At 72.2% G+C, this 54,227-nt stretch carries 55 protein-coding genes, 2 tRNA genes and 1 riboswitch (2 of these 58 cut by a window edge); of the genes, 37 read left to right on the forward strand and 20 right to left on the reverse strand.

The features are described 5' to 3' along the window. From AQJ30_RS20355 to AQJ30_RS20370, 5 genes are all read left to right on the forward strand, one after another. On the forward strand, position 1 holds a 1-nt sliver of the coding sequence (locus AQJ30_RS20355; RefSeq protein WP_067236031.1) for an amino acid permease. The gene continues 1,418 nt to the left of window position 1, outside the view; just 1 of its 1,419 coding nucleotides falls inside the window; its start codon lies off the left edge, out of view; the stop codon is cut by the window's left edge — 1 of its three bases falls inside, at position 1. Between the two features lie 154 nt (positions 2–155). After that, the gene (locus tag AQJ30_RS20360; protein WP_067236032.1) at positions 156–578 is read left to right on the forward strand and encodes a M67 family metallopeptidase; all 423 of its coding nucleotides are present in this window, start codon (positions 156–158) and stop codon (positions 576–578) included. Positions 579–702: 124 nt separating this feature from the next. Further along, a complete protein-coding gene (locus AQJ30_RS39960) occupies positions 703–798 on the forward strand; it encodes a putative leader peptide (protein ID WP_313895875.1) in 96 nt (31 codons plus the stop codon). A gap of 97 nt (positions 799–895) precedes the next feature. Then, the gene (locus AQJ30_RS20365; protein WP_067236033.1) at positions 896–1,228 is read left to right on the forward strand and encodes a MoaD/ThiS family protein; all 333 of its coding nucleotides are present in this window, start codon (positions 896–898) and stop codon (positions 1,226–1,228) included. A 6-nt stretch (positions 1,229–1,234) separates the two neighbouring features. Continuing rightward, positions 1,235–2,185 carry a PLP-dependent cysteine synthase family protein gene (locus AQJ30_RS20370; RefSeq protein ID WP_067236035.1) on the forward strand — a complete coding sequence of 317 codons (951 nt, stop codon included), beginning with the start codon at positions 1,235–1,237 and terminating at the stop codon, positions 2,183–2,185. 10 nt (positions 2,186–2,195) lie between these two features. Here the strand turns inward: AQJ30_RS20370 and AQJ30_RS20375 are convergent, their stop codons facing one another. Next, complete coding sequence (locus AQJ30_RS20375) at positions 2,196–2,663, reverse strand: type II toxin-antitoxin system PemK/MazF family toxin (RefSeq protein WP_067236040.1); 468 nt, start codon at positions 2,661–2,663, stop codon at positions 2,196–2,198. A gap of 217 nt (positions 2,664–2,880) precedes the next feature. Between AQJ30_RS20375 and AQJ30_RS20380 the strand changes: the two genes are divergently transcribed. Then, positions 2,881–3,633, forward strand: coding sequence for an MBL fold metallo-hydrolase (locus tag AQJ30_RS20380; protein ID WP_067236043.1), 753 nt, complete (start codon positions 2,881–2,883; stop codon positions 3,631–3,633). A gap of 83 nt (positions 3,634–3,716) precedes the next feature. Here AQJ30_RS20380 and AQJ30_RS20385 read toward each other — a convergent pair whose 3' ends face one another. Together AQJ30_RS20385 and AQJ30_RS20390 are read right to left on the reverse strand one after the other, a co-directional pair. After that, a complete protein-coding gene (locus AQJ30_RS20385; protein ID WP_067236046.1) occupies positions 3,717–4,964 on the reverse strand; it encodes a PTS transporter subunit EIIC in 1,248 nt (415 codons plus the stop codon). Between the two features lie 200 nt (positions 4,965–5,164). After that, the gene (locus AQJ30_RS20390) at positions 5,165–6,466 is read right to left on the reverse strand and encodes a PTS transporter subunit EIIC (protein ID WP_067236049.1); all 1,302 of its coding nucleotides are present in this window, start codon (positions 6,464–6,466) and stop codon (positions 5,165–5,167) included. Between the two features lie 186 nt (positions 6,467–6,652). Between AQJ30_RS20390 and AQJ30_RS20395 the strand changes: the two genes are divergently transcribed. From AQJ30_RS20395 to rdgB, 4 genes are all read left to right on the forward strand, one after another. Then, positions 6,653–6,886 carry a PTS sugar transporter subunit IIB gene (locus AQJ30_RS20395; RefSeq protein ID WP_067236054.1) on the forward strand — a complete coding sequence of 78 codons (234 nt, stop codon included), beginning with the start codon at positions 6,653–6,655 and terminating at the stop codon, positions 6,884–6,886. 85 nt (positions 6,887–6,971) lie between these two features. Further along, a complete protein-coding gene (gene rph, locus AQJ30_RS20400) occupies positions 6,972–7,703 on the forward strand; it encodes a ribonuclease PH (RefSeq protein WP_067236058.1) in 732 nt (243 codons plus the stop codon). A 133-nt stretch (positions 7,704–7,836) separates the two neighbouring features. Continuing rightward, positions 7,837–8,238, forward strand: a complete 402-nt coding sequence (locus AQJ30_RS20405; RefSeq protein WP_067236061.1) for a hypothetical protein — start codon at positions 7,837–7,839, stop codon at positions 8,236–8,238. A 35-nt stretch (positions 8,239–8,273) separates the two neighbouring features. Beyond that, positions 8,274–8,876: an RdgB/HAM1 family non-canonical purine NTP pyrophosphatase gene (rdgB, locus tag AQJ30_RS20410; RefSeq protein WP_067236064.1), complete on the forward strand. Its 603-nt coding sequence runs from the start codon at positions 8,274–8,276 to the stop codon at positions 8,874–8,876. A 71-nt stretch (positions 8,877–8,947) separates the two neighbouring features. Here rdgB and AQJ30_RS20415 read toward each other — a convergent pair. The 3 genes from AQJ30_RS20415 to bcp form a co-directional block, all read right to left on the reverse strand. Further along, a tRNA-Leu gene (locus AQJ30_RS20415) sits at positions 8,948–9,031 on the reverse strand. 667 nt (positions 9,032–9,698) lie between these two features. Next, on the reverse strand, positions 9,699–11,738 hold the full coding sequence (locus AQJ30_RS20420; RefSeq protein WP_067236067.1) for a cell wall-binding repeat-containing protein: 2,040 nt from the start codon (positions 11,736–11,738) through the stop codon (positions 9,699–9,701). Between the two features lie 269 nt (positions 11,739–12,007). Next, positions 12,008–12,475: a thioredoxin-dependent thiol peroxidase gene (gene bcp / locus AQJ30_RS20425; RefSeq protein WP_067236070.1), complete on the reverse strand. Its 468-nt coding sequence runs from the start codon at positions 12,473–12,475 to the stop codon at positions 12,008–12,010. A 93-nt stretch (positions 12,476–12,568) separates the two neighbouring features. Here bcp and AQJ30_RS20430 point away from each other — a divergent pair, with 93 nt between their 5' ends. The 3 genes from AQJ30_RS20430 to sugE all read left to right on the forward strand — a co-directional run bounded on the left by AQJ30_RS20430 (position 12,569) and on the right by sugE (position 13,819). Continuing rightward, positions 12,569–12,898 carry a DUF3618 domain-containing protein gene (locus tag AQJ30_RS20430; protein WP_067236072.1) on the forward strand — a complete coding sequence of 110 codons (330 nt, stop codon included), beginning with the start codon at positions 12,569–12,571 and terminating at the stop codon, positions 12,896–12,898. 43 nt (positions 12,899–12,941) lie between these two features. Beyond that, the gene (locus tag AQJ30_RS20435; protein WP_031478376.1) at positions 12,942–13,298 is read left to right on the forward strand and encodes a GroES family chaperonin; all 357 of its coding nucleotides are present in this window, start codon (positions 12,942–12,944) and stop codon (positions 13,296–13,298) included. Between the two features lie 74 nt (positions 13,299–13,372). Continuing rightward, positions 13,373–13,453: riboswitch (guanidine-III (ykkC-III) riboswitch) on the forward strand. 45 nt (positions 13,454–13,498) lie between these two features. After that, complete coding sequence (gene sugE, locus AQJ30_RS20440; protein WP_067236075.1) at positions 13,499–13,819, forward strand: quaternary ammonium compound efflux SMR transporter SugE; 321 nt, start codon at positions 13,499–13,501, stop codon at positions 13,817–13,819. A 39-nt stretch (positions 13,820–13,858) separates the two neighbouring features. On the opposite strand, the gene AQJ30_RS20445 is transcribed toward sugE, so the two are convergent. Next, entirely contained in the window at positions 13,859–16,273 is a 2,415-nt protein-coding gene (locus AQJ30_RS20445) for a transglycosylase domain-containing protein (protein WP_067236077.1), read from the reverse strand. Between the two features lie 233 nt (positions 16,274–16,506). Here AQJ30_RS20445 and AQJ30_RS20450 point away from each other — a divergent pair, with 233 nt between their 5' ends. The 4 genes from AQJ30_RS20450 to AQJ30_RS20465 are packed head-to-tail and all read left to right on the forward strand — an operon-like array spanning position 16,507 to position 20,119. Next, positions 16,507–17,292, forward strand: coding sequence for an ABC transporter permease (locus AQJ30_RS20450; RefSeq protein ID WP_079084162.1), 786 nt, complete (start codon positions 16,507–16,509; stop codon positions 17,290–17,292). After that, positions 17,285–18,151: an ABC transporter permease gene (locus tag AQJ30_RS20455; RefSeq protein WP_425424166.1), complete on the forward strand. Its 867-nt coding sequence runs from the start codon at positions 17,285–17,287 to the stop codon at positions 18,149–18,151. Before AQJ30_RS20450 ends, AQJ30_RS20455 begins: the two co-directional genes overlap by 8 nt. A gap of 50 nt (positions 18,152–18,201) precedes the next feature. Next, positions 18,202–19,221 (forward strand): ABC transporter ATP-binding protein, encoded by a 1,020-nt coding sequence (locus tag AQJ30_RS20460; RefSeq protein WP_402250041.1) that lies wholly within the window; start codon positions 18,202–18,204, stop codon positions 19,219–19,221. 52 nt (positions 19,222–19,273) lie between these two features. After that, entirely contained in the window at positions 19,274–20,119 is an 846-nt protein-coding gene (locus AQJ30_RS20465) for a DUF1707 SHOCT-like domain-containing protein (RefSeq protein ID WP_067236082.1), read from the forward strand. A gap of 84 nt (positions 20,120–20,203) precedes the next feature. Here the strand turns inward: AQJ30_RS20465 and AQJ30_RS20470 are convergent, their stop codons facing one another. Continuing rightward, complete coding sequence (locus tag AQJ30_RS20470; RefSeq protein ID WP_067236090.1) at positions 20,204–21,550, reverse strand: SGNH/GDSL hydrolase family protein; 1,347 nt, start codon at positions 21,548–21,550, stop codon at positions 20,204–20,206. Positions 21,551–21,745: 195 nt separating this feature from the next. On the opposite strand from AQJ30_RS20470, the gene AQJ30_RS20475 reads away from it, so the two are divergent. Together AQJ30_RS20475 and AQJ30_RS20480 are read left to right on the forward strand one after the other, a co-directional pair. Then, positions 21,746–23,296, forward strand: coding sequence for a DUF445 domain-containing protein (locus AQJ30_RS20475; protein ID WP_245726996.1), 1,551 nt, complete (start codon positions 21,746–21,748; stop codon positions 23,294–23,296). 53 nt (positions 23,297–23,349) lie between these two features. Beyond that, positions 23,350–24,873 (forward strand): MFS transporter, encoded by a 1,524-nt coding sequence (locus tag AQJ30_RS20480; protein WP_067236094.1) that lies wholly within the window; start codon positions 23,350–23,352, stop codon positions 24,871–24,873. 29 nt (positions 24,874–24,902) lie between these two features. Here the strand turns inward: AQJ30_RS20480 and AQJ30_RS20485 are convergent, their stop codons facing one another. Next, positions 24,903–25,352, reverse strand: coding sequence for a hypothetical protein (locus AQJ30_RS20485; protein WP_067236095.1), 450 nt, complete (start codon positions 25,350–25,352; stop codon positions 24,903–24,905). A gap of 194 nt (positions 25,353–25,546) precedes the next feature. Here AQJ30_RS20485 and AQJ30_RS20490 point away from each other — a divergent pair, with 194 nt between their 5' ends. Beyond that, positions 25,547–26,509: a GlxA family transcriptional regulator gene (locus AQJ30_RS20490; protein WP_067236097.1), complete on the forward strand. Its 963-nt coding sequence runs from the start codon at positions 25,547–25,549 to the stop codon at positions 26,507–26,509. A gap of 35 nt (positions 26,510–26,544) precedes the next feature. Here the strand turns inward: AQJ30_RS20490 and AQJ30_RS20495 are convergent, their stop codons facing one another. Then, the gene (locus AQJ30_RS20495; RefSeq protein ID WP_067236100.1) at positions 26,545–26,850 is read right to left on the reverse strand and encodes a hypothetical protein; all 306 of its coding nucleotides are present in this window, start codon (positions 26,848–26,850) and stop codon (positions 26,545–26,547) included. A gap of 192 nt (positions 26,851–27,042) precedes the next feature. On the opposite strand from AQJ30_RS20495, the gene AQJ30_RS20500 reads away from it, so the two are divergent. The 4 genes from AQJ30_RS20500 to AQJ30_RS20515 all read left to right on the forward strand — a co-directional run bounded on the left by AQJ30_RS20500 (position 27,043) and on the right by AQJ30_RS20515 (position 29,632). Next, positions 27,043–27,468 (forward strand): Hsp20/alpha crystallin family protein, encoded by a 426-nt coding sequence (locus tag AQJ30_RS20500; RefSeq protein ID WP_211279051.1) that lies wholly within the window; start codon positions 27,043–27,045, stop codon positions 27,466–27,468. Between the two features lie 98 nt (positions 27,469–27,566). Next, positions 27,567–28,055 carry a DUF2267 domain-containing protein gene (locus AQJ30_RS20505; RefSeq protein WP_067236104.1) on the forward strand — a complete coding sequence of 163 codons (489 nt, stop codon included), beginning with the start codon at positions 27,567–27,569 and terminating at the stop codon, positions 28,053–28,055. 213 nt (positions 28,056–28,268) lie between these two features. After that, positions 28,269–28,805 carry an alpha/beta fold hydrolase gene (locus tag AQJ30_RS20510; protein WP_159052346.1) on the forward strand — a complete coding sequence of 179 codons (537 nt, stop codon included), beginning with the start codon at positions 28,269–28,271 and terminating at the stop codon, positions 28,803–28,805. Next, on the forward strand, positions 28,802–29,632 hold the full coding sequence (locus tag AQJ30_RS20515) for an inositol monophosphatase family protein (protein ID WP_067236118.1): 831 nt from the start codon (positions 28,802–28,804) through the stop codon (positions 29,630–29,632). Before AQJ30_RS20510 ends, AQJ30_RS20515 begins: the two co-directional genes overlap by 4 nt. Positions 29,633–29,662: 30 nt before the next feature. On the opposite strand, the gene AQJ30_RS37040 is transcribed toward AQJ30_RS20515, so the two are convergent. Together AQJ30_RS37040 and AQJ30_RS20520 are read right to left on the reverse strand one after the other, a co-directional pair. After that, complete coding sequence (locus tag AQJ30_RS37040) at positions 29,663–29,857, reverse strand: DUF397 domain-containing protein (RefSeq protein ID WP_079084164.1); 195 nt, start codon at positions 29,855–29,857, stop codon at positions 29,663–29,665. A gap of 2 nt (positions 29,858–29,859) precedes the next feature. Continuing rightward, on the reverse strand, positions 29,860–30,702 hold the full coding sequence (locus AQJ30_RS20520) for a helix-turn-helix domain-containing protein (protein WP_067236574.1): 843 nt from the start codon (positions 30,700–30,702) through the stop codon (positions 29,860–29,862). A gap of 205 nt (positions 30,703–30,907) precedes the next feature. On the opposite strand from AQJ30_RS20520, the gene AQJ30_RS20525 reads away from it, so the two are divergent. Beyond that, positions 30,908–31,573 (forward strand): ATP-binding protein, encoded by a 666-nt coding sequence (locus AQJ30_RS20525; RefSeq protein ID WP_067236119.1) that lies wholly within the window; start codon positions 30,908–30,910, stop codon positions 31,571–31,573. 2 nt (positions 31,574–31,575) lie between these two features. Here AQJ30_RS20525 and AQJ30_RS20530 read toward each other — a convergent pair whose 3' ends face one another. Further along, on the reverse strand, positions 31,576–34,731 hold the full coding sequence (locus tag AQJ30_RS20530; RefSeq protein ID WP_281200949.1) for a DEAD/DEAH box helicase: 3,156 nt from the start codon (positions 34,729–34,731) through the stop codon (positions 31,576–31,578). 159 nt (positions 34,732–34,890) lie between these two features. On the opposite strand from AQJ30_RS20530, the gene AQJ30_RS20535 reads away from it, so the two are divergent. Continuing rightward, positions 34,891–35,913 carry a YDG/SRA domain-containing protein gene (locus tag AQJ30_RS20535; RefSeq protein WP_067236122.1) on the forward strand — a complete coding sequence of 341 codons (1,023 nt, stop codon included), beginning with the start codon at positions 34,891–34,893 and terminating at the stop codon, positions 35,911–35,913. 413 nt (positions 35,914–36,326) lie between these two features. Here AQJ30_RS20535 and AQJ30_RS20540 read toward each other — a convergent pair whose 3' ends face one another. The 3 genes from AQJ30_RS20540 to AQJ30_RS20550 all read right to left on the reverse strand — a co-directional run bounded on the left by AQJ30_RS20540 (position 36,327) and on the right by AQJ30_RS20550 (position 40,564). Further along, entirely contained in the window at positions 36,327–37,343 is a 1,017-nt protein-coding gene (locus tag AQJ30_RS20540; protein WP_067236123.1) for an SEC-C domain-containing protein, read from the reverse strand. 118 nt (positions 37,344–37,461) lie between these two features. Continuing rightward, positions 37,462–38,937, reverse strand: coding sequence for a glycoside hydrolase (locus AQJ30_RS20545; protein WP_067236124.1), 1,476 nt, complete (start codon positions 38,935–38,937; stop codon positions 37,462–37,464). Positions 38,938–39,142: 205 nt separating this feature from the next. Next, positions 39,143–40,564 carry an MFS transporter gene (locus AQJ30_RS20550; RefSeq protein ID WP_067236126.1) on the reverse strand — a complete coding sequence of 474 codons (1,422 nt, stop codon included), beginning with the start codon at positions 40,562–40,564 and terminating at the stop codon, positions 39,143–39,145. Positions 40,565–40,632: 68 nt separating this feature from the next. Between AQJ30_RS20550 and AQJ30_RS20555 the strand changes: the two genes are divergently transcribed. The 4 genes from AQJ30_RS20555 (at position 40,633) to AQJ30_RS20570 (ending at position 43,594) form a co-directional block, all read left to right on the forward strand. Next, complete coding sequence (locus AQJ30_RS20555; protein ID WP_067236128.1) at positions 40,633–41,160, forward strand: winged helix-turn-helix transcriptional regulator; 528 nt, start codon at positions 40,633–40,635, stop codon at positions 41,158–41,160. Between the two features lie 62 nt (positions 41,161–41,222). Beyond that, on the forward strand, positions 41,223–41,558 hold the full coding sequence (locus AQJ30_RS20560) for a DUF6412 domain-containing protein (RefSeq protein ID WP_067236129.1): 336 nt from the start codon (positions 41,223–41,225) through the stop codon (positions 41,556–41,558). Between the two features lie 126 nt (positions 41,559–41,684). Then, positions 41,685–42,449: a YidC/Oxa1 family membrane protein insertase gene (locus tag AQJ30_RS20565; protein WP_067236131.1), complete on the forward strand. Its 765-nt coding sequence runs from the start codon at positions 41,685–41,687 to the stop codon at positions 42,447–42,449. Positions 42,450–42,736: 287 nt separating this feature from the next. Continuing rightward, entirely contained in the window at positions 42,737–43,594 is an 858-nt protein-coding gene (locus tag AQJ30_RS20570) for a fumarylacetoacetate hydrolase family protein (protein ID WP_067236133.1), read from the forward strand. A 15-nt stretch (positions 43,595–43,609) separates the two neighbouring features. Here the strand turns inward: AQJ30_RS20570 and AQJ30_RS20575 are convergent, their stop codons facing one another. Together AQJ30_RS20575 and AQJ30_RS20580 are read right to left on the reverse strand one after the other, a co-directional pair. Beyond that, complete coding sequence (locus AQJ30_RS20575) at positions 43,610–44,125, reverse strand: heme-degrading domain-containing protein (RefSeq protein ID WP_067236135.1); 516 nt, start codon at positions 44,123–44,125, stop codon at positions 43,610–43,612. Between the two features lie 47 nt (positions 44,126–44,172). Beyond that, positions 44,173–45,246: a Gfo/Idh/MocA family protein gene (locus AQJ30_RS20580; RefSeq protein ID WP_067236136.1), complete on the reverse strand. Its 1,074-nt coding sequence runs from the start codon at positions 45,244–45,246 to the stop codon at positions 44,173–44,175. Positions 45,247–45,302: 56 nt separating this feature from the next. Here AQJ30_RS20580 and AQJ30_RS20585 point away from each other — a divergent pair, with 56 nt between their 5' ends. After that, the gene (locus AQJ30_RS20585; protein WP_067236138.1) at positions 45,303–46,550 is read left to right on the forward strand and encodes an ROK family transcriptional regulator; all 1,248 of its coding nucleotides are present in this window, start codon (positions 45,303–45,305) and stop codon (positions 46,548–46,550) included. Between the two features lie 295 nt (positions 46,551–46,845). Here AQJ30_RS20585 and AQJ30_RS20590 read toward each other — a convergent pair whose 3' ends face one another. Then, a complete protein-coding gene (locus tag AQJ30_RS20590; RefSeq protein WP_067236144.1) occupies positions 46,846–48,888 on the reverse strand; it encodes an NAD(+) synthase in 2,043 nt (680 codons plus the stop codon). Between the two features lie 278 nt (positions 48,889–49,166). On the opposite strand from AQJ30_RS20590, the gene AQJ30_RS20595 reads away from it, so the two are divergent. The 4 genes from AQJ30_RS20595 to AQJ30_RS20610 all read left to right on the forward strand — a co-directional run bounded on the left by AQJ30_RS20595 (position 49,167) and on the right by AQJ30_RS20610 (position 52,329). Next, positions 49,167–50,066 (forward strand): hypothetical protein, encoded by a 900-nt coding sequence (locus AQJ30_RS20595; protein WP_067236146.1) that lies wholly within the window; start codon positions 49,167–49,169, stop codon positions 50,064–50,066. An 86-nt stretch (positions 50,067–50,152) separates the two neighbouring features. Continuing rightward, complete coding sequence (locus AQJ30_RS20600) at positions 50,153–50,932, forward strand: HAD-IIA family hydrolase (protein WP_067236148.1); 780 nt, start codon at positions 50,153–50,155, stop codon at positions 50,930–50,932. A gap of 156 nt (positions 50,933–51,088) precedes the next feature. Further along, positions 51,089–51,646, forward strand: a complete 558-nt coding sequence (locus tag AQJ30_RS20605) for a hypothetical protein (RefSeq protein WP_067236151.1) — start codon at positions 51,089–51,091, stop codon at positions 51,644–51,646. Positions 51,647–51,660: 14 nt separating this feature from the next. Further along, the gene (locus AQJ30_RS20610; RefSeq protein ID WP_067236153.1) at positions 51,661–52,329 is read left to right on the forward strand and encodes a class F sortase; all 669 of its coding nucleotides are present in this window, start codon (positions 51,661–51,663) and stop codon (positions 52,327–52,329) included. Between the two features lie 60 nt (positions 52,330–52,389). Here AQJ30_RS20610 and AQJ30_RS20615 read toward each other — a convergent pair. After that, positions 52,390–52,463: transfer RNA gene (locus AQJ30_RS20615), tRNA-Lys, on the reverse strand. 207 nt (positions 52,464–52,670) lie between these two features. Between AQJ30_RS20615 and AQJ30_RS20620 the strand changes: the two genes are divergently transcribed. Together AQJ30_RS20620 and AQJ30_RS20625 are read left to right on the forward strand one after the other, a co-directional pair. Continuing rightward, positions 52,671–54,029: a peptidoglycan-binding protein gene (locus AQJ30_RS20620; RefSeq protein WP_067236156.1), complete on the forward strand. Its 1,359-nt coding sequence runs from the start codon at positions 52,671–52,673 to the stop codon at positions 54,027–54,029. A gap of 116 nt (positions 54,030–54,145) precedes the next feature. After that, positions 54,146–54,227, forward strand: the beginning of a protein-coding gene (locus AQJ30_RS20625; RefSeq protein ID WP_067236160.1) for an SPFH domain-containing protein. Its footprint extends 1,040 nt past the window's final position; the window shows 82 of its 1,122 coding nt (coding positions 1–82); it begins with the start codon at positions 54,146–54,148; its stop codon lies off the right edge, out of view.

A 54,227-nucleotide genomic window follows, 5' to 3' on the forward strand; every position in this document is an offset into this window, starting at 1 on the left:
ACCGGAGCTGTAAAGGGGCACTGACCCTCCCCGGACGTCCGGCGCACGGGACCGCTCGTGGCAGCCCCGGACCGCCGCCGCCCAGGGCGTCCGCGATACGGACCGCCCCGTACCAACCCTCGGTACGGGGCGGTCCGCCGCATATCCTGGGCCCCATGCTGACCATCACCCAAGCCCTCCACGACCAGATCGTCGCCCACGCGCGCAAGGACCACCCCGACGAGGCGTGCGGTGTGGTGGCGGGACCGGCGGGCTCGGACCGCCCCGAGCGCTTCATCCCGATGCTCAACGCGGCGATGTCGCCCACGTTCTACGAGTTCGACTCGGGTGACCTGCTCAGGCTCTACCGCGACATGGACGACCGCGACGAGGAGCCGGTGGTCGTCTACCACTCGCACACGGCCACCGAGGCCTACCCCTCGCGCACCGACATCTCCTACGCCAACGAGCCCGGCGCCCACTACGTCCTGGTCTCCACCGCGGACACCGACGGCCTCGGCGACTTCCAGTTCCGCTCCTTCCGCATCGTGGACGGCGAGGTCAGCGAGGAGGAGGTCCGCATCGTCGAGGCGTACTGACCTCCGCGAAAGGACTGCCGGGAAGGGCTCCCCCACCCGCCCACGTCTCACGCCTCGGCCGGATTCTGTCCAGCAGGTGGGATCACACTCCGGGAGTCCGGCCGGGAATCGTTACGATGAGCGCATGGTTCTTCTCGACGTGGGCGACAAGGCGCCGGGCACCCTGCTCGTGGCGCGGCTGCACGTCGACCTGTGCAGGCTGAACAGCGCCATCTGTTGAACAGCCGCCGCCGCCGTACGGCCCCGAGCCGCGGCGCGCCGTGGTGCGCCCTCCCGCCCGACGAACCGACGAACCCTTCCGACAGGAGCCCTGAGCCATGGCCATCGAGGTCCGCATCCCGACCATCCTCCGCCAGTACACCGACGGTCAGAAGGCGGTGGAGGGCAACGGTGAGACCCTCGCCGACCTGTTCGCCGACCTCGAGACCCGGCATGCGGGCATCCAGGCCCGCATCGTGGACGGGGGCCAGCTGCGCCGCTTCGTCAACGTCTACCTGAACGACGAGGACGTCCGCTTCGTCGACGGCATCGACACCAAGCTCACCGACGGCGACACCGTGACGATCCTGCCGGCCGTCGCGGGAGGTTCTGCCGCGGCGAAGCCGCGTCCGGCCGGGGTGGCGGCCGGGCGACGGGCGGGAATGGCCTGATCGGGCATGCGCTACGACTCCCCGCTGGCCGCGGTGGGCAACACCCCCCTGGTGCGCCTGCCGCGGCTGTCGCCGTCCGCCGACGTCCGCATCTGGGCGAAGCTGGAGGACCGCAACCCGACCGGCTCGGTCAAGGACCGTCCCGCGCTGCACATGATCGAGCAGGCGGAGAAGGACGGTCGGCTCACCCCCGGCTGCACGATTCTGGAGCCGACCAGCGGCAACACCGGCATCTCCCTGGCCATGGCCGCCAAGCTCAAGGGCTACCGCATGGTCTGCGTGATGCCCGAGAACACCTCGCAGGAGCGCCGGGACCTGCTCGGCATGTGGGGCGCCGAGATCATCTCCAGCCCGGCCGCTGGCGGCTCCAACACCGCCGTCCGCGTCGCCAAGGAGCTGTCCGCCGAGCACCCCGACTGGGTCATGCTCTACCAGTACGGCAACCCGGACAACGCCGGCGCGCACTACGCCACGACCGGCCCCGAGATCCTCGCCGACCTGCCCTCCGTCACCCACTTCGTCGCGGGCCTGGGCACCACCGGCACCCTCATGGGCGTCGGCCGCTACCTGCGCGAGCACAAGCCGGACGTGCGGATCGTCGCCGCCGAGCCGCGCTACGACGACCTGGTGTACGGCCTGCGCAACCTCGACGAGGGCTTCGTGCCGGAGCTGTACGACGCCTCCGTGCTCACCACCCGCTTCTCGGTCGGCTCGGCCGACGCGGTCACCCGCACCCGTGAACTCCTCCAGCAGGAGGGCATCTTCGCGGGCGTGTCCACCGGCGCGGCGCTGCACGCGGCGATCGGCGTCGGGCAGAAGGCGCTGAAGGCGGGGGAGTCCGCCGACATCGTGTTCGTGGTCGCCGACGGCGGCTGGAAGTACCTCTCCACCGGCGTCTACACGGCCGCCACCACCGAGGAGGCCATCGCCACGCTCCAGGGCCAGCTCTGGGCGTGAGCCACGCCGGCTAGGGAGCGAGGTGACGGACCTGGTCCCACAGGGCCGGGTCCACCACTCCCACCCGCCGCCGGAAGCCGTCCACCGGCACCTCGCGCAGCTCGTCGGTCTCCAGGAAGCTCGCCCGTCCCCGGGGGTCGCCCACGGAGCCGGGCGGCAGCGGGATCACTCCCGGCCGCTCGTCGTGGTGCTTGCTGGTGATCTTCACGACCGTGGCCCGGCTGCCGCGCACCACCAGCACCAGGCACGGCCGGTCCTTCTCACCGGGCCGGTCCTCGAAGGGCACGTTCGCCCACCAGATCTCCGCGGGCCGGGGCACCCCGGCCGCCGGCCCCTTCTGCCGCTGCCGCGCCGGCCGTGTCGGCCGCGTCGTGCGCAGGCGCCGCGTCCGGGACCCGCGTCCCCAGCCGTCCACGAGCGTGGCGACCAGGGCGAGCAGGACCACCGCAGCGAGTGCAAGCCACCAGGACGTGTCCATACGATGACGGTACCGGCGCGCGATCGGCAGTGCGCGCCCCCTGTCCTGCCTCGCGCGCCGCAGGTCCAGCCGAACCGGTGACAGCGCAGGTGAGTTCGCCCACAACGGCCCCTGGTGGAGGAGCGACCCGGCGTTTCGCGCCTTACGCTCGACGGACCGCACGACCCCCGTCGCCCCGTCCCCCGATCCCTTCCCGCCAGCGGAGGTTTCTGCTCCCATGAAGCTCACCGTCGTCGGCTGCTCGGGGTCGTTCCCGTCCGCGGAATCGGCCTGCTCGAGCTACCTCGTCGAGGCCGACGGCTTCCGGCTGCTCCTCGACATGGGCAACGGCGCCCTGGGCGAGCTGCAGCGCCACTGCGGTCTCTACGACCTCGACGCGATCTTCCTGAGCCACCTGCACGCCGACCACTGCATCGACATGTGCGCGTACTTCGTGGCGCGCTACTACCGCCATGACGGCGGCCGCTGCGACCCGCTCCCGGTCTACGGCCCGGAGGGCACCGAGCACCGGCTGACCACGGCCTACGCCGACACCCCCTCGGCCTCCTCGATGAGCGAGGTCTTCGACTTCCACACGGTCAAGCCGTCCACCTTCGAGATCGGCCCGTTCACGGTGCACACCGAACGCGTGGCCCACCCGGTGGAGGCGTACGGCATCCGCATCGAGCACGGCGGGAAGTCGCTGACGTACTCCGGCGACACCGGGCCGAGCCCCGCGCTGGAGCAACTCGCCCGGGACACCGACCTGTTCCTGTGCGAGGCGGCCTTCACGCACGGCAAGGAGTCCATCCCCGACCTGCACCTCAACGGCCGCGAGGCCGGCGAGACGGCGGCCCGCGCCGGCGCCCGCCGCCTGGTCCTCACCCACATCCCGCCGTGGACCGACCCCGAGGTCAATGCGACGGACGCCCGCGCGGCCTACGACGGCCCGGTCCACCTGGCGGCACCAAGGGCGACGTACGAGATCTGACCCCGTGCACGCGCGGTCCGTGCACGCGAAGGCCCCCGGAGCGGTTCAGGGCTCCGGGGGCCTTCGTCGGTGTCAGCCGGGGATCACGCCTTCGTGAGGTCCTCGACCTCCTCCTCGGGCTCGCGGCCCGGGGTGGGCAGGTCGAACTTGACGATGGCGAACCGGAAGACCACGTAGTAGATCGCGGCGAAGACCAGTCCGATGGGGATGATGAGCCACGGCTTGGTGGCGAGGTTCCAGTTCAGCGCGTAGTCGATGAAGCCCGCGGAGAACGTGAAGCCCGCGTGCACCCCGAGGGCCCAGGTGACCGCCATGGACAGGGCCGTGAGCACCGCGTGGATGCCGTAGAGGATCGGCGCGATGAACATGAACGAGAACTCGATGGGCTCGGTCACACCGGTCACGAACGAGGTCAGCGCGAGCGAGATCATCATGCCCAGCACGGCCTTGCGGCGCTCGGGGCGGGCGGAGTGCGCGATGGCGAGCGCGGCGGCCGGCAGACCGAACATCATGATCGGGAAGAAGCCGGACATGAACTGGCCGGCGGTCGGGTCACCCGCGAAGAAGCGGTTGAGGTCACCGTGGACGACCTCGCCGGCCGCGTCCTTGAAGTCGCCGAGCTGGAACCACGAGACGGTGTTCACGAACTGGTGCATGCCGACCGGGATCAGCGCGCGGTTGATGAGACCGAACAGGCCGGCACCGACGGCGCCCAGACCGGTCATCCACTCGCCGAAGTCGGAGATGACCTCACCGATCGGCTCCCAGACCAGACCGAAGAACACACCCATGACCGTGCCGACGAAGGCCATGATGATCGGCACCAGGCGACGGCCGTTGAAGAAGCCGAGCCAGTCCACCAGCTTGGTGCGGTGGAAGCGCTGCCACACCACGGCGCCCAGCAGACCCATGACGATGCCGCCGAGCACACCGGGGTTGTTGTAGGTCGCGGCTATGTCGGCGCCGGCCTGGACCTTGGCCTCGGTGACGGGGAACGCCTTGAGCACGTTGCTGTAGACCAGGAAGCCGACGAGGGCGGCCAGCGCGGTGGAGCCGTCGGACTTCTTGGCGAAGCCGATCGCGACACCGATGCAGAACAGCAGCGGCAGGTTGTCGAAGATCGCGCCACCGGCCGTGGCGAACACCGCTGTGACCTTGTCGGGCAGGTTCAGCTTGTCGTGGATGTCCTGCTGGCCGAAACGGAGCAGCAGACCCGCGGCCGGCAGCACGGCGATGGGCAGCTGTAGGCTGCGGCCGACCTTCTGCAGACCCTGGATCAGACCGGATCCCCACTTCTTCGGGGGGGCCGCCGATTCGGTGGCGGTGCTCATAGACTTCCTCCATCGGGTGGTGGTCTACACCACTCAGTGGTGTAGACCTGTTGTAGCACGATGGGGTGGATATAAGGAACCCGTCAAAACTGCAACCGGAGCGCTACGCGGCGTACCGGATCCGGGCCCGTCCGGGAGTGCGCGAAAGGGCCCCCGGACCGGTGGTCCGAGGGCCCGAGAACCCCGTCAGCTGCGGACGTTCACGCCTTCGTGACGTCCTCGTGCTGGTCCTCCGGCTCCCGCCCCGGCGTCTTCAGGTCGAACCGGGTGATCGCGAAGCGGAAGATCACGTAGTACACCGCGGCGAAGCACAGCCCGATCGGGACGATCGCCCATGGCCGCGTCGCCAGGTTCCAGTTGATGACGTAGTCGATCAGCCCCGCCGAGAAGCTGAACCCGTCGTGCACCCCCAGCCCCCACGTCACCGCCATCGACACACCCGTCAGCACCGCGTGCACCGCGTACAGCCCCGGCGCGATGAACAGGAACGAGTACTCGATCGGCTCGGTGATCCCCGTGACGAACGACGTCAGCGCCACCGACAGCATCAGCCCGCCGACCTCCTTGCGCCGCTCCGGCCGCGCGCAGTGCGTGATCGCCAGCGCCGCCGCCGGCAGCGCGAACATCATGATCGGGAAGAACCCCGAGGTGAACTGCCCCGCGTTCGGGTCGCCCGCCAGGAACATGTTGATGTCACCGTGCACCGGCTGCCCGCCCGGCGGCGTGTACGTGCCGAACTGGAACCAGATGGGCACGTTCAGGAACTGGTGCAGCCCGATCACCAGGAGCGCCCGGTTCGCGACCCCGAACACCCCCGCACCCCACGACCCCGCGTCCCGCAGCCACTTGCTGAAGCTCTCCAGCCCGTCACCGATCGGCGGCCAGACCCACAGGCACAGCGCCGCGAACGCGATCGCCACGAACGCCATGATGATCGGCACCAGCCGCCGCCCGTTGAAGAAGCCCAGCCAGTCCACCAGCTTCGTGCGGTGGAACCGCGCCCAGAAGAACGCCGCCAGCAGACCGATCACGATCCCGCCGAACACCCCCGGGTTCTGGAAGGTGTACGGCGTCACCGACCCGGCCCCCGCCCCCACGCTCACCTGGCACCCGAGGCCCGGCAGCTCCTTCGAGCCGCCCGGGCAGGACTCGGGGAACTGGTGCAGCACGTTGTAGTAGACGAGGAAGCCCACCACCGCCGCCAGTGCCGTCGACCCGTCCGCCTTGCGGGCCATGCCGATGGCCACGCCCACGCAGAACAGCAGCGGCAGACCGAGCGAACCGTCCAGCAGGGCCCCGCCCGCGCCCTTCATCACCTTCGAGACGTTGTCCCAGCCGAGCCCGTCCGCCCCGAACACGTCCGGCTGGCCGAGGCGGTTGAGGATGCCCGCCGCGGGCAGCACCGCGATCGGCAGCTGCAGACTGCGGCCCATCTTCTGCAGGCCCTGGAACAGCCCGTTCCAGCGCGCCCGCGCGGGGCTGACCTCGGCGTCGGCGCTCATCGGTGTCCTTCCGGGCCGCTCGGCTCGGCGGCGGGGTTTGGCGACCGTCCGCCAGGTGGTGTAGACCAGTTTTGGACGGTTCCGCTGTCGTGACGCCATCATTCGGTACGGACGGCATGACCGCTCGCGAAGTTGGGCCAACTGTGGGTTACTGCGACAAAGCGGTTCGGATCAGGGAGAAGCAACATGGCCAGCAAGGCTGAGAAGATCGTCGCCGGACTCGGTGGCATCGACAACATCGAGGAGATCGAGGGCTGCATCACCCGCCTGCGCACCGAGGTGAACGACGCCTCGCTGGTCGACGAGGCCGCCCTGAAGGCCGCCGGCGCCCACGGCGTCGTCAAGATGGGCACCGCCATCCAGGTCGTCATCGGCACCGACGCCGACCCGATCGCCGCGGAGATCGAAGACATGATGTGACCGGACGCCCCGCGCGTCCCCGGGGGCCCTTCCCGACCAGGGAGGGGCCCCTTCCGCATCCCCGGCTACCACTAGGCTCAGCGCCATGTCTCGAATCGACGGCCGCACCCCCCAACAGCTCCGCCCCGTCACCATCGAACGCGGCTGGAGCAAGCACGCCGAGGGCTCCGTCCTCGTCTCCTACGGCGACACCAGGGTGCTCTGCACCGCCACCGTCACCGAAGGCGTCCCCCGCTGGCGCAAGGGCAGCGGCGAAGGCTGGGTGACCGCCGAGTACGCCATGCTCCCCCGCGCCACCAACACCCGCGGCGACCGCGAGTCCGTCAAGGGCCGCATCGGCGGCCGCACCCACGAGATCTCCCGCCTCATCGGCCGCTCTCTGCGCGCCGTCATCGACTACAAGGCACTCGGCGAGAACACCGTCGTCCTCGACTGCGACGTCCTCCAGGCCGACGGCGGCACCCGCACCGCCGCCATCACCGGCGCCTACGTCGCCCTCGCCGACGCCGTCAGCTGGGCACAGGGCAAGAAGCTGATCAAGCCCGGCCGCCAGCCGCTCACCGGCACCGTCGCCGCCGTCTCCGTCGGCATCGTCGGCTCGGTCCCCCTCCTCGACCTGCGCTACGAGGAGGACGTACGGGCCGAGACCGACATGAACGTCGTCTGCACCGGCGACGGCCGCTTCGTCGAGGTCCAGGGCACCGCCGAGGCCGCACCCTTCGCCCGCGAGGAACTCGACGCCCTGCTCGACCTCGCCGTCGCCGGCTGCACCGAACTGGCCGCCCTGCAGCGCGCCGCCCTCGCCACCGAAAGGTAAAGCGCACACCAAGGAGGCGGGCGGACGGGAGCAACCCCGCCGCCCGCCCAGGCGTCTTGGGCAGTACGCAGCACCTGCGCGCGCACCACACACGGGGGCCCTGCCAGGGCCTGACAGGGGAGGACACACCACCATGGCCGCGAGCCGCCACCGACGACGCCGTACCGCCATCGCCACCGCCCTCGCGGCCGTCGCCCTGACCACCGCACTCGCCACCGGCTGCGACGCCGTCGACAAGGCCCTCGACTGCGTCCAGACCGCCGACACCATCGCCGACGGCGTCACCCGGCTCCAGCAGGCCGTGGAGAACGCCTCCAACGACCCCACCCAGATCGACCAGTCGCTGCAGACCATCGACACGGACCTCGACCGGATCGGCGACCGCACCGACGACACCGACGTCAACAAGGCCGTCGACGACCTCCAGAAGGCCGTCGACAACGTCCGCACGGCCGTCCGGAACGGCGACCGCACCCCCGACATCAGCCCCGTCACCGACGCCGCAGGCGAACTCACCAAGGTCTGCACGCCGTAACCGGCCCCCCCGCGGCCCCCGGGATACTGGGGGCCATGACCCGCTTGATCCTCGCCACCCGCAACGCCGGGAAGATCACCGAACTCCGCGCGATCCTCGCCGAGGCCGGCCTCCCGCACGAGCTCGTCGGCGCCGACGCCTACCCCGACGTCCCCGACGTCAGGGAGACCGGCGTCACCTTCGCCGAGAACGCCCTCCTCAAGGCCCACGCCCTCGCCCGGGCCACCGGCCACCCCGCCATCGCCGACGACTCCGGCCTCTGCGTCGACGTCCTCGGCGGCGCCCCCGGCATCTTCTCCGCCCGCTGGGCGGGCCGCCACGGCGACGACCGGGCCAACCTCGACCTGCTGCTCGCCCAGCTCTCCGACATCGCCGACGGCCACCGCGCGGCCCACTTCGCCTGCGCCGCCGCCCTCGCCCTGCCCGACGGCACGGAACACGTCGTCGAGGGGCAACTCCGCGGCACCCTGCGCCACACCCCCCGGGGCACCCACGGCTTCGGCTACGACCCGATCCTCCAGCCGGACGGCGAGACCCGCACCTGCGCGGAACTCACCCCCGAGGAGAAGAACGCCATCAGCCACCGAGGCAAGGCCTTCCGAGCCCTGCTCCCGGCGATCCGCGAACTGGTCGGCTGAACGCCGAGGACCCGGTGAACGCGCCGAGGGCCCGGCTCGCATCCACGAACCGGACCCTCGGTCACCTCATGTGCGGTCGGTGGGACTCGAACCCACACGGGATTTCTCCCACGGGCACCTAAAACCCGCGCGTATGCCTGTTTCGCCACGACCGCTCGACAGTGATCCTCAGTGTACGGGGCTCCCGCCACCGCCGTCCCTGGACTTCTTGCGACACCATGTCGCGGTCAGGGCGTGGCAGTTGGGGCGCAGGTAGCGGAGGTTCCCGGCGCGCTTGTCGAGCCAGTTCCCGGAGGCCGGCGTGGAGCCGCTCGCGGCGGGGGCGTGGCGCTCCCGGTGGCAGGACGACCATGACGACCAGGACGTCGTCCGCACGCGACCGCCTCGCCGCTGCCGGTGCGGCGCTCCAGGGGCGCCGCGTGAAGTGGCTCGTGTCCAGACCCAGATCGGCCACCTTCCGGCGCACCCGGCGGTGGTTGGCGTAGTCCACTTCCAGCCCCAGCGCGCGCATGACGTCCGCGTAGCTGTCGGCCGACGTCACGGCGGCCCGGATGTCGTCCTTGGGCAGCGCCGGCCGGACGTGCCGGAAGTGGGACGTGTCGACCCCCCTCTCCCTGAGCAACCGTCCCAGCGCCGCCCGGGACCGGCCGTCGTCCGGGACTCCCAGCACCCGCGCGGTGCCACGGACGCTGTCCGCGGCACCAGTGACCCAGCGGGACACCCGAAAAGCGGAGCGGCTCACACCGGGTGGGGTGCGAGCCGCTTGGGAGGTGGTGGTGGGGGCGTCGATGATGCTCGTCGGCGCCCCCGCCGGGTAGGCCGTTACTGGTGGTGGAGCGTCTTGAGCGGTGTCAGGTTCGGCTGGGCGGCGATCCGCTCGGCGCGCGGGGCGGCCGGGGCGCTGCCGGTGGTGCCCGCGGAGAGGGTCCGCGAGGACGTCGTCGTCGGGACGAGGCCGTTGTAGTACGGGTGGTACGTGTAGTAGGCGCTGCCCGCACTCATCGAGGTGCCCGCGGTGTTCAGCTCGGCCTGGGCGAGCGAGCCCGTGCCGCCGAACCCGACCATGATGTTGACGCTGGCGGCCTCGCGCAAGAGGTAGTTGTTCACCTCGGGCGACAGCGTGGTGGCGCTGCTGCTCCACAGCAGGGGCCCGTAGACGTTCATCGCCGCGGCGCCCGAGACCCCGTCGCGCCAGGCGCCGGAGTAGGCGAGGCCGGTCATGTTCGGCGCGGTCCACCAGAACATGGCGATGGCCACCGACAGGGAGCCGTCCGTGGTGCCCGAGATCGGGTAGTACGAGTACGTGGACGGCCACCGGGAGTAGGAGGTGTGGGTGAGCGCGTAGCGCGCCGCCGCACCGACCGGGATGATCATGGTCTTGTCGGGGTTGAGGCTGTTCAGGTACGCCTGCACCGACGCGGTCAGCTTGTTGCCGTTGGTGAGGACGATCCCGGCCGCGCTGGCGGAGCCGTCGGAGCCGGCCGCGGCCGCCGCCGAGAGCGCCGCGCGGTACTCGGTGCCGCCCGCCAGGAAGACGTACTTCGGGGCGGAGGTGATGGTCTTGCTCACCATGACCGAGGTGGCGTAGCGGTCCGCGCCGGTCAGCCGCACCGGGACGTACCCGAGCGCCTTCACCTGGGAGGCGACCGTGTTGTCCAGGACGGACGTGCTGCCGGTCAGGTAGACGGGCTTGCCCGGGGCCAGGATCCGCTTCAGCTCGTTCTTCGTCGTCGACGAGAGCCCGGTCTTCTGGGTCATCAGCACCGGGCCCTCCTTCCGGCCTGCCAGGGCAGGGGCGGTGACGGCGTACGCCGGGTCGTCCTGGTTGACCAGCACGGCGGACTTGGCGTTCGCCAGCCCGGGCTCGCTGTGGCCGAGGGTGTTCCAGGTCCAGCGCGACGAGGCGGTGGCGGTGAGGTAGGCGTTGGCGCCCCAGACCCGGCCCGTGCTGTTCTTCCGCAGCGGCTGCCAGCTGGGGTTGCCGACGGAGGTGCCCTGCGCCGCGTCCGTGACCGGGGTCAGCTCGCCGGTCGTCGTGTCGGCGTACTCGACGGTGTGCACGTCGTCGCTGTTCGGCGAGGTGTGGGCGTCGAAGATGATCCGCTTGCCGGTGGGCGACCAGGACGGCGAGGCGAACCGGCGCGGGCCCGTGGTGAGCTGCCGGACGTCGGTGCCGTCGGCCTTGGCCGTGAAGATCTGGGGGTTGCCGTCGGTGTCCTTGCGGACGAACGCGAGCTTGGTGCCGTCCGGGGACCAGGCGGGCTGCTCGGCGTCGGCCAGGACGAGCTTGACCGTCCGCGCGGCGCCGTCGTAGACGTACACGCCGGTGGCGGAGGAGCAGTTGCCCGTGCGGCGCTCGAAGGCGACCAGGCCCTTGACGTTCACGCTCGGCCCGGAGTCGCAGACGGTGGCCGGCTCCAGGTTCGCCGGGAGCAGCGGGCCGGGCGCCCACGAGGCGTCGGAGGGACCGTAGGCGAGCTGGCCGCCGCTGGCGAAGACGACGTAGCTGCCGCCGTTCCAGAACGTCAGGTCCTCGTACGGGGCGCTGGAGCGCAGGCCCTGGGCCCAGGGCAGGGTGATCTTCTTGGTGCCGTTGGGCAGGACGCTGGAGATCTGGCCGGAGACGCTGAGCACGCGGCTGCCGTCGGGCGCCCACGTGGCGTAACTCCCCACGTTGGGGATGGTGCTCGTCCCCCCGGTGACGGGGTCGATGACCAGACCCCCGTCGTTGAGGATCTTGCCTTCGGTGCCCGGCCAGGGCCCCGCGTCGTCGGCGGCGGCACCGGGTGCCGCGGCCAGGGTGCCCGCGGCGGCGAGTGCCACCGCGGTGGCGAGCGCCGCGGCGCGGCGGCGCGTGAACATTCTCAAGTTGTCGACCCCCGGGGATCACGTGATGTCGCGACGATGTCGGTGGAGCCGCGCTGCGGGCCCGGTCGGCGCCGTCCCCCGTCGCCTGACCGTCGGCCGCGCAGGTGTGTCACAGCGGCCGGATCACTCTAGGTCCCCGCCCCACCGGGGGGAACGGATTTACGCCGATCGTTTCATGATCGACGATCGGACCGTCGCGCCCGGGAAGCGGAGCGGCCCGGACCGGGGCGGGCCGGTGCGAGCCGCTCGGGGGAGGGGGTGGGTCAGATGCCCAGGTCCTTGATGATCTTGGCTACGTGGCCGGTCGCGCGGACGTTGTACAGGGCCCGTTCGACCTTGCCCTCTTCGTCGACGACGACCGTGGAGCGGATCACGCCCAGGTAGGTCTTGCCGTAGTTCTTCTTCTCGCCGTACGCGCCGTAGGCCTCGGTGACCTGCTTGTCGGGGTCGGCGAGGAGGGTGATCCGCAGGGACTCCTTCTCGCGGAACTTCGCGAGCTTCTCCGGGCTGTCGGGGGAGATGCCGATGACGTCGTACCCCGCGCCGGCCAGCAGCTCGAGGTTGTCCGTGAAGTCGCAGGCCTGCTTGGTGCAGCCCGGCGTCAGCGCCGCCGGGTAGAAGTACACGATGACCTTGCGGCCCTGGTGGTCGGCAAGGGAGACCTGCTTGCCGTCCGCGTCGGGCAGGGTGAAGGCGGGGGCCACGTCCCCGGGCTGGAGTCGCTCGCTCATCGGACCAGCGTAACGGGGGGTCCTGACAGTGCGCTGGCGCGTGGAGCTGACAGACTGTCCGGAACAGCATCATCGGACTTCGGAGGCCGTACGGTGGCGGACACGTCGGACACCAGAACCCCGGCGCAGATCGAGGCGGACATCAAGCGCCGCCGCGAAGTGCTGGCCGAGACGCTCGACGAGATCGGGGTGCGGGTGCACCCCAAGACCATCGTCGGCGATGCCAGGGCCAAGGTCGTGGCGAATGTCGATCACACCCTCGGACGGGCGTACGTCCAGGTCAACAAGGTCGTCAGCGACGTCAAGGCGCAGTTCGTGGACGAGACGGGATCGCCCCGGCTCGAGCGCGTCGTGCCGGTCGCGGTCGTCGCCGTGGGCCTGGTCGGGCTGCTCGTCCTCGGCACCCGGCGCCGCAAGGGCTGACCCGGGCGCGGACGGGACGGCCCGGGGCAGGTAGGTTCGAAGCGTGAGCGCCAACAGAAACGAGCACAGCACCCACCACGACAAGCTCCCCATCCGGATGCTGCACGACCGCGTTCTGGTCCGGCAGGACACCTCCGAGGGCGAGCGGCGTTCCGGTGGCGGCATCCTGATCCCCGCCACGGCGGCGGTCGGCCGGCGCCTGGCCTGGGCCGAGGTGGTCGCGGTGGGGCAGAACGTACGGACCGTGGAGCCGGGCGACCGGGTCCTGTTCGACCCGGAGGACCGGGCCGAGGTCGAGGTGCGCGGCGTCGCGTACGTGCTCATGCGCGAGCGCGACCTGCACGCGGTGGCCGCCGACCGGTTCGAGGGGTCGGAGGACTCCACGGGGCTGTACCTCTGATCGCTGCCGCACCTCTGATCCAGAGGACGGGAAGGGCTGGTGACGGTTGTCACCAGCCCTTTTCGTCGTGCCTTTGCTAGCTTCGGAGGAGGTCGCCCGACGAGACGCGCCGTACCGGGTCCCCCTCACGAGGGGGGAGGCAAAGACGACGCACCCCCGCCGCGCACGGTGCGCGGTCGTCGTCCCCGGAGGTGCCCGTCATGGCCTGGATCCTGCTCGTCGTCGCCGGTCTGCTCGAAGTCGCCTGGTCGATCGGCATGAAGTACACCGACGGCTTCACCCGGCTGGTCCCGAGCCTGTTCACCGGCGCCGGCATCGTCGCCAGCATGCTGCTGCTGTCGTACGCGGCGCGCTCGCTGCCGATCGGCACCGCCTACGGCGTGTGGGTGGGGATCGGCGCCGCCGGGGCGGCCGTGCTCGGCATGGTGGTGCTGGGGGAGCCGGTCACCGCCGCCCGGATCTTCTTCGTCTGCCTGCTGCTGGTCGCCGTGGTGGGCCTGAAGGCGACGGGCGGCCACTGACCAGCAGCCGCTGACCGGTTGCCCGCCCGTCCCCGCCGGCTACTCCCGGCGGGCCGTGCTCTGCGGCAGGACCGCGCCGGTCGTCCCGGTGCTGCCGGGGGTGCTGCCCGTGGCGCCGCCGGTGTCGCCGGAGGTGGAGCCCGTGGTGTCCCCGGTGGCACCGCCGCCGGTGTCGCCGGACGTGGTGGCGCCCGTGGTCGCGCCGCCGGTCGGGGTGCTGGTCGTGCCGCCGGTGCCGGGGCCGCCATTGCTGCTGCCGCCGGTGGTCGTCCCGCCGTGGCTGCCGCCCCCGCCGGTCGGGCCCTGGGTCCGCCCCTGGTCGCCCCCGCCCTGCGAGGCCCGGCCGGACGGCGTGGCGCTGGTCTCCTGGTCCCCGGTGGGCGAGCTCTCCGAGGGCTCGCCGGACGGGTAGGCGGTCTCCTCGGAGCCCTCCTGGAGCTGGAGGTTGAAGTCGCTCGCCGGGGTGTTCTTGAGGGCCTTGCGGGTGAACTGCGCCCAGATCTCGGTGGGCGCCCCGCCGCCGTTGATCCGCTGCAGGCCCATCGCGCCGTACAGGGGCTTGTGGGCGGCGGTGACCGGGTCCTGGCCCATCACCGCGACGACGGTGGCGAGGTCGGGCGTGTAACCCGCGAACCAGGCCGCGGTGTCCTTCTCCGCCGTGCCGGTCTTGCCCGCGGCCGGGCGGCCGACGGCCTGGGCGGCGGTCGCGGTGCCGTTCTGGACGACGCTGCGCAGGATCGAGGTGGTGGTGTCGGCGGCCTCCCGGCTGACCACCTGGGAGGTCTTGCGGCCGGGCAGCTCGACGACGTCCTTGCCGTCCTTGGTGACCTTGTCGATCAGGGTGTACGTGCCGTGCCGGCCGTGGTTGGCGAGCGTGGCGTACGCCTCCGCCATGTCGAGCACGCTGGCGGTGGCCGTGCCGAGCGCGATCGACGGGTACGGCTGGAGGTCGGGGGTGGCGGTGGGCAGGCCCAGGTCGATCGCGGTCTGCTTGACCTTGGCCGGGCCGACGTCGACCGCCAGCTGCGCGTAGACCGCGTTCACGGACTTGTCGGTGGCTTCCCGCACGGTGATGTCGCCGTAGGAGTGCTGGTCCTCGTTCTCGGGGGCGTAGCCGCCGCCGGTCCAGCCCTGCACGGGGCGCTCGTTGGTGCCGTCGTAGACCGTGTTCGGCGTGATGGGGCGGCCGTCCTGGGTCTCGGAGTCGTGCTGGACGGCCGCGGTGAACACGAACGGCTTGAAGGTGGAGCCGACCTGGAAGTCCCGGCGGGTGGCGTTGTTGGTGTACTGCTTGACGTAGTCGATGCCGCCGTACAGGGCGAGGACCTTGCCGGTCTTGGGCTCGACGGCGGCGCCGCCCGCCCGGACGTAGCCGTCGACCTTGCGGTTCTTCTTGTCGAGCTTGGACATCAGCTTGTCGTTGACGGCGTCGACGAACGCGTCCTGCTTGCTCTTCTCGAGCGTGGTGGTGATGCGGTAGCCGCCGCCGTCCAGCTCGCCCTCGGTGACGATCTTGTTCTGGGTGAGGTAGTCGCGGATCGCGCGCACGATGTAGCCGCGCTGCCCGGACATGCCGGTGTCGGCGGCGCTCTCCTCGCGCGGGGTGGGGAACGCGGTGCCCTGCCGCTTGGCCTCCGCCAGCCAGCCCTTCTTGACCATGCCGTCCAGGACGTAGTTCCAGCGGGCCTCGGCGGCCGCCTTGTTCTCCGGGTGGGCGATCACGTCGTACTCGCTGGGCGCGTTGAGCAGGGCGGCCAGGTACGCGCCCTGGGGGGCGGTGAGTTCGCGGGCGTCGACGCCGTAGTAGGCCTGGGCGGCGGCCTGGATGCCGTAGGCGTTGCGGCCGAAGTAGCTGGTGTTGAGGTAGCCCTCGAGGATCTTGTCCTTGGGCTGCTCGCGGTCCAGCTTGATGGAGATGAAGAACTCCTTCACCTTGCGGGTGACGGTCTGCTCCTGCGCGAGGTAGTAGTTCTTCACGTACTGCTGGGTGATCGTCGAGCCGGACTGCTTGCCCTTGCCGGTCGCGGTGTTCCACCCGGCGCGGATCATGGCCTTGGGGTCGATGGCCGACTCGGTGTAGAAGTCGCGGTCCTCGGCGGCGAGCACGGCGTGCTGGGCCTCCTTGGAGATCTGCGCCAGCGTGACGTTCTCCCGGTTGACCGCGCCGTCACGGGCGATCTCGGTGCCGTCGGCGTACAGGTACACGTTGGACTGCTTGGTGGCGAGCGCGTTGGCGTCCGGGATCTTCACCATGGAGTAGCCGAGGAAGAACAGGCCGACGACCAGCAGGGCGCCCACCAGGACGGTGCCCAGCACCATCCGCCAGGTGGGCAGCACCCGCCGCCACCCGGTGCGCTTCGGCCTCTTCCCGCCGTTCCCCGCGACCTGAGCCGCCGGTGGCTCGTCCGGTGCCCCGCCCTCGGTCGGCTGCTGCGGCTGCGGCTCGTCACTCATGTGTTGCACGGACTCCCGTTGTCGCGTCGTACGTTCCCGTACGCCTCATACGTCTCATACGCCTCGTACGCTTTTGCGCCCCCTGCTAGAGACTGTCGCACCCTGCGTTCCGTTCCCGGCAACCGGCACGCGTTGTGCCCGGAAAATGCGTGGCACGCCACTTCCGGGGCCCGCTAGGGTCCCTTGCTTCGGTGTCGGCGCGCGGAAAGGCGGTTGCCGTGGGATCGGCGCGGTTGTACGCGGCCGTCGCGGCGGGGGGATTCAGAAGGTACGCGACCTACCGGGCGGCCACGGCCGCCGGGGTGTTCACCAACACCGTCTTCGGCCTGATCCTCGTGCACACCTACCTCGCGCTGTGGGACGAGCGGCCGCACCTCGGCGGGTACGACCAGGCGCAGGCGGTCACCTTCGTGTGGCTCGGGCAGGCCCTGTACGCGACGTTCGCCCTCCAGGGCGGCGGCGTGGAGAAGGACCTGATGGCGCGCATCCGCACCGGCGAGATCGCCATCGACCTGTACCGCCCGGCCGACCTGCAACTGTGGTGGCTGGCGACCGACTTGGGCCGGGCACTGTTCCAGTTGCTGGGGCGCGGGGTGGTGCCGTTCGTGATCGGCACGCTGTTCTTCCCGACGGCGCTGCCGCGCGACGCGGGCACCTGGGCGGCGTTCGGGGTCGCGCTGCTGCTGGGCCTGGTGGTCAGCTTCGGCATCCGCTACCTGTTCGCGCTCAGCGCGTTCTGGCTCCTGGACGGCCAGGGCGTCAGCCAGGCGATGATGATCCTCGGGATCTTCTGCTCGGGGATGACGCTGCCGCTCAACGCCTTCCCCGCGGGGTTCGGCGACGTGCTGCGGGCGCTGCCGTGGGCGGCCCAGGTGCAGGTCCCGGCGGACGTGCTGATGGGCGAGGCGACCTGGGCGTCCGCGTTCGCCTTCCAGGCGGCGTGGGCGGCGGCCCTGCTCGGCGCGGGCCGCCTGGTGCAGGTGGCGGCGACCCGGCGGGTGGTGGTCCAGGGTGGCTGAGCACACCCCGTCCGTCCGGCCCCGCACGCCGGAGCCGGTCCCGGGCGGTTCCCGGTCCACCGAGAGCCTGCGCACGTACCGGCTGGTCGCGGGCATGTGGATCCGCTCCACGATGGCCTACCGGACCTCCTTCGCGCTGACGGTGGCCGGGAACCTGCTGATCACCGGCCTCGACTTCGCGACGATCCTGCTGATGTTCGCGCAGGTCGACTCGCTCGGCGGCTGGTCGCTGCCCGAGGTGGCGTTCCTGTACGGCGTGTCGGCGACCGCGTTCGGGGTGGCCGACCTGGTGCTGGGCTCGATGGACGTGCTGGGCGGCCGGATGCGCGACGGCTCGTTCGACACCCTGCTGGTGCGGCCCGCGCCGGTGCTCGCCCAGGTCGCCGCCGACCACTTCGCGCTGCGCCGCCTGGGCCGGATCACCCAGGGCGTCCTGGTGCTGGGCTGGGGCCTGCTGCACGTCGACGCCGACTGGACCCCGGTCAAGGTGCTGCTGCTGCCGGTGACGCTGCTGAGCGGCGCCGCGCTGTTCGGGGCCCTGTTCGTGGCGGGCGCGTCCTTCCAGTTCGTGGCGCAGGACGCGGCGGAGGTGCAGAACGCGTTCACCTACGGCGGGACGACGCTGCTGCAGTACCCGCCGAGCGTGTTCGGCCGGGACCTGGTGCGCTCGGTGACCTACCTGGTGCCGCTGGCCTTCGTGAACTGGGTGCCGGTGAGCTACGTGCTGGACCGGCCGCTGCCGCTCGGGCTGCCCGCGTGGACGGCCGCCGCCCCGCCCCTGGTGGCCGGGGTGTGCTGCGTGCTGGCGGGGCTCGCGTGGCGGACGGCGCTGCGGTCGTACCGGAGCACGGGCAGTTAGGGGTGGACGCGGACGTGGACGTGTACGGCGACGGAGCGGAGGGGCGTGCGGTGGGTGAGCCGGCCGGTGGGGCGTTCGTCGAGGTGGACGGCCTGGAGAAGGTGTTCTCGGTGCGCCGCAGGACCGGGTTCCTGAAGCGGGAGCGGCGCGAGGTGCGCGCGGTGGACGGCATCTCGTTCACCGTGGGCCGCGGCGAGATGGTCGGCTACATCGGCCCGAACGGCGCCGGCAAGTCGACCACGATCAAGATGCTCACCGGCATCCTGGTGCCGAGCGGGGGCCGGCTGCGGGTGGCCGGCATCGACCCCGCACGCGAGCGCACCCGGCTGGCGCGCCGGATCGGGGTGGTGTTCGGGCAGCGCACCACGCTGTGGTGGGACCTGCCGCTGATCGACTCCTACCGGCTGATGCACCGCATGTACCGCATCCCCGACGCCCGCTACCGCGAGAACCTCGACCGGCTCGTCGAACTCCTCGGCCTCGGGGACCTGTTGGACGTGCCCGTGCGCCAGCTGTCGCTGGGGCAGCGCATGCGCGGCGACATCGCGGCGGCCCTGCTGCACGACCCCGAGGTGCTGTACCTGGACGAGCCCACGATCGGGCTGGACGTGGTGTCCAAGGCCCGGGTGCGGGAGTTCCTGCGGGAGGTGAACGCCGAACGCGGCACGACGGTCCTGCTCACCACGCACGACCTCCAGGACATCGAGCAGCTCTGCCACCGCGTGATGGTCATCGACCACGGGCGCCTGATGTACGACGGCGCGCTGGCCGGCCTGCACGAGGCGGGGGAGAGCGAACGGACCCTGGTCGTGGACCTGGAGCGCGAACTGCCGCCCGTGCGGGTGCCGGGCACGCGGGTCGTCCGGGTGGAGGGGCCCCGGCAGTGGCTGGCCTTCCCGTCCTCCGAGTCGGCGGCGCCGCTGGTGGCCCGGGTGGCGGCCGAGTACCCGCTGGTCGACCTGTCGGTACGGGAGCCGGACATCGAGACCGTGATCGCGAAGATGTACGCGGAGCGCAGTGAGGACCGCGGGGGCGGCGCGGGCGTGAACACCGGGGAAGCGGTTCCCTAACGGTCGCCGCGCTGTCATGGCCCCCCGCCCCGCGACCTCGTAGGCTGCTGCCATGACCGACGACGCAGCGGACGCGGCCGGCACGACCCCCGACCTCCGGGCCTCCGACGCCGATCGGGAACGGGTCGCCGAGGTGCTGCGGGACGCCGTCGCCGAAGGCCGCCTGGACATGAGCGAGTTCGAGGAACGGCTCGACGCGACGTACAAGGCGCGCACCTACCGGGAGTTGGCGCCCATCACCCGTGACCTGCCGGTCGCCGGGGTCACCCCGCCGCCCGTGGTGGACCTGCACAAGGACCCCGCCCCGGAGGGCAGTTGGGCCGGGCGCGTCGTCGGCGGCGCGGACTCCGGGGCGACGCCGTGGGCCGTCGCCGTGATGTCCGGTTTCGAGCGCAAGGGGCGCTGGGTCGTGCCGCGCCGCATGAACTGCGTCGCCTTCTGGGGCGGTGGCGAACTCGACCTGCGCCAGGCGGACTTCTCGGCCGGCGAGGTCGAGATCAACTGCGTGGCCGTCATGGGCGGCATCCAGATCACCGTCCCGCCGGGCGTCGAGGTCGTCGTCCGCGGCATCGGCATCATGGGCGGCTTCGACCACCGCGAGGCCGGCGTCCCGGGCGACCCCGGGGCACCCCGGGTGGTCGTCACGGGAGTCGCCTTCTGGGGCGGGGTGGGCATCGAGCGCAAGAAGCTCCGCGCGTCCAAGGCGGAGCGGCGGCGGGAACGCGAGGCCCGCCGGGAGTTGCGGCGTGAGGAGCGCGGTGCCCGGGGCGTCCAGGGCGCCCACCGGCGGATGCTGGAGGGTCACCGGGACCTGTTGGGGGAGGGGCGCCGGGAGGCTCGTGAGGAGTACCGGGAGGAGCGGCGGGACCGTCGCGACCGGCGGGGGTACGGCGAGTAGTCGTTCGTCCGCGGGTGCGCGGGGGCCGGTCGCGCACTTCCCCGCGCTCCTGGGGTGGGGACCGGCACCCCCCGCCTGCAACGCCTACAAGCGGGCCGGCAGTGCGGTGCGCAGGTCGTCCAGGCGTACCGTGCGGGCCATCACCCGGTAGCCCTTGTCGCTCGGGTGCAGGTGGTCGCCCGAGTCGTAGTCGGGCCGGAAGCGGCGCGGGTCGTACGGGTCCCGCAGCGCGGCGTCGAAGTCGGCGACCGCGTCGAACACCCGGCCCTGCCGGATCGCCGCGTTCACCTCCTGCCGCACGCCTTCGCGGGCGTCGTCGTAGCCCCGGTGCCCCTCGAACGGCATCAGCGTCGCCCCGACGACCTTGATCCCGTGCGCGTGGGCCCGCTGCACGAGCGTCCGCAGCCCGCCCAGGATCCGGTCGGGGTCGGCCACCCCGGGGTCGCGCAGGATGTCGTTGATGCCGAGGTCGACCACCACGACCCGCACCCCGGGCCGCCCCAGGACGTCCCGCTGGAAGCGGTGCAGCCCGCTCTGGTTCTCGGCCGGGTGCCCGGTGCCGTCGGTGAGCACGCGGTTGCCGCTGATGCCCTCGTTGACGACCCCGTGGAGCGGCACGTCGGACCCCGCGTCCACCGCCTGGCGCAGCCGGTCCGCGAGGACGTCGGGCCAGCGCCGGTCGGCGTCCGCCGTGGACGTCACCCCGTCGGTGAGGGAGTCGCCGAGCGCCACGACGGTGCCCTCGGCGGCCCGGCCCGACACGTCGAGCGCGGTCACGTAGCGCCAGCGGTCGGCGCGGTCGGGGGCGTACGCCGTCCCGGCCAGGTCGGCGGTGTGCTCGCCCTCGGCGATGTAGTTGGTCTGCCGGGCGTGCGGGTGGGAGGTGACGGGCCCGGACGCGGTGGGGGAGTAGGTGGTCACCAGCACGTCGGAGTCCGTCGGCACGAGCAGCCGCACCGGGTCGCTGGTCACCTCCGCGCCGGCCGGGAGGGTCACCGTCGCGCTCCCGCCGAAGGTCACGCGCCGCATGGTCCCTGCCGCCGCGCCCGCCCCGTCCCCGCCCGCCGCGAGGGCGAGCGTGGCGTGGGTGAAGGTGAGCGGGCCGGTCCCGTAGAGGTTGGACAGCGTGATGCGGGCACTCGTTCCGCCGACGCTGGTGTGCACGACGTTGCGCACCGAGCGTCCCGCCATCCCGTCGGTCCCGGTGCCGGGCTCCCCGGCCACCGGGGAGGCACCCCAGGTGCCGGTCCAGACGCCGGTCGAGGCGGGGGCGACCCGGTCGCCCCGGCCGGGGCCCGCGCCGCCGCCGTCCCCGCCGGACGCGACGACGCCGGTCCCACCGGCGGACACCCCGGCGTATATGGCGGCGGACAGGCCGACGATCAGCGCGGCGATCGCGGACAGAAGGGCATAACCATGACGTCTGGCCATGCGGATGCGTGCTCCTAGGGCGAAGGGGGCCGAAGGCCGTGGTGCTGTGAGCTCATGATGGGGCACGAGCCAGGAGGAACCCCGTCGAACACACGGTGGGTTCCCCCGGGCAGACAGACGCCGGGAACTCCTGATCCGTTCCGGGAGTCGGACAGGAGGGGACAATGTGTGCGGGATCACCGAACGGGTGGAGCGATGGAGCGACTGGAGCGACCGGACCCCACGGCGGCGGCCGGGACCGGCGGGGCGGACCGGCCGGAGCCGACGGACAGGGCCGGCGCCGGACCGACGGGCGGCGCTGACGCCGGGACGGCTGCCGGGCCGACGGGCGGCGCTGACCCCGGGACGGCTGCCGGGCCGGCGACGGGGACGCCCCGGACCGGGACGGCCGGGACAGGGGTGACCGGGAGCGGGAGCCGGAGCGGGACCGGGAGTGCCGGGGCCGGGACGGCCGGGACCGGGGCCGCCCCGTCGTACCGCACCATGACCGCGTTCACCGCCGCCGACGAGGAGCGCCAGCGGGGCGTGCGGCGGATGAAGCTCACCGCGACCGGGATGCTGCTGTTCGTGGCGCTGGTGTACGTCCTGGCGCAGGTTGCGGAGCACGCGGGCGCCGGCGCCTGGGCGGGGTACGTGTCGGCGGCCGCCGAGGCCGGCATGGTCGGCGCGCTCGCCGACTGGTTCGCGGTCACCGCCCTGTTCCGCCACCCGCTCGGCCTGCCCATCCCGCACACCGCGATCATCCCGACCAAGAAGGACGCCCTGGGCGTCTCGCTCGGCGAGTTCGTCGGCGAGAACTTCCTCTCCGAGGACGTCGTGCGGCAGCGGCTGCGCGCCGTCGGCATCGGCAGCCGGCTCGGCGCGTGGCTGGCCGAGCCGGAGCACGCCGACCGCGTCACGGCGGAGCTCGCCACGGCCCTGCGCGGCGCGCTGACCGTGCTGCGCGACTCCGACGTGCGGGCGGTCGTCGGCGAGGCCATCACCCGGCGCGCCGACGCCCGGGAGATCGCCCCCGGGCTCGGCAAGATGCTGGAGAAGGTCGTCGGCGACGGCGGGCACCGGCGGTTCGTGGACCTGGTGGTGTCCCGCGCGCACGACTGGCTGTTGCTGCACCGCGACGAGGTGATGGGCGCCGTGGAGGGCGGCTCCCCCGGCTGGACCCCCCGCTTCGTCGACCGCAAGGTGGGCGAGCGCGTCTACAAGGAGCTGCTGCGCTTCATCACCGAGATGCGCGACATGCCCTCCCACCCGGCCCGCGGCGCCCTCGACCGCTTCCTCACCGACTTCGCCTCCGACCTGCAGTCCGACACCGAGACCCGGGCGCGGATCGAGCGGCTCAAGGGCGAGGTCCTCGCCCGCGACGAGGTGCAGGACCTGATCGCGTCCACCTGGACCGCCGTGCGCTCCATGATCGTGTCGGCCGCCGAGGACGAGCGCAGCGAGCTGCGCCTGCGCGTGCGGGCCGCCCTGCTGTCGCTGGGTGCCCGGATGGCCCGGGAGCCCAAGGTCCAGGACAAGGTCGACAGCTGGGTCGAGGGGGCCGCGGTGCACGTGGTGACCACCTACCGGCGCGAGATCACCTCGCTGATCACCGACACCGTGGCGAGCTGGGACCCCGAGCACACCACCCGCAAGATCGAGGCGCACATCGGCCGCGACCTGCAGTTCATCCGCATCAACGGCACGGTGGTGGGCTCGCTGGCCGGTCTGCTGATCTACACGGTGTCGCAGGCGCTCGGCGCGTAAACGATCCGGCCGGGGGCACCCGATGCTCGTTCTTCTCGACGAGGAGGGAGCCCATGGCCACAGCAGGAGCCCCGGCCGGGTCCGGTCGCACCATCACCACGAACATACCTGCCCGTCTGGACCGCCTGCCGTGGTCCCGCTGGCACTGGACGATCGTCATCGGCCTCGGCACCGTGTGGATCCTGGACGGTCTGGAGGTCACGGTCGTCGGCAACATCGCCGGGCGGCTCTCCGAGCCCGGCAGCGGGCTGCCGATCTCCTCCGGCCAGGTCACCGGCATCGCGGCGGCGCTCTACGTCGCCGGTGCCTGTGTGGGCGCCCTGTTCTGGGGCCGGCTGACCGACCGCTTCGGCCGCAAGAACCTCTTCATGATCACCCTGGCGGTGTACCTGGCGGCGACGGCCCTGACCGCCGTCTCGTTCGACGTCTGGTGGTTCCTGCTCTTCCGCTTCTTCACCGGCTTCGGCATCGGCGGTGAGTACGCGGCGATCAACTCCGCGATCGACGAGCTGATCCCGGCCGAGTACCGCGGCCGCGTCGACCTGATCATCAACGGCAGCTTCTGGCTGGGCGCGGTCGGCGGGTCGCTGCTGTCGATCCTGGCCCTGAACACGGACATCTTCCCGGCGAACGTCGGCTGGCGCCTGACCTTCGCCCTCGGCTCCGTCCTCGCCCTGGTCATCCTCCTCGTACGGCGGCACGTCCCGGAGAGCCCACGCTGGCTGCTGATCCACGGCCGGGACGAGGAGGCCGAGGAGATCGTCACCTCCATCGAGCAGAAGGTGGAGGCGGAGCAGGGCCGCCCGCTGGCCCGGCCGGAGGGCGAGCTGACGATCCACCAGCGCGGCAGCGTGTCGTTCATGGAGATCGCCCGCACGGTGTTCGCCAAGTACCGCCGCCGCTCGATCCTCGGCTTCTCCCTCTTCATCGGGCAGGCGTTCCTCTACAACGCCATCACCTTCGGCTTCGGCGCGATCCTGACGAAGTTCTTCGACGTGCCCAGCGGCAACACCGGCTACTACTTCGCCGTCATCGCGGTCGGCAACTTCTGCGGCCCGCTGCTGCTCGGCAAGCTCTTCGACACCGTCGGCCGCCGCGTGATGATCTCCTCGACCTACCTGCTGTCCGGCATCCTGCTGTTCGGCACGGCCTGGCTGTTCGACCGGGGCTCGCTGGACGCCGTCACGATGACCGCCTGCTGGTGCGCGGTGCTGTTCTTCGCGTCGGCCGGCGCGTCCAGCGCCTACCTGACCGTCTCCGAGGTCTTCCCCATGGAGACCCGCGCGATGTCGATCGCCTTCTTCTACGCCCTCGGCACCGCGGCCGGCGGCATCAGCGGACCGCTGCTGTTCGCGGACCTCACCGCCAGCGGCAAGGTCGGCGACACGGTGCTCGCCTTCCAGATCGGCGCGGGCCTGATGTGCGCGGCGGGCCTGGTGGCGGCGTTCCTCGCCGTCAACGCGGAGCGCCGTTCGCTGGAGGACATCGCCCGCCCGCTGACGGCGGCGGCGTCCAAGGCCCGCGAGACGGCGGGCAGCGGACCGGCGTCGTCGGCGTCGGGGTCGGCCCCGGCGTAAGGGGACGGGAGCCGGGGCCGGCAGAGCGCCTACGCCCCGGTCGTCGACCCCGGGCGCACGATCATCAGGACCGTCACCGCGGCCCACAGCAGGTTGAACACCCCGGTGACCATGGCCAGTCGGGCCGTGGCCGCCGGGGTGCCGCCGTTCTCCACGAGCGCCTCCTGCCGGGGCAGCACCAGGGCGCCGAGGACGAGGGCGGCCAGCACGGTCAGCACGATGGACACGACCAGCCAGGTGTCGCCGAGCACCCCCATCTGCCCGGCCGTGGCGAACCCGAACACGGGCACGACCACGCCGACGACGGCGTACACCCGGCAGATCCGGTGCAGCAGCCGTACGGTCTCGGCGGCCCGCGTGTCCTCGGGCGCCGCCAGGGCGCGCCGGGCGGCCGGCGGGAACATGCTGGCGGCGACGGTGACGGGCCCGATCGCGACGATCGCGGCGAGGACGTGGACGGCGAGGAGGAACTTGGTCACGGCCCGAGGCTAGGCGGGCCGTGGATCGTGCGGCAGTGGCGCTCTTGCCACCTTGCGACGGATTCCCGCCAGGGCGCTGACCAGGGGCGGCACCCGGGCGAGCGGCGTCGGACGACCGGGGCGCCCGTGGCCGGAACCCGTCGACCGGGCGCCGCGCCTGTGGCCGGAACCCGTCGACCGCCTACGATCCCGCCATGCACACCGTGGCCGTACTCGCCCTCGACGGCGTCGTCCCCTTCGACCTCTCCGTGCCGATCGACACGTTCGGCTGGGCCCGGCTGCCGGACGGCCGCGAGCCCTACCAGGTGAAGGTCTGCTCGGCGGGCCCGCCCGGCCAGGAGGTGCGCTCGGGCGCGTTCACCGTGCGGGCGCCGTACGGCCTGGAGCTGCTCGCGGAGGCCGACACGATCATCCTGCCCGGCGTCGCCGTACCGACCGACCCGCTGCCGCCGGGCGTCGCGCGGGCGCTGTGCACGGCGGCGGCCGGGGGCACGCGCATCGCGTCGGTCTGCGTCGGCGCCTTCCTCTTCGCGGCCACGGGCCTGCTGGACGGACTGCGCGCGACGACCCACTGGCTGGCGGCGGCGGACCTGGCGGCCCGCTACCCGAAGGTGGAGGTCGACCCCAACGTGCTGTACGTCGACAACGGCCAGTTCCTCACCTCGGCGGGCGCGGCCGCGGCCCTGGACCTGTGCCTGCACATGATCCGCCGGGACCACGGGTCGGCGGTCGCCGCGCACACGGCCCGGATGTCGGTCATGCCGCTCGAACGGGAGGGCGGGCAGGCCCAGTTCATCGTGCACGACCTGCCGCCGGCCCCGGCGGGCGCGACCCTGGAGCCGCTGCTCGACTGGCTGGAGGGCCACTGCGAACGCGACCTCACCCTCGACGAGATCGCGGCGCGGGCGGGGATGAGCACACGCACGCTGAACCGCCGCTTCCGCGAGCAGACGGGGACGACGCCGCTGCAGTGGCTGCACCGGGCGCGGGTGCGCCGGGCGCAGTACCTCCTGGAGACGACGGAGTACCCGGTCGAACGCATCGCGTCCCAGGCGGGCTTCGGCTCCCCGACGGCGTTCCGCGAACGCTTCCGCCGGGTGGCGGGGACGAGCCCGCAGGGGTACCGGAGGGCGTTCAGGTCGGGGCGGGGGAGTTGAGGGGGCTCCAGGAGCCTGCGGCTTGGGAGGGGGGCTTACTGGGCGCGCCGGTCGGCGACCGCCCACGACGCCAGCGCGACCGCGCCCGCCACGCCGAACACCGACGGCCAGGCGCCGACCTTCTTGGCCAGCGGGTGGGAGCCGGCGAAGGCCGCGACGTAGGCGGCGGTCAGGGCGCCCGCGGCCGCGCCGCCGGCCTGCCGGCGCCACTGCTGGGCGGCCGCGGCGCCCGCCACGGCCAGCACGGCACCGCCGAGCTGGCGCTTCCGCGTCCAGCGGGCCACGCCGTACCCGCCGACGAGGCCGCCGGCCGCGATCACGGAACTGGGAACCTTCGCCATCTTCGTGCCCTCCTGGTGCGAGTCTGCGGTCTGCGGTCTGCGGTCTGCGGCTCTGCGACTCCCCCGAGGCTAACTCCGCGACCCGCGCCGATCCCCAACCTGAGTCGGGGGTTGTCAAGTTTGTTCCCTGGAGCTATATAAGAAGTCGTAGGGCATCGCACAGGCAGCGCCTGAAGAAGGGAGTGAACCGTGATGCTCATGCGTACCGACCCGTTCCGCGAGTTCGACCGCCTCGCGCAGCAGGTCTTCGGCTCCACCGGCCGTCCCGCCGCGATGGCGATGGACGCCTACCGTGCCGGGGACGACTTCCTCGTCCACTTCGACCTCCCCGGCATCGACCCCGAGACGATCGAGCTGGACGTCGAGCGCAACGTCCTCAACGTCCGCGCCGAGCGCCGCAACCCCGCCCCCGAGGGCGCGGAGGTGCTGGTCGCCGAGCGTCCGACGGGCTCCTTCACCCGCCAGCTCTTCCTCGGCGACACCCTCGACACGGAGCGCATCGACGCCTCGTACGAAGCCGGCGTGCTGACCCTGCGCATCCCGGTGGCCGAACAGGCCAAGCCGCGCCGCATCCAGATCTCGGGCGGCAGGGACGACCGCAAGCAGATCAGCGGCTGACCCACCCCGGCGTCCCGTGCTCCGGCCCGGCGCGCGGGACGCCCAGCCTGCCCGCGCCCAACCGGGGCGCGCCCGAACCCTTAGGAGCAGCCTGAACGATGACCGTGACGTCGACGCAGTCCATCCGCAGGACGGTGATCCCCGCGAGGCGGGAGGCGTCGGAAGCAGCGGCCACCCGCAGCCGCGCCTGGACCCGTCTGCTCGACGAGGTCCGGAAGGCGGGCCAGTACACGACCACCGCGGAGGCGGAACGCGTCACCCGGATCGTCCTGTCCGCCCTGGGCGGCCACGTCGTGGGCGACGAACGCGTGGCCCTGGCGCGGGCCCTGCCCCCGGAGGCGGCGCGGGTGGTCGCCTCGCAGATCCCGGTGACCCGCCCGCAGACGGCGGCGGAGTTCGTGGACGGCGTGGCGGCGCGTATCGAGGGCGCCACCCCGGCGACGGCCCGCTGGGACGTCAGCTCGGTCCTCGGCGTGCTGCCGGACCTGGTGGGCGACGACCTGATCGACCGCGTGCTGCGAGAACTCCCGCCGGGCTACGCCCTGTTGTTCGGCAAGGCCGAACTGGTTCCGCCCGCCGCCCGGTAAGGGCGGGTGACGCCCGGGCAACGTCCGCGGGCGCGGACATGAACATCCACCGTCGGCGCGCCCCGGAGCGCCGACGGTGGCGGCGGGGAGGGTCCTCGTATGGGACGGTACGACCGTACGCGGGACGAGGTCCACGACCGGTCCCCGGCACCCGCGAGGTCAGCACACCGCACTCCGCACCCCGCACTCCTCCGAGACGATCGGCTGAGGACGTTGCCCAGAGGAACCCTGATCACGCCCGACGGCACCCGGATCGCGTACCGCACGGACCTGTCGCCCCGAGGCCCGGCGGGCCCCCCGGTCCTCCTCCTCGACGGCCCGACGGGCCACGCCGGCGACTGGGACGACCTGACCGCACGCCTCTGCGAGGACGGCCACCGTGTGGTGCGCTACGAGGCGCGGAGGGACGAGCGCGCCACGGAAGAGATGAGGGGGGCGGCGGCCGCGACGGCGGACGCGGCGGCCCTGCTCCGACACCTGGGCCTGGCCCCGGCGGTGTTGGTCGCCCGGTCGGAGGCCGGTCGCACGGCCCGCCAACTGGCGCAGACCGCACCCCACTTGGTCCTGTCCCTGATCCTCCTGGACGAGCCCCCCGGCGCATGCCGGAACGACGACGCCCACGACACGCACCCCACCCTCGCTCTCCGGGCCGACCAGGCCACCCCGCACGACCCGCACACGCTGCACGAGGCGATCGGCGAGTTCCTGCGCCGGACGGGGGCGACGAGGAAGGACGCGGCCCACGCATGACGGAGGACAACGGACACCGGGGCACGGACGTCGACCTGGACGCGGCGCTGGAGGTGGCGCAGGACGTGGCGGACTGGGCCACGGAACGGATCCGCCGCCCGCGCCGACCCGACGAGGCCCGCGAGGTCAGGGAGAAGGCGGGCCCGGCGGACATCGTCACGAGGACGGACGAGGAGATCGAGTCGTACGTCCGCGAGACCCTGCACCGCGCGTTCCCGACGCACGGCATCCAGGGCGAGGAATACGGCACGGAGCGGGGCACGGCACCGGACGCGCCGTCCTGGGTGCTCGACCCGCTCGACGGTACGACCAACTACGCCCACGGCATCGGCTGGTGCTCCTTCTCCCTGGGCCTGGTGGCGCCCGACGGCACTCCGCTGCTGGGCCTGGTGGCGGACCCGTGGCGGGGGGAGACGTTCACGGCGCTGCGCGGCCGAGGGGCCCGCCTCAACGGCACCCCGACCCACGCGGCCGACCACACGACCCTCACGGGCCACCTGTTCCTGACGGAATGGGCGGCCCACGCCCACTGGCCGGGCCTGGACGACCTGCTCGCCGCGCTCTCCTCCCGCCACTGCACGACCCGTGTCATGGGCTCCACGGCCCTCTCCCTGACCCAGGTGGCAGCGGGCCGCGCCACGGCGGCGGCGGTCGGCGAGTTCCACGCGGTGGACGCACTTCCGGCGTACCTGATCGCCACGGAGGCGGGGGCGGTGGCGATTCCCCCGACGCCGGTCTACGACGGGCCGTTGGTGCTGGTGGCGCCGGGGGTGGTGGGGGAGATGCGGGGGGTGTGGGAGGGGGTAGTGGGGCGGGGGGCGTCTTGACGCCACTCCCCGACCCCCAGGGCTATCTACTCAGCGCGGCTCGGAGCGCAGGTGCTGGAGCCAAACCTGCCAAGCACCCCCAGCCACGGTGAGCGTCGGCCCGCCCGCGTTCTTGGAGTCCCGTATGGCTATGCCCTTCGCTACGTGTGCACACTCCACGCACTCGGTTCCGCTGCCGCCGCTGTAGGAAGACTTGAACCACTGGGGTGCCGGAGCTGCTGTCATCGTCACTCCTCGCTCACGCGTTGGATAAGCCTCGCCGACGACTCGAAGTCGAGTGCCTGCGCGCTCAGGTACTGGAACGCCAACCTATACCGCTCCAGTTCTGGCTTCTTTTCCATGAACACGCCCCCGCTGAGTAGATCCACGTACACCACGTCCAAGTCCGGGGCGGGCCCGCGCAGCACCACGAAGCTGCCGACGGCGGCTGCGTGGGCGCCCTTGGCGAAGGGCAGCAGTTGGACGGTCACGTGGGGCCGTTCTGCCATGGCGAGCAGGTGAGCGAGCTGTTCCTCCATGACCGCCTTGCCACCCACCTGGCGTCTGATCGCGGCCTCATCGATGACGCACCAGATGTGCGGTGGCTCGTCACGTTCCAGAAGCTCTTGCCGCTTCATGCGGATGTCCACCATGTGCTGCACTTCCCGCTCCGAGCACTGCATCTCTGAGGCTCGGTGCACGGCTTCTGCATAGGGCCGCGTTTGCAGCAGGCCGGGGATGTACATGCACGCGTAGTGGTCTTCGCGCACTACCTCATCCTCCAGCGTGAGCATGAGGTTCATGGACTCGGGGATCTGGTCGGCAAGGGACCGCCACCACCCTTGGACCTTCGCGGCCTTGGCCAGCTCGACAAGAGCTTGCCGCACGTCATCGGACGCCCCGTACTCACGGCACAGAGCGTCGACCGTGGGCCATTTGACGGGCCCTTCCTTGGTCTCGTAGCGGCTGAGCGTCGCCTTGGACAGGCCGACGCGAGCACCGGCCTCCTCCAGGGTCAGGCCCGCTTGTTCGCGCAGGCGACGCAGGTCAGCTCCCAACTGGCGTCTACGAGTGGTGGGTCCCACCGCCATGTAAATAACCCCTCGGATTGAGTACGTCAGATCGTCCAGGTGCGTCGGTCGTCGAGGCAAGGTGGCGTGCGCCGGGGGCGCATACCTGGGCATCGCACCCCTGGAACCGCTTCGTGAGAGTTTCATTTTGGGAGTTTCAATGCAACTCTGAGTACACAGCAGGTCTCAGTGTGTGAAGAGCCTTCATCTGCGGAGGAGCAGATTCGTGAAAGATCCCCTGTTCGTGCCATCCGTAACGTGGGTGCACTCCTTCCTCGCCCAGGCGCAGGAGGTGGGCGCCCTCCGCGCCCTTGTGGCAACCCAAGTCGAGCTCTGGGGAGTCCCTGAAGTGAGCGACACCGCCCGACTGTGCGTGAGTGAGTTGGTCGCCAACGTCATCACGCACGTAGGCGAGGCAACTCCTGCGACTCTCACGCTGACCTTGAGCGGCTCTCGGCTGTGCATCGCAGTGCGGGACCCGGATGCGCGGGCACTGCCGACGCTCGTCCAGGCGCACGGTGACGACGAAGGCGGCCGGGGCATGGCGTTGGTCAGCGCGCTGGCTTCACGGTGGGGCGTCGACCTCCCTGGTGACGGCAAGGTGACCTGGTGTGAACTCGCGGTGGCGACGGCCGTGTTAGGCAACGCGCCCAGCTCTGCAGGGCGCCGAGCGAGAGTGGCGAGGGTGCTCACTGCCTACAACGATGAATCGGTGCTCGTCGGAGCGCAGCAGAGTCGTTTGGGGATGGCGACGGCAGAGGTCACCGTCGTTCAGGTCATCTCGGATCTGCTGCATTGGCTCCGGGCTCATGGGCATGATGCGGATGACATCCTCGACCGCGCTCAGACGCGCTTCGAGGTCGAGAGGGGTGCGGCAGGACTTCCGTGGTGACCTCAACTCGCGGCTGCCGCCTTGGCATAGGTGACCACCTCGGCAGGCAGGGGGTGCTTGAGGCGCCATGTGATTGCCATCGGGCGACTTCCTTCGTGGCTCTCGTACTGCGCCGGCCCCAGGAGCATCCACGGCTGAGCGCCGCCTATGTCAGTGGTCTTGTACCGGCGGACGAACAGCAGGATCTCGCTTCCCTGGGTGACGTGGTGCTGATAACGCAGGCCGGTCGGAGACGTTTCTGACGTCTGGTTCTGGGACTCCCAGTGGAAGTGCGTCTCACTGAGCGCGAAGTCGCGGTAGCGGGTCTGGGGAGAGAAGTCCCTCTCATCCTTCTCCAGGGTGATGAGGAGAGCATCCGTCTTGATGGAGTCGCACCACTTCACGCCCTCGCGGAAGTCACCGGGGAGGAAGCCGCCGACCTCGGCTTGGCCAAGAGCAGGAAGGATCTCTTCGCGGCTGTAGGACGCGTGAACCGTGAGTGGGGTGGAACTGTGGCCACCGATACCGAGGAGGGGGATGGGCACGTGCTCCGTGTGCGCGAGGTTGTGCGCCAGCACTTGGCGCAGTTCCTTGCGGACGGCGTCGTGGTCCTTGAGGTAGGCGAATGCTTCCTCGTACGTGGTGAATCCCTTCCTAGTGACACCTCCCAGCGGCCACAACTGGAAGAAGAGCATGCGGGCGAAGGCCTTGTCCTGCTCGCTGAGATCGACGTAGAGAGGGGCGTCGTCCTCTAGGAGGCGCGTGTACGCGGCCACCCGCAGGGGGTCGTCGACGTGGAGGAAGGCGGGGGCCCGCTTGAGGAGTGCCGCTTCGCCTTCCGGACCTTCGCGCTCCATCAGACCGGCGCGGCGAAGCAGTCCCGTCCAGGAGTTCCCGTTGCTGCGGTACAGCTCCTTGATGTCCCGTCCGCTTTCATCGAGGTAGCGGCCGAGGTGGGACTCACCGTACTCCGCTACTTCTCGCGCCAGGTTCCTGACATTGACGCTGATCTGTTCGCGGATGTTGGCGATCACCGTGCGCTTCGCCTTCTCCTCCAAGATGATCGCGCAGCCAGAGGGAAGTTGCGGGAAGTCGTGCTCGATGTGGTCCAACAACCTCTTGCGCGTCAGATTGGTGAGCGCACGGAACTGGGTCTCGAAGCGGAACTCCTTGCGGTGCTGGCCGATGAAGTCCAGCACGGTCAGCACTGCTTTCCCCGACGAGCGCCGCAGGCCACGCCCCAACTGTTGGAGGAATACCGTGGCGCTCTCGGTCGGACGGAGCAAGAACAGGGTGTCGACGTCGGGAACGTCCACCCCTTCGTTGAACAGGTCGACAGAGAAGATCGCCTGCACGTCACCTGCCCGTAGGTCGTTCAGCGCCTGCCGCCGTTGATCAGCAGGTGTCTCCCCGGATACGGCGACCGCAGCGATGCCGGCCGAGCGGAAGCTCTCTGCCATGAAGTGGGCGTGCGCGACCGATACGCAGAAGCCCAAGGCACGCATACGGCTCGGGTCGGTCACTTTCTCCTTGACGGCCTTCAAGACGAGACCGGCACGGACGGTATTACCGGTGAGCAGAGTGCTCAATGCGCTGGTGTCGTAGGCCCCCCGCTTCCACTCCACTGCGCTCAGGTCGGTGGTGTCGCTGATGCCGAAGTAGTGGAAGGGCGAGAGCAGTTCGTTGTCCAGTGCCTCCCAGAGTCGCATCTCTGCAGCGATCCGGCCATCGAAGTACTCGTCTTGGATGTTCTTGCCATCCATGCGCTCTGGGGTGGCGGTCAGGCCCAGCAGCTCCAGCGGCTGGAAGTGATCAACGACCCTTCGATAAGTAGGCGAGGTGCCATGATGGAACTCGTCGATCACGATGACGTCGAAGTGGTCCGGCGAGAGCCCTTCCAAGGCCCGTGCATGGAGAGACTGAACGCTCGCGAAGACGTGGGTCCACCGATCGGGGATCTCCCCGCTGTGGAGCAGTTCACCGAAGTTGGCGTCCAGCAAGATCTCCTGGTAAGTCCGCAAGGACTGCTGCAAGATCTCCTTACGGTGCGCGATGAAGAGCAGGCGCAGGTCACGGTCGTGCCGTTGACGCAGGTACTTGTAGTCAAGGGCGGCCATGACGGTCTTGCCCGTGCCCGTCGCAGCGACCAGGAGATTGCGGTGCCGATCATGCACCTCGCGCTCGACCGTCAGACGCTCCAGCATGTCGCGCTGGTAGGGGAACGGTCGTACCTCCAGGCCGGACAGGGTGATACGCCGCTCGGCAGTGGGAGCCCCGCCGGCCACTGCCAACGCTTCCTGGAGGCGGCTTCCGTCAGCCGCGGGGTCATACGTTTCGAAGGTGGGATCGTTCCAGTAGGACTCGAAGGTCGCCTCAAACTTCCGTAGGACATCGGGAGTGGCGACGGAGGACAGCCGTACATTCCACTCCAAGCCGTCGAGAAGTGCTGCCTTCGACAGGTTGGAGCTGCCCACGTAGGCCGTGTTGTAGCCGCTGTTCCTGCGGAAGAGCCAGGCCTTCGCATGTAGGCGAGTGGAGCGCGTCTCGTAGTTGATTTTGACCTCGGCGTTGAACTCCTGCACCAGGCGGTCCAGAGCACGCCGCTCGGTGGCGCCGATGTACGTGGTCGTGAGGACTCGTATGGGCACACCGCGAGCGTGAGCGGCTTGCAGTGATCGCTCGATGACGCGCAGGCCGTGCCATTTCACGAAGGCGCACAGCAAGTCCACGTGGTCAGCGGTCGCAAGCTCGGCGCGCAGCTCGAAGCCGAGGCTGGGGTCATCCGGGGCATTCGTGAGGAGCGCGGTCTCGGAGAGGGGAATGCCGGGGCGCACGGCGAAGACACCAGGCGCCTCTTGTCGAGTGAGTGCGAGGAGCTGGCGGGGGCCCTCCGCGATGAGGTCGACCCACTCCTGAGCGCCCTCTAGCGTGCTGATGGATTCCAGGATGTGGTTGGCCGCATGGACGCGGTCTTCCGCAGGGAGGCTCTGCAGGACCCGTTGCACCGTCTTGGACACGTGACGTGCCAGCACGTGAGGGACCGACTCTGGCCCCACCGGCATGTCTACCGGATGCCAGCCGAGCTGGGAGAGCTCCTTGAGCTGTTGCTCGAAGCGGAGCGTGATCAGTTGCTCGTACAGGCCCGGGGCCGGTCGAGACGAATCTTCCAGCTCAGACACGCAGGCTCCTCGGATGGCTTGAGCAACTCGGCCCATGTGTAACAGACACCACTGACAACCCGGCTGGAAGCTGCAAGGAGCGCACCCGAGTGAGCGACCAACGCGCTGAATGTGTAATGAGGTTGACAGTCTTGATCACGAGCGATCAAGTATGGCCGGGTGGGAATCGAACGAGTCATCGGGCATATCGAGGGCGTGCCGGTAGGTGCGACCTTCCACCGACGGTTGGACGTCCAGCGCGCCAAGCTGCACCAGACGAACCAGCGGGGCATCTCCTGGCTGATCGATCAGGACAAGAGCAAGGTCGGGGACGCCATCGTCCTGCATGGGGGCTACGAGGACGACGAGGATCACTGGGACTGGATCCGGTACACCGGTGCCTCGGAGGGCAAGGACAAGGACGCCAGCGGCAAGCTCCTGCGCAGTCAGTCCTGGGCTTACCCGGACAACGCTGCCCTACGGCTCAGCTACGAGCGGAGCTATCCGGTCCGTGTGATTCGGGGCTACGAAGGGGATCCGCGGTACTCGCCGTCGGACTGCTACCGGTACGACGGTCTGTACGAAATCACCGAGGTGCGCACCGCACGGTCGAAGTCCTCGGCGCCGGACGGGTCACCCATCGACATCTGCCAGTTCGACTTGCAGCGGCTGCCAGAGGAGCAGCAGGTACAGACGTCATTGGAGCGTCGGGTCCTGGATGTGCTGGAAAGGATCGACGAAGCCGGTGAGGCCCAGGACTCCGACGTAGCCAGCGACGCGCCGGGCCTTGAGAAGTTCCCCAAGTCGCGCAGCGTTTGGGTGCGTCGCCTCGTCCGCGACACGGCCGCGGTGCAACGGATCAAGCAACTGTACGGAGGCGAGTGCCAGCTGTGTGGGCTCCGTCTGTTGGGCCCGGACGGGAAGCCCTACAGCGAAGGCGCCCACATACGCCCCCTGGGGAAGCCGCACCACGGCCCGGACGTCGAGCCCAACATCCTGTGCCTCTGTCCCAACTGTCACGTGGGGTTGGACATCGGCGCCGTCACCATAGACCCCAACTGGACGATCATCCGCCGAGCCGGGTTGTTCGGTGGACCCCTGCGATCGAAGCTACGGGTGCACGACGAGCACAAGGTCCACCCTGACTACCTGCATTACCACCGCACCTATTGGGACCGGCGCGCGCCGATTCCGCCGGAGTAGGGCGGCGGCGTTCCTGGGCACCGTAAGGCCGCCCGCTTCTTCTTCAGTGTCGTGCCTCCGCGCCCCGCCTCAAGGGCGCTGCGCGTCGGCTGCGCCGATGGCCCTGCGGGCCACCCTTAACCCGGGCCGCTCCAGCACGGGGGAGAAGCGAGCGGGCGGCCCGGGGAAAGCGGGGGGCCAGGGGATGTGCCCTGACGTTGGTCGCGGTGTGGGCCCGTGTCGAGGGGTGCGGCGGCGGAGTGGGGGCACGCCGGGGCGAATGGCGGGTGCGTCTTCGTCCGTGGTGCCCTGCGCGTGGCAGGGGGGTGGGCCGCCGACCTGCTTTTTCAGCGGCCTCGCACCGCGGACGCGGGCGGCCGGAGTGGGGCCGGCCCTCCATTCAGCGGCTTCCTGCCGCCCCGCGTCCCGGCCGGTCAGGATTGCGTGCCGTGGCACTCCCCGTACGGTGCCCCCGACCCGCACCAGCACGCCTCCCCCCGCTGCGGCGGCCACGCCACCGCTCGGCCGCGCGCCGCGAGGGTCGTCGCGTACTGGGGGAGGAGTGTCGTGTCGCCCGGGGTCGTGCCCTCGGACGCCGCGAACGCCTCGTACGACGGGACCGTGCCCGTGACGATGCCCAGGTTGGGGGTGCCGGAGGTGGCCAGTTCGCGGAGGTCGGACTCTATGGTCGCGAGGTGCGCCTCGTGGGACGGGTACTCCGCGGAGAGGCTCGGGTAGGCGTCCGTGAGCTCGGTGAGTTCTTCCTTCGGCCAGTGCAGGACCGCCACCGGGAACGGGCGGGACAGCGCCTCGCGGTACGTGCCCAGCTCCGCGCGCAGGCGGCTGATCTCGGCCCGCAGCTCCGCCGGGTTGTCCGAGCCCAGCGACCACACGCGTCCCGGGTCGTGCAGCTCGTCCAGCGGGACCGGTCCCGTGCTCAGGCCGTCGGCCAGGGTGTCCCACGCGTCGTGGTCCGCGCCCAGCATGCGGCGTACCCGGTGGCGGCCGAAGAGCAGCGGGTGCGTCGCGTACGGCGGCTCCTCCCCGTCCGTCAGCAGCAGCCGCGCGCCCTCCGTGAACGTCTCCTGCGCCTGCTCCAGCTCGTCGTGCGCCTCCAGGGCCTCCGCCACGATCACCCAGGGCGCCGCGTCGCGCGGGGCGGCCGCGCGGATGCCGTCGATGATGGCCCGGGCCTCGGCCTCGTGGTCGTACTCCCACAGGTTCGACGCCTTCAGGGCGCGCACCAGGTGGGGGTTGTCCAGCGCGGCCGCGTCGGACAGCAGGCGGTCGTAGAGGGCCGTCGCGGCGGGGCGGTCGCCGGACAGTTCCCGGTGGGCCGCGGCCTGGAGCAGCAGGGCTTCCGCGTCCTCCGGGTACAGGCCGGCGGACCGCTCCAGGCGTGCCGCTTCGGCGGTGTGGTCGACGTTCTCGGCAGGCGTGTCGGGGCGCATGCACGACACCGTACTGCCCGCCGGTGACAAACGTGAGGTCCCCCTTTGGCCGGTCCGGTCACCGTGCGCACCCTCCCGCGGCCGCCCCGGCCCCGCCCCGCCCGCCGTGCCGTGGGTCCTACACCGTCACCCCGTCCACCTGCAGCGTCTGCACCGCCTTCGGCGGGAACGGCACGCTCAGGGTCTTGCCGGACAGGTACGTGTCCGAGCGCGCCCGGTACAGGTCGCCGCCGCCCGCCGTCACCGTCGTCCAGCGCGGGACCAGGCCGCCCGGGCCGCCCGTCACCGTCGTGAAGCGGGACAGGTCGAAGGTCAGCGTCTGGGCGGAGGCGGAGGTGTTCAGGGCGACGATCACCAGGCGGCGCCCCCCTGCGTCGTGGGCCGCCACGGCGTTGCTCACGCCCGTGTCCAGGATGCGCATGCCCGGGCGGACGTGCCGGCTGAACTGCGCCATGACGTAGTACTTCGTCTGGACCGTCGTCGGCTGGAGGGTCCTCTCGTCGTAGGCGATCATCGCCCAGCCCGCGGAGGGGTCCATCACCTGCCAGTACACCCAGGCCGTCGGGTGCAGCCAGCGGAAGTCGTAGAGCAGGTCGGAGGCCAGGGTGTAGCCGGTGCCGTCACCGTCGCCGGTCTCCGAGTTCCACAGGGCCTTGCGGGCCGTCGTCACCACGTCCGTGTACAGCAGGTCGCGGCGGCCGCCGGAGCCCTGGTAGCCGTGCACGTTGACCCGGTCGACGTACCCCTTCGTCGTCGCGGAGAAGGAGTTCCACGTGGTGCGCGCCAGGTCGTAGCTCGTCTCGTCGCTCGCCGCGATCCGCGTCGACGTCAGGCCCCGCTTGTCCAACTCGCTGCGCAGGTACGGCAGTACGGACGCCTGCACCGCGGAGTCGACGTGGCAGCCCTCCTGCGTGCCGGTGGCCGTCCACCAGGACGAGGACGGCTCGTTGAAGGGCTCGACGGTTGCGAAGTCCACGCCCCAGTGGGTCCTGGCGTACAGGGCGACCGCGGCCAGGTGGGAGGCGTGCTGGCGGTGGTTCCAGGGCTGGAGGTTCGTGCCGCCGGCCGCGGCGCCCGACGGGTTGTGGTTCAGGCACATCCACCACATGGGGGAGTTGGCGAACAGCTCGCTCGTCGCCCCGCGCGCCGTCGCCTTCAGCAGCATGGCCCGCTGGGTGGCGTCCGCAGTCCAGTTCCAGGCCGGGGACGCCGGGTCCTCGTTGTTCCAGTCCTGCCAGTAGCCCTCGATCTGCTTGAAGGCGGGGATGTTGGGCGACACCGCCATGGTCGTGCCGCCTACGCTGTTCCAGCTGCACGCGCCCAGGTTGTAGCGGGCGATGGTCAGGCCGAGGCCCGGCAGCGACGTGCCGTCGTACGTCACCGTGCCGGTCGTGAAGAACAGGTCCGCGAAGTCGTCCCGGGCGCCGAAGACGTTCGCCCACCAGGCCAGGGACGTGCCCCAGCCCTCCCAATCGCCGTACGAGACAGACGGGTTCACGGGGACCGTCGCGTCGGCGTGGGCCGCTCCCGTGGCCAGGGCGCCGCCGAACAGCGCCCCTCCCGTCGCCGCCAGCAGTGTTCTGCGCCGGATCATCGCTTCTCCGCTCGCTCACCCGCCGGTCGTCCCCACCGGCGGCGTCGGGGTGGGGCGGCGCGGTCGTCACCGGCCGCCCCGTGCGTCGATGAGCATCGGGGCGGTGCGCGGTGTTGTCGAGGGTTCCGGCGGCCCTTCCGCGAACCTCTGGAGAAAGTCCGGAAGTCGCCCGGGAGCCGGAGTCCGCGGTCCGGGCGGCGACTCCCTACCTCGACGCCAGCCCGCTGAGCAGCGCCCCCGCCCCCGCCAGCCCCGCCGACACGACCATCGCCACGTCCGCGCCGTGCGCCAGGCTCCCGCCGGACGACGTCACCAGGGCGATGGTCAGCGCGACGCCCGCGCAGGAACCTACGTAGCGGAACGTCTGCTGCGCGCCCGAGCCCATCGCCGCGCGGGCCGCCGGGACGGACTCCACCGCGAGCAGCGGCAGCGCGGCGTTCAGCAGGCCGCTGCCGACACCGCCGATCAGCAGGCCGGGCAGCAGCCGCGCCCAGGAGCCGGAGCCGAGCGCGCCGAGCATCGTCACCACGGCGACGGCGTGCAGCACGAAGCCGATGACGAGCTGGTGGCGCGGCGGCACCCGGCCCGCCAGCCGCTTGGCCTGGAGCGCGACCGCGAACGACAGCCCCGACCACAGCAGGAACAGCCAGGCCGTGTTCATCGCGGACATGCCCAGGGACTGCTGGAGCAGCGCGGGCAGGAAGGAGAACAGCCCGATCACCGCGAGCCCGGTGAACAGGCCGCCCGCGGAGGACGCGAGGAAGCGGGGGCTGCGGAACAGGGCCAGGTCGATCATCGGCTTGGCGGTGCGCCGCTCCACGAGCACGAAGGCGCCGAGCAGGACGACCGTCGCGGCCGCCGGCCACGCCACGGCCGCGCGCAGCCAGCCGTCGCGGCCCAGGGTCAGCGCAGCGACCAGGGCGACCAGCGCCAGCCCGAAGGTGACCGCCCCCGCGAGGTCCGGCCGGCCGCCCCGTGGCGCGCGGGACTCGGTCAGCACGCGGGGGCCGAGCGCCGCGAGGACGAGCGCGGCGGCGCCGAGGACGCCGTAGGCGACCCGGAAGGAGGGCAGCGCGCCCGCGATCAGCGGGCCGACGGCGATGCCGCCGCTGACGAAGGCACCCCACACGCCGGTGGCGTGCAGCCGTCCGCGCGCGGTCGGGAAGGCGTGCACCAGCAGGCCCAGGCTGCTGGCGAGCAGCGCGGCGCTGGCGGCCCCCTGGGCGATGCGGGCGAGCGTGAACACCCAGGTGGAGGTGGCCAGGGCGCCCGCCGCCGTGGTGAGACCGAGGGCCAGGGTGCCGGCCAGGAAGATCCGGCGGCGGCCGTAGTCGTCGGCCAGGCTGCCCGCCACCAGCAGCAGGGCGGCGAGGCCGAGCGGTGTGCCGTTGAGCAGCCACGCCTGCGCGGACAGCGGGGTGTGCAGGGCGGCGGCGGTGTCGGGCAGCGTGACCATCGGCGCCGTGTACGTCATCAGTGCCACGGCGGTGGCGGCGCTGGTCAGGGCGAGGGTGGCCCGGGGGCGGGCCGCGGCCTCGGCGGTGGGGGCGGCCGGCGCGGAGGGGGCGGGTCCCGGGTGGGACCGGTCGGCGACGGCACTGAGGGTTCGCTCATTGAACCTGGGCATGCACGTCACCGTAGCACGGTAGGTTCGGTCATTGAACCGACTCCGGAGACTTGATTACAGTAGGGGCCATGGCACTCGGCAAGGACTACGCGACCCAGGAGTGCTCCATCGCCCGTGCGCTGGAGATCGTCGGCGAGCGCTGGACGCTGCTCGTCATGCGCGATGCCCTCTACGGCGTACGGCGCTACAACGACTTCCTCGTCCACCTCGGCATCCCGCGCGCCGTCCTGGCCGCCCGCCTGCAGACCCTCACCGCCGAGGGCCTTCTCGAGAAGCGCCGCTACCAGCAGTCGCCGCCGCGCGACGAGTACGTCCCCACCGAGCGCGGCATCGCCCTGTGGCCGGTCCTGCGCTCACTGGGCCTGTGGGGGCGCGAGCACTTCGGCCGGAAGCCGCTGCGCCTGTTCCGGCACGCCGACTGCGGCACCGAACTCGGCCCCTACGGCGAATGTCCCGCGTGCGGAACCACCGTGCCCGTCCCGGACGTTCTCATGGAGCCGGGACCGGGAGCCGACCCCGACCCGGCGGATCCGGTCAGCCGCGCGCTGCTCAGGCCGAAGCGCCTGCTGGCGCCGCTGGAGCCGGATCCGGTGTGAGCGGCGCGGGTCCCGCGACCGAAGCGGGGCCCGGAGAACGGGAGTCCGGGGGAGGGGGAGCGATGGTCCGGAGCCGTGGTGCCGCGCGCCTGGGCGCCTGTCTGGTCCTCTTCGTGCTGTTCGTCGCCCTGCTCGACGCCGGCAGCCTCTCCGCCACCGTCGCGCTCGCCGCGACCGCCGCGGCCTCCTCCGCGCTCGCCGTGTGCTCCCTCGTCGCCGCGCGCTGCGCGCCCGCCGTGCCGCCCACCCGGGTGCGCACCGCCATCCGGGACCGCGACCGCCGCACGGCGTTCCTGCCCCAGCGCGACCCGGACGCCCGGGGCCGCTCCCGGCCCCGGGCCCCAGGACACCTCCTGAGGACGACCGTCGCGCAGGTGTCACTCATAGGTCGCTCGTAGATCCCCGCAGGCCGCTCACAGCGGGCCCGCTGATCGGCGCCGTGGTCCCATGACCCCGCGCGGGTCGTCCGTCATGCCGTCCTCACCGCTTCCGGCACGACGAGACCCCCGGAGGGTTCCTCACCCATGTCCGTCCTCGCAGTCTTCGCGACCCTGGTCGAACAGCTCGCCGACCTGCTCCAGCCCTTGTTCCACGCGTCCGCCGCGGCCGCCGCCATCGTCCTGTTCACCGCTCTCGTACGGCTCCTCGTCCACCCCCTGTCCCGGGCGGCCGCACGCGGGCAGAAGGCGCGGGCGGCACTCCAGCCGCAGGTCGCCGAGCTGCGCCGACGGCACGCCAAGGACCCGGAGAAGCTCCAGCGGGCCGTGCTCGACCTGCACGCGCGCGAGCAGGTGTCGCCGCTGTCGGGCTGCCTGCCCGGCCTGCTCCAGCTGCCCGCGTTCTTCCTCCTCTACCACCTGTTCTCCAGCACGTCCGTCGGCGGCGGGACCAACACCCTGCTCACCCACCGGCTGTTCGGCGCTCCCCTCGGCGACCGCTGGACCGACGCGCTCGCCCACGGCGGGCCGTTCGGCGCGGCGGGGCTCGTGTACGCCGCCCTGTTCGTGGTCGTGGCGGTGGTCGCCGGCTTCGGCTACGTCCGTACGAAGCGGGCGACGGCCGCAGCGCAGGCCGCCGGCGCCGGAACCCCGTCGGCCGCGGCCCTGGCGAACCCCGCGCTGTCCGGCGGGGCGGACCAGGTGCCGGGGCTCGGGGCCGTGCAGCGGGTCGCGCCGTTCCTGCCGTTCCTCACGCTGGTCACCGTGGCGGTGGTCCCGCTGGCCGCCGCGCTGTACGTGGTGACCAGCACGACGTGGACCGCGGTGGAACGGGCGGTGCTGTACCGCTGACCGGCCGCTCACCGGGGCACCTGCCGAACCACCTGCTGGGACCCCCGCCGGACCGCTCGCCGGGTCGGCTCACCGGGCCGCCGGTGGGCCGGTCACCGGCGCCCGGGCACGGGCCCTACGCGGGACCTACGCGGGACCTACGCGGGACCTACGGTCCAGTACGTGAACCGGGTATTGCGGAGTGGACGCCCGCCTTGGAGGATCGACCAGTCCTCCGACGGCTGCGCCGGCCGCACTCCGGCCGCACCACGTCGGCCGGGCGCCCGCGATCGAGGGAGACGGTGACCATGAAGCTGCTGCGAGTCGGTACGGCGGGAGCGGAGCGACCCGCGGTGCTGGACGCCGACGGGGTGCTGCGCGACCTGTCCGGCGTCGTCGACGACATCGACGGGGCCCTGCTCGCCGACGAGGCCGCCCTCGGCCGGGTCCGCGCGGCGGCCGGGGCGGGCGACCTCCCCGCGCTGGACGCCACCGGGCTGCGCGTCGGACCGCCGCTCGCCCGGATCGGCAAGGTCGTGTGCATCGGGCTGAACTACCACGACCACGCCCGGGAGACCGGCGCCGAGCCGCCCGCCGAGCCGGTCGTCTTCTTCAAGGCGCCGGACACCGTGGTCGGGCCGTACGACACCGTGCTCGTGCCGCGCGGGTCCACCAAGACCGACTGGGAGGTGGAGCTGGCGGTCGTGATCGGGCGGACGGCCCGGTACCTCGGGTCGGCGGAGGAGGCGCTGGCGCACGTCGCCGGGTACGCCGTCGCGCACGACGTGTCCGAGCGGGAGTTCCAGATCGAGCGCGGCGGCACCTGGGACAAGGGCAAGAACTGCGAGACCTTCAACCCGCTCGGCCCCTGGCTGGTGACCGCCGACGAGGTGCCCGACCCGCAGGCGCTGTCGCTCAAGCTCTGGGTCAACGGGGAGCTGAAGCAGGACGGGACGACGGCCGAGCAGATCTTCCCGGTGGGCGAAGTGGTGCGGTACGTCAGCCAGTTCATGACGCTGTACCCGGGTGACGTGATCAACACCGGTACGCCCGCCGGGGTCGCCCTCGGCCGGCCCGAGCCCAAGCCGTTCCTGCGCGCCGGGGACGTGGTGGAACTGGAGATCCCGGGGCTCGGCCGCCAGCGGCAGGAACTGAAGGACGCCTGAGCCGGCCGGGGCCGCTCAGCGCCCGGCCTGGAACTCCTCCAGGGCCTCCACCACGAGGCGGTGGTCCTGGAGTTGCGGCAGGCCCGACACCGTCACCGCGCCGATCACACCGGCGCCCTCCACGGCGATCGGGAACGAACCGCCGTGCGCCGCGTAGGTGTCGGGGTCCAGCCGGGACGACGCCTCGAACGTCGTGCCCTTCGCCCGGAACCGGGAGCCCACGAGGTACGACGACTCGCCGTACCGCTCCACCACCCGGCGCTTGCGGGCGATCCAGGCGTCGTTGTCGGGGCTGGAGCCGGGCAGGGCCGCGTGGAAGAGCTGCTGGCCGGCGCGGTGGATGTCGATGGCCACCGGCGCCCGGCGCTCCCGGGCCAGCCCGACCAGCAGGCTGCCCAGGATCCAGGCGTCCTCGTAGCTGAACCGGCGCAGCACCAGGCGCCGTTCCTGCGCCTGCAGTTCCTCGACGGTCGGCGTGCCGTCCGGCGTGGTCACCGAGGGGGACGCCGGGGTGGTCGTCGGGTGGGACATCGGGATGGTCTCCGTAGGGAATCGCCGGGTGGTCTCCTGGCCGTTCGTCACAGCGCCACCGCCACTCCGTCGCGGGCCGAACGGCGGGCCGCCTCCAGCACGTCGAGCGCGGCGGCCGCCTCCAGGGCGGTCACCGGGTTGGGGCCGCCGTCGCGCAGGGCCGCGGCCACCGCGGCGTAGTAGGCCGGGTAGGCGCCGGGGAGGGTGCGCACGGGGTCTCCGCCGCCGGTCACCGGGGACTCGCCGGAGCCGATCCGGCCCCACAGCTCCTCGGGCTCCTCGCCCCAGCCGGGACCCGGGCGCAGTCCCTCGCGCAGGGCCGCCTCCTGCGGGTCGAGGCCGTACTTCACGTAGCCGGCCGCCGAGCCCAGGACCCGCAGGCGCGGGCCCAGCTGGGCCGTGGTGGCGGAGACGTAGAGGTGCGAGCGGACGCCGCTCGCGTGCGTGAGCGCGATGAACGTGTCGTCGTCGGCCTCCGCACCCGGCCGGCGCACGTCCGACTCCGCGTACACCGACACGACCGGGCCGAACAGCACCAGCGCCTGGTCGACGACGTGGCTGCCGAGGTCGTACAGCAGGCCGCCGATCTCGGCCGGGTCGCCGGACTCCCGCCAGCCGCCCTTCAGCTGCGGCCGCCACCGCTCGAAGCGGGACTCGAAGCGCCACACGTCGCCCAGCGCGCCGTCCTCGATGAGGGAGCGCAGGGTGAGGAAGTCGTTGTCCCAGCGGCGGTTCTGGAAGACCGACAGCAGCAGCCCGCGCTCCTCGGCGAGGGCGGCCAGCGTGCGGGCCTCGGCCGCGGTGCCGGCGACCGGCTTGTCCACGACCACCGGCAGGCCGGCCTTCAGGGCGGCGGTGGCGAGCGGCACGTGGGTCTTGTTCGGGGAGGCCACGACGACGAGGTCGAGGTCGTCGGCGCGGTCCAGCAGGGCCTCGGCGGTCCCGGCCACGCGTACGTCCGGGTACGCGGAGCGGGCCTGCTCCTGGCGCTCCGGGTTCGAGGTGACCACCGTGTCCAGGACCAGGCCGTCGGTCGCGGCGATCAGCGGGGCGTGGAAGACGGAGCCCGCGAGGCCGTAGCCGATCAAGCCCACGCGCAGGGGGGTAGCAGCAGCACTCATGCCTCCCACTTTCGCAACGCTGTTGCCAAAGTGCAAGCGGTGGGGACAATGGAGACGTGTACAGGACGAACGGAGCAGCGACGGGCGGTGCCAACCTGCCGTCCTTGCGCAGCCACAACACCGCGCTCGTGCTCGACCTGCTGCGGACGGCCGGCCCGGACGGCATCAGCCGGCTGGAGCTCGCCGAGCGCACCGGGCTCACCCCGCAGGCCGTCAGCAAGATCACCGCGCGGCTGCGGGCGGAGGGGCTGGCCACAGAGGCGGGCCGCCGCGCCTCGACCGGCGGCAAGCCGCGCACGGTGCTGCGGCTGGTGCCGGAGGCGGGGCACGCGATCGGCGTGCACCTCGACCGCGACGAACTGCGGGCCGTCCTGGTCGACCTCGACGGCACGGTGACGGCGCAGCGGCGCATCCCGCTGGACCTGGGCGCGGGGTCGGACGCGGTGGTGGACGCGGTGGTCCGCGAGACCGGCCGCCTGCTGGCCGACGGGGCGGAGGGCGCTGCCCGGGAGCCCGACGGGACGCGGGGCCCCCGGACAGCCGACGGGACGGCCGGCGCTCGGGCGACCGCCGGGACGGAAGACGCTGGGCCGAGTGACGGGAGTGACGGGCCGCAGGGCGCGCGTCCGGGCGACGTCCGCACGCTCCTCGGCGTCGGTGTCGCCCTCCCCGGCCCCCTCGACCACGACCGGGGCGTCCTGCACCGGGTCACGGGCTTCCCCGAGTGGGACGGCTTCCCGCTGCGGGACGCGCTCGCGCGGCGGCTCGGGGTGCCGGTCGTCGTCGACAAGGACACCAACGCCGCCGCGCTGGGCCTCGCGGTCGGCGGCGAACGCGGGTCCTTCGCCTACCTCCACCTCAGCACCGGCCTGGGCGCCGGGCTGGTGCTCGGCGGGACGGTGCACCGCGGGGCCCGCACCGGCGCCGGGGAGTTCGGCCACCAGGTCGTCCAGCTCGACGGGCCGCCCTGCCCGTGCGGCAACCGGGGCTGCGTCGAGGCCCTGTGCCTGGCCGCCATCGACCACGGCGACCTGCCGGGCGCCGCCCGCGTCCTGGGCGTCGGCGCAGCCAACCTCGCCGCGCTGCTGGACATCGACCGGGTGCTCCTCGGCGGCCGTACGGTGGCCGGGGCGCCCGAGGTCTTCGTGCGCGGGGTCGCCGCCGTCCTGGACGACCGCGCCCGCCGTGAGGGCGCGACGGACGGCACCGTCCCGGTCACCCTGGCCCCGGCCGGCGCCCGCGCCGTCGCCGAGGGCGCCGCCCAACTCCTCCTGGCCCCCCTCTTCGGCCGCGCGAACGGCTGACCCGAAGGGTCACGGTGAACCGCGGCCACCCCGGAAACCCCGGCCCCACCCAACCCGCCCCCGCCCACGGCACAGCAAGCCCCACGGCGCCGGGCCCGACACACCTCGGGGCTGGAAACTTCGGCCCCCCATCCCCACCCAGGGGCGCGGGGAACTGCGCGACCAGCCACGGACAACCCGCACCCGCCCACCGCACAGCAAGCGCGACCAGCCGCAGACAACCCGCACCCGGCCACCGCACAGCCAGCCCACCGGCGCCCCACCCGCGCAAAAAGGCACCGCACCGCCCGGAGAGCTACCCCTCCGGCCACTCCCACCGCGCCAGGTCCCGCAACCACGCATCCGCCGTGCTGTCGGACGGCGCCCGCCAGTCGCCGCGCGGCGAGAGCGAGCCGCCCGCCGCGACCTTCGGCCCGTTCGGCATGGCCGAGCGCTTGAACTGGGCGAAGCCGAAGAAGCGGTGGCAGAACACCTCGAGCCAGCGCCGGATCTCCGGCAGGTCGTAGGCGACCCGCTTGGCCTCGGGGAAGTTGGTCGGCCAGTCGCCCGCTTCCCGGTCGTGCCAGGCGTGCCAGGCCAGGAACGCGATCTTCGACGGCCGGAAGCCGTAGCGCAGCACGTGGAACAGCGTGAAGTCGTTCAGCGCGTACGGGCCGATCTTCGACTCGGTGGACTGCAGCTCCTCGCCCGGCACCAGCTCGGGGCTGATCTCCGTGTCGAGGATCGCCGTCAGCGTCTCGTCGGTCTCCTCGTCGTCGAACTGCCCGCTGCTGACCACCCAGCGGATCAGGTGCTGCATGAGCGTCTTGGGCACGCCCGCGTTGACGTTGTAGTGGCTCATCTGGTCGCCGACGCCGTACGTGGACCAGCCGAGCGCCAGCTCCGAGAGGTCGCCGGTGCCGAGCACGATGCCGCCGCGCTGGTTGGCGAGGCGGAACAGGTAGTCGGTGCGCAGGCCGGCCTGGACGTTCTCGAAGGTGACGTCGTAGACGGGCTCGCCCTCGGCGAAGGGGTGGCCCATCTCCTTGAGCATCAGCCGCGCCGTGGGCGTGATGTCGAGCTCGGCCGCCGTGACGCCGAGCGCCCGCATCAGCCGGTGCGCGTTGCCCTTGGTGTGGTCGCTGGTGGCGAAGCCGGGCAGGGTGAAGGCGAGGATGTCGCTGCGCGGGCGCCCGGAGCGGTCCATCGCGCGGGCGGCGACGATCAGCGCGTGCGTGGAGTCGAGGCCGCCGGACACTCCGATGACGACCTTCGGGCCGCCGATCGCCGCGAGCCGCTGCTGCAGTCCCGCGACCTGGATGTTGTACGCCTCGTAGCAGTCCTGGGCGAGGCGGGCGGCGTCGGCGGGCACGAACGGGAAGCGCTCGACGCGGCGCTTGAGGCCCAGGTCGGTGGCGGGCGGGTCGAGCCGGAACTCGATCCGCCGGTAGTCGCCGGTGCGGTCGCGGAGGGTGCGCCGGTTGTGGTCGAAGGTGCCCATCCGGGCACGCTCCTGGCGCAGCAGGTCCAGGTCGACGTCGGCGACCGCGTACTGCTCGTCCTGCGGGAAGCGGTCCGTCTCGGCCAGCAGGACGCCGTTCTCGTAGATCATCGTCTGTCCGTCCCAGGACAGGTCGGTGGTCGACTCGCCCAGGCCGGCCGCCGCGTAGACGTACGCGGCGAGGCAGCGCGAGGACGCCGAGCGGCACAGCATCTTGCGGTCCTCGGCGCGGCCGACGGTGATCGGGCTGCCCGAGAGGTTGGCGAGCACGGTGGCGCCGGCCAGCGCGGCCTCGGCGCTCGGCGGCACCGGCACCCACATGTCCTCGCAGATCTCCACGTGGAGCACCAGGCCGGGCACGTCCTCGGCGGCGAACAGCAGGTCGGGTCCGAACGGCACGTCCTCACCGCCGACCCGGATCGTGCCGCCGCGCTCGTCCTCGCCGGAGGCCAGCTGCCGCGCCTCGTAGAACTCGCGGTAGTTCGGCAGGTACGACTTGGGGGTGACGCCGAGGATCCGGCCGCGGTGCACGACGACCGCGCAGTTGTAGACCCGGTTGCGGTGGCGCAGCGGGGCCCCGACGACGAGCACCGGCAGCAGGTCGGCCGACCCCTCGACCACGGTCCGCAGGGCCTGCTCGACCTCGTCGAGCACCGTGTCCTGCAGGATCAGGTCCTCGATCGAGTAGCCGGTCAGGCACAGCTCCGGGAAGAGCGCGACGGCGACCCCCTCGTCGGCGCACCGGCGGCCCAGCCGCAGCACCGCCTCCGCGTTGGTGGGCGGGTCGGCGATGGCGGCGTGGCCGGTGCACGCGGCGATGCGCGCGAAACCGTGCTGATAGAGCGACCAGAAGTTCACCGTGACCCCATATCCGTCATGCGCATGCCCGTCGTCGTCCGGCATCCGCACTCCGTCGTCCGTATGCGCCGTGCCTGTGTTCCGCGTACCCGTCTACCCATGATCACCGATCCGGTGCACGCGGAGCGAGCCCGGGCTGCTCCGGCGGACCCCCGCCGGCTGCCGGTCACACCGGTCGCATGCCACTCGTATGCCAGTCGTATGAGCTGAACGGGCGGACTCCGTGCCCCGCCCCGGAGCGGCGCCCCCGGCGCCCGCGGCCCGTCCGGCAGGCTCACATGACCATGCGACCGACCACGCCCGCGCCCGCCACCGCCCTCGGCCTCGCGTTAGCCGCGACCATGTTCCCCGTTACCGCCACCGCCGCGGCCATGACCGCCGCGACCGCGGCCCCCGCCCCCGCCCCCGCTTCCTTGCGGACGACGACGTCCGCCGCGCCCTCGTGCGACGCCCCCGACGCCCCCGACGCCAAGGACTTCCCGCTCACCACCCGCCTGCGCGGCGGCCCCGCGGCCTACGAAGCCGGCGGCGGCTACGGCACCTGGTCCCTGGACCTGACCAACACCACCGACCGGACCTGCACCGGCGTCCACCCCGTCGTGGTGCTGGTCGACGCCCGGCGCGCGCTGCGGCCCTCCCAGCCCCTGCTGGAGTTCTACGCCGACGGCCGCCCGCACCCCGTGCGCTTCCAGCGCACCGACGAGGACGAGCTGGTCGGCGCCTTCGACGGCTTCCCGGGCTTCACGGTCGGCCCCCGCGCCACCGTCACCGTGCGGGTCCGCCTCGCGTTCACCTCGGACACCGTGCCCGACGGGATCACCGCCGACGCGGCCGTGGTGCAGCGGCACGGCGACGACGGGGACTGGGTGGGCCAGTCCGCCGACTACCGCTTCACGGTCACGGGGGACCCGGCACCCACCGGCCCGGCCGCCGCCGACCCCGGCGCCGCGACCCCGGCGGGTGCCGACCCCGCCACCCCGGGCGCCGCGACCGCCCCCGGCACCACCCCCGCGCCGGACGCCCCGTCCGGCTCCCCGTCCGCCGAGGCCGTCCTCTCCCTGACCGAGCGGGCCGGTGAGCTCGCCCGCACCGGTCTCGCCTCGCCCGTCGCCGCCACGGCCGCGGCGGTCCTGCTGGCGGCCGGTACGGCCCTGGTGCTGGCTCGCCGGCGGCGCTGAGCGCCGGGACGGTCGCCCGGGGGCCGCTCACGGCTGATCGCTAGGCTGGGGCCCACGCAGTACCGCGTAGGTCAGGAGACGGCACCATGGCAGACCGCAAGCCCATCGAATCGTGGCTCACCGACATGGACGGTGTGCTCATCCACGAGGGTGTACCGATCCCCGGCGCCGACGCCTTCCTGAAGAAGCTGAAGGAGTCCGGCCGGCCCTTCCTCGTCCTCACCAACAACTCGATCTACACCCCGCGCGACCTGCACGCCCGGCTGCGCCGCATGGGCCTGGACGTGCCGATCGAGAACATCTGGACGTCGGCGCTGGCCACCGCCAAGTTCCTGGACGTCCAGCGGCCCTGCGGGTCGGCGTACGTCATCGGCGAGGCCGGGCTGACCACCGCGCTGCACGACATCGGGTACGTCCTCACCGACCACGAGCCGGACTACGTCGTGCTCGGCGAGACCCGCACCTACTCCTTCGAGGCGATGACCAAGGCGGTGCGGCTGATCAACGACGGCGCCCGGTTCATCTGCACCAACCCCGACGAGACGGGCCCCTCCACCGAGGGTCCGCTCCCGGCGACCGGGGCCGTCGCCGCGCTGATCACCAAGGCGACCGGCAAACAGCCGTACTTCGCGGGCAAGCCGAACCCGCTGATGATGCGCACCGGCCTCAACGCGATCGGCGCGCACTCCGAGACCAGCGCGATGATCGGCGACCGCATGGACACCGACGTGCTGGCCGGCATGGAGGCGGGCATGCAGACGTTCCTCGTCCTCACCGGCCTGACCCGCGCCGACCAGATCGAGAACTTCCCCTACCGCCCGTCGCACGTCGTGGACTCGATCGCGGACCTGGTCGACCGCATCTGACCCACCCGACGGACCAGCGGGCGGTCCCGCTGGACGGCTGTTCGGTTCCGAAACCCGTCCGGCCCCGCAAACCACCCGTTCGGCGCAATTCCGGCACTCCCGAGGATGCGGTGCCGGGGTGAGCGGGGGAGCCTCCAGGTGCCAGGAGGTTTCACGATGGGTGCACTGAAGGTCACAGTCCGTACGGCAACGGCGGCCGCCGCTCTGGCCGTCACCGCTCTGACCCCCGCCGCGTACGCGGCGGCGGCCGACGGGCGCGGTGTCTCGGTGGCCCCGTCGTCGCCCGCTCCCGGCACCGACGTCACCGTGCGGGTCGGCGGCTGCGCGTCGAGGACGGCGGTCGCGGTCTCCGAGGCGTTCGTCGCCGACGCCCGGCTCACCGGCGCGGACGGCACCCTCGTCGGCGAGACCCGGGTGCGCACCACGGCGGCCCCCGGCGCCCACCCCGTCCGTGTCACCTGCGGCGACGTGCGGGTCGACGGCACGGTCCAGGTCGCCGCGGCCTCCGCTGCCCAAGGGGCCGGAGCGTCCCCCGCCGCCTCCCCGGTCGCGCCCGTCGCCGCGGGCGGCGGGGGCACCGCGCAGATCACCGTCGCCGACGCCCGCATCGAGGGCCCCGGCGCGGCCCAGGCGGTGACCGGCCTGGTCCTCGCCGGAGTGGCGGCCACCGCGGTCGTCCTGCGCAGCGCGCGCCGCCACCGCGAGGCGGACTGAACGATGACCGGACGATGAGGGAAGCGCCCCGCACCTCCACCGCCAGGTCACGCCTGCTCACCGGCGTGACCTGGGCGGTGCTGCTGCTCGGGCTGTGGCTGTGGGGGCTGGACGTCACCGCTGTACGGCCGGGGCCCGCCGTGCCCACCGTCACCGGCGCCGCGGCCCCGGGGCGCCCGCCCGGCACGCCCCTGCCCCCGGCCGCCGAGCCGCTCGGCACCGCAGCGCCCCAGCGCATCGACGTCCCCGACCTCGGCGTCCAGGCCCCCGTCCTCCCCCGCGGCCTGGACGCCCGGGGCGCGATCGACCCGCCGCCCTACGACCAGGCGGGCGTCGTCGGCTGGTACGCGCAGGGCGCCACGCCGGGCGCCCGGGGCGCCGCGCTGCTGGTGGGACACGTCGACACCCGGACCCGCCCGGCCGTCTTCGCCCGGCTCGGCACACTCGGGGCGGGGGCGGCGGTGCGGGTGGTCCGGGCCGACGGCCGGGTCGCGGTGTTCACCGTGGAGGACGTCGAGGTCGTCCCGCGCGACCGCTTCGACGCCGCCCGCGCCTACGGCCCCCGCCGGGCCGGCCGCGCCGAACTGCGCCTGGTCACCTGTGGCGGCACCTTCGACCGGGCGAGCGGCACCTACGCGGCGAACGTGATCGTCTCGGCGTACCTGACGGGCGTGGCCCGCTAGCCGCCTCGCCTGCGCGACGAAGAAGGCCCCCCGCTCGCGCGGAGGGCCTTCTCGTGTCGGTGCGCCGCCAGGGACTCGAACCCCGGACCCGCTGATTAAGAGTCAGCTGCTCTAACCAACTGAGCTAGCGGCGCCTGCTGACGGCCCAACTCTACAGGACACCCGCCGGTGCTCCGGACCACCGCCCGCCCGTCACCGGGTGGTCACCCGGCGGCCCGGGAGGGCCCCGCACCCCGGCGTACATCATTCGGACCGTCAACATGCGCGCCGGGACGACAGTTGATTAGCTGACCAATGTGCACAGCCAGGGACATGTCGGTCAGGAGTGTGAGGGGTATCGCATGGAGGCTCCGGCTTTCGAGGACGTCGATCCCGGGAGCGACTGCGACTGCCCCGCCTGCGGTCCGGGCCCGCTGAACCGGCCCGCCGTGCCTCGCGGGCGGCCCGGGTCCCCGGCCGGCCGGTTCCTCGCGGCCGTGGCGACCGCGGCCGCCGCCACCGGCGCGGCGCTGGGCGCGGCTCCCGCCGCGGCGGCCGCCCCGCACACCGCTCCCCGCACCCCGGACCGGCCGGGCGCCCCCGCGCAGGACGAGCCCGGCACCCCGCAGGGCGGCCAGGCCCCGCTGCACGGCCCCGGCGGCACCCCGGCCCAGCCCCTGACCGGCGTGAAGACCCCGCCGACGACCCGTGCCGAGATCATCCGGCGGGCCAAGGTGTGGGTCGCCGCGCAGGTCCCGTACAGCATGGGCGCGTTCTGGTCGGACGGCTACCGCCAGGACTGCTCCGGCTTCGTGTCGATGGCCTGGGGCCTGCCGGGCAACGAGTGGACGGGCAGCCTCGGCCGGTTCGGCGTCCGGATCGGCAAGGGCGACCTCCAGCCCGGCGACATCCTGCTGTTCCACAACCCCGCGAACCCGCAGAAGGGCTCGCACGTCGTGATCTTCGGCGGCTGGACGGACTACACCCGCACGTCCTACGTCGCCTACGAGCAGACCCCGCCGGCCACCCGCCGCAGGAGCACCCCCTACGCCTACTGGAGCCACTCCGGCCAGTACGTCCCCTACCGCTACAAGGGCGTCACGGCCGACACGGCCGGTGCGGAGGCGGGCGGCGGGAGCGGAGGTGCGGGCGGCGGGAGCGGAGGTGCGGGGGGCGCTGGACAGGCCGCGTACCCCGGACGGTCGTCCTTCGGTCCCGGCGCGGACAACGCGTACGTCACCCGGCTCGGGCAGATGCTGGTCGCGCGCGGCGGGGCGTCCTTCTACCGCTCCGGGCCGGGTCCCCGCTGGGGCGACGCGGACCGCCGAGCCACCGAGGCGTTCCAGCTGGCCCAGGGCTGGCGGGGCGGCGACGCCGACGGCGTGCCGGGGCCGCGCACCTGGTCCCTGCTGGTCTCCGGGGGCGGCCGGGACATCGCGTCCGGCACCTCCGGCACCCCGGGCCCCTCGCCGCTCCCGGGCGCGCCCGCCTTCCCGGGCAAGGCGATGTTCCGGCCGGGTGCGCAGAACGCCCACGTCACGCAGCTGGGCCGGCGGCTGGTGGAGAAGGGCTTCGGCACCCACTACACGACCGGGCCGGGGCCGCGCTGGGGCGAGGCCGACCGGCGCAACGTCGAGACCTTCCAGCGCGCCCAGGGCTGGCGCGGGGGCGCGGCGGACGGCTACCCGGGGCCGGAGACCTGGCGCCGGCTCTTCCGGTGAGGAGGCACCGCAGGCACCGGGCGGCCCCCGCCGCCCCCCATCCGCCCGGGCCCGCCCGCCTGTGCGGACCCGTACCCCCTGTCGTGACGCATCTGGCGCGGAGGCTGGAGGCACCCATGAGTACGACCACCGCACACACACCGGAGCCGGGCGGAGCGGCCGAGGGGCCGCCGCGGCCCGTCCGGCTCATCAAGAACG

The sequence above is a fragment of the Streptomyces longwoodensis genome (assembly GCF_001514125.1).
GTDB lineage: Bacteria > Actinomycetota > Actinomycetes > Streptomycetales > Streptomycetaceae > Streptomyces > Streptomyces longwoodensis.

Bases quoted from the DNA above. Each gene is read 5' to 3' on its own strand.
- AQJ30_RS20360 (WP_067236032.1), top strand. From the start codon at position 156: ATGCTGACCATCACCCAAGCCCTCCACGACCAGATCGTCGCCCACGCG.
- AQJ30_RS39960 (WP_313895875.1), top strand. From the start codon at position 703: ATGGTTCTTCTCGACGTGGGCGACAAGGCGCCGGGCACCCTGCTCGTG.
- AQJ30_RS20365 (WP_067236033.1), top strand. From the start codon at position 896: ATGGCCATCGAGGTCCGCATCCCGACCATCCTCCGCCAGTACACCGAC.
- AQJ30_RS20370 (WP_067236035.1), top strand. From the start codon at position 1,235: ATGCGCTACGACTCCCCGCTGGCCGCGGTGGGCAACACCCCCCTGGTG.
- AQJ30_RS20375 (WP_067236040.1), bottom strand. From the start codon at position 2,663: ATGGACACGTCCTGGTGGCTTGCACTCGCTGCGGTGGTCCTGCTCGCC.
- AQJ30_RS20380 (WP_067236043.1), top strand. From the start codon at position 2,881: ATGAAGCTCACCGTCGTCGGCTGCTCGGGGTCGTTCCCGTCCGCGGAA.
- AQJ30_RS20385 (WP_067236046.1), bottom strand. From the start codon at position 4,964: ATGAGCACCGCCACCGAATCGGCGGCCCCCCCGAAGAAGTGGGGATCC.
- AQJ30_RS20390 (WP_067236049.1), bottom strand. From the start codon at position 6,466: ATGAGCGCCGACGCCGAGGTCAGCCCCGCGCGGGCGCGCTGGAACGGG.
- AQJ30_RS20395 (WP_067236054.1), top strand. From the start codon at position 6,653: ATGGCCAGCAAGGCTGAGAAGATCGTCGCCGGACTCGGTGGCATCGAC.
- rph (WP_067236058.1), top strand. From the start codon at position 6,972: ATGTCTCGAATCGACGGCCGCACCCCCCAACAGCTCCGCCCCGTCACC.
- AQJ30_RS20405 (WP_067236061.1), top strand. From the start codon at position 7,837: ATGGCCGCGAGCCGCCACCGACGACGCCGTACCGCCATCGCCACCGCC.
- rdgB (WP_067236064.1), top strand. From the start codon at position 8,274: ATGACCCGCTTGATCCTCGCCACCCGCAACGCCGGGAAGATCACCGAA.
- AQJ30_RS20420 (WP_067236067.1), bottom strand. From the start codon at position 11,738: ATGTTCACGCGCCGCCGCGCCGCGGCGCTCGCCACCGCGGTGGCACTC.
- bcp (WP_067236070.1), bottom strand. From the start codon at position 12,475: ATGAGCGAGCGACTCCAGCCCGGGGACGTGGCCCCCGCCTTCACCCTG.
- sugE (WP_067236075.1), top strand. From the start codon at position 13,499: ATGGCCTGGATCCTGCTCGTCGTCGCCGGTCTGCTCGAAGTCGCCTGG.
- AQJ30_RS20445 (WP_067236077.1), bottom strand. From the start codon at position 16,273: ATGAGTGACGAGCCGCAGCCGCAGCAGCCGACCGAGGGCGGGGCACCG.
- AQJ30_RS20465 (WP_067236082.1), top strand. From the start codon at position 19,274: ATGACCGACGACGCAGCGGACGCGGCCGGCACGACCCCCGACCTCCGG.
- AQJ30_RS20470 (WP_067236090.1), bottom strand. From the start codon at position 21,550: ATGGCCAGACGTCATGGTTATGCCCTTCTGTCCGCGATCGCCGCGCTG.
- AQJ30_RS20475 (WP_245726996.1), top strand. From the start codon at position 21,746: ATGGAGCGACTGGAGCGACCGGACCCCACGGCGGCGGCCGGGACCGGC.
- AQJ30_RS20480 (WP_067236094.1), top strand. From the start codon at position 23,350: ATGGCCACAGCAGGAGCCCCGGCCGGGTCCGGTCGCACCATCACCACG.
- AQJ30_RS20490 (WP_067236097.1), top strand. From the start codon at position 25,547: ATGCACACCGTGGCCGTACTCGCCCTCGACGGCGTCGTCCCCTTCGAC.
- AQJ30_RS20495 (WP_067236100.1), bottom strand. From the start codon at position 26,850: ATGGCGAAGGTTCCCAGTTCCGTGATCGCGGCCGGCGGCCTCGTCGGC.
- AQJ30_RS20500 (WP_211279051.1), top strand. From the start codon at position 27,043: ATGCTCATGCGTACCGACCCGTTCCGCGAGTTCGACCGCCTCGCGCAG.
- AQJ30_RS20505 (WP_067236104.1), top strand. From the start codon at position 27,567: ATGACCGTGACGTCGACGCAGTCCATCCGCAGGACGGTGATCCCCGCG.
- AQJ30_RS20515 (WP_067236118.1), top strand. From the start codon at position 28,802: ATGACGGAGGACAACGGACACCGGGGCACGGACGTCGACCTGGACGCG.
- AQJ30_RS37040 (WP_079084164.1), bottom strand. From the start codon at position 29,857: ATGACAGCAGCTCCGGCACCCCAGTGGTTCAAGTCTTCCTACAGCGGC.
- AQJ30_RS20520 (WP_067236574.1), bottom strand. From the start codon at position 30,702: ATGGCGGTGGGACCCACCACTCGTAGACGCCAGTTGGGAGCTGACCTG.
- AQJ30_RS20540 (WP_067236123.1), bottom strand. From the start codon at position 37,343: ATGCGCCCCGACACGCCTGCCGAGAACGTCGACCACACCGCCGAAGCG.
- AQJ30_RS20545 (WP_067236124.1), bottom strand. From the start codon at position 38,937: ATGATCCGGCGCAGAACACTGCTGGCGGCGACGGGAGGGGCGCTGTTC.
- AQJ30_RS20550 (WP_067236126.1), bottom strand. From the start codon at position 40,564: ATGCCCAGGTTCAATGAGCGAACCCTCAGTGCCGTCGCCGACCGGTCC.
- AQJ30_RS20555 (WP_067236128.1), top strand. From the start codon at position 40,633: ATGGCACTCGGCAAGGACTACGCGACCCAGGAGTGCTCCATCGCCCGT.
- AQJ30_RS20560 (WP_067236129.1), top strand. From the start codon at position 41,223: ATGGTCCGGAGCCGTGGTGCCGCGCGCCTGGGCGCCTGTCTGGTCCTC.
- AQJ30_RS20565 (WP_067236131.1), top strand. From the start codon at position 41,685: ATGTCCGTCCTCGCAGTCTTCGCGACCCTGGTCGAACAGCTCGCCGAC.
- AQJ30_RS20570 (WP_067236133.1), top strand. From the start codon at position 42,737: ATGAAGCTGCTGCGAGTCGGTACGGCGGGAGCGGAGCGACCCGCGGTG.
- AQJ30_RS20575 (WP_067236135.1), bottom strand. From the start codon at position 44,125: ATGTCCCACCCGACGACCACCCCGGCGTCCCCCTCGGTGACCACGCCG.
- AQJ30_RS20580 (WP_067236136.1), bottom strand. From the start codon at position 45,246: ATGAGTGCTGCTGCTACCCCCCTGCGCGTGGGCTTGATCGGCTACGGC.
- AQJ30_RS20595 (WP_067236146.1), top strand. From the start codon at position 49,167: ATGACCATGCGACCGACCACGCCCGCGCCCGCCACCGCCCTCGGCCTC.
- AQJ30_RS20600 (WP_067236148.1), top strand. From the start codon at position 50,153: ATGGCAGACCGCAAGCCCATCGAATCGTGGCTCACCGACATGGACGGT.
- AQJ30_RS20605 (WP_067236151.1), top strand. From the start codon at position 51,089: ATGGGTGCACTGAAGGTCACAGTCCGTACGGCAACGGCGGCCGCCGCT.
- AQJ30_RS20610 (WP_067236153.1), top strand. From the start codon at position 51,661: ATGAGGGAAGCGCCCCGCACCTCCACCGCCAGGTCACGCCTGCTCACC.
- AQJ30_RS20620 (WP_067236156.1), top strand. From the start codon at position 52,671: ATGGAGGCTCCGGCTTTCGAGGACGTCGATCCCGGGAGCGACTGCGAC.